The organism is Geodermatophilus sp. DF01-2 (genome assembly GCF_004571065.1).
Taxonomy (GTDB): domain Bacteria; phylum Actinomycetota; class Actinomycetes; order Mycobacteriales; family Geodermatophilaceae; genus Geodermatophilus.
The window spans coordinates 56,578-107,368 of the sequence record NZ_SPQN01000006.1; the positions used below are offsets into that span (position 1 = coordinate 56,578).

Genomic DNA, 50,791 nt, shown 5'->3' on the forward strand with positions numbered 1-50,791 from the left:
GGTGGCCCTCGACGCCATGCGGGTGCACGGCGGGTACGGCTTCTCCCGCGAGTACGACGTCGAGCGCTACTTCCGCGACGCCCCGCTCATGATCCTCGGCGAGGGGACCAACGAGGTCCAGCGCAACGTCATCGCCGCCCAGCTCGTCGCCCGTGACCGCAACCGTGAAGGAGTCTGACCCGTGAACCTGCTCGACCAGCGCACCGCCGTCATCACCGGAGGCGCCCAGGGCATCGGCTACGCCATCGCCGAGACCTTCGTGGCCCACGGCGCCCGGGTGGTCATCGGTGACCTCGACGGGGACGCAGCAGGGCTCGCGGCCAAGCGGCTCGGCGAGGACCGGGCCTTGGGCGTCGCCTGCGACGTGGTGAGCGGGGACGACGTGCAGCGCCTGCTCACCGCCGCGGTCGACGCCTTCGGCTCCGTCGACGTCCTGGTCAACAACGCCGGCGTCACCCGCGACGCCACCATGCGCACCATGACCGAGGAGCAGTTCGACCAGGTCATCGCCGTCCACCTCAAGGGCTGCTGGCACGGCACGCGCCTGGCCTCGGCGCTCATGCGCGAGCAGAAGTCCGGCGCGATCGTCAACATCTCGTCGCTGTCGGGCAAGGTCGGCATGGTCGGCCAGACGAACTACTCGGCCGCCAAGGCCGGGATCGTCGGCCTGACCAAGGCCGCGGCCAAGGAGATGGCCCACCACGGGGTGCGGGTCAACGCCATCCAGCCCGGGCTCATCCGGTCGGCCATGACCGAGGCGATGCCGCAGAAGGCCTGGGACCAGAAGATGGCCGAGATCCCGATGGGCCGCGCCGGCGAGGTCGCCGAGGTGGCCTCGGTGGCGCTCTTCTACGCCTCCGACCTCTCCTCCTACATGACCGGCACGGTGGCCGAGGTCACCGGTGGCCGCTTCATGTGAGCAGCCGGTGACCCCGACGGTGGACTGGGAGCCGCACACGCTGGCCAGCACGGAAGTCGTGGAGGCCGGCCCGGTGCGGGCCCTGGGCGCGCTGCTGGACGGCGCGACGCCCGTCCCCGCGGTCGGCGCTCCGCTGCCCGCGCTGTGGCACTGGGTGGCCCTTCCGCAGTGGGCGGCGTCCGCGACGCTGGACCGCGACAGGCACCCCTTCCGCGGCACGTTCCTGCCCCCCGTCGACCTGCCGCGCCGCATGTTCGCCGGCGGTGAGGTGACCGTGCACCGGCCGCTGACGGTGGGGGAGGAGGTGCGGCGGGAGTCGCGGGTCGGCTCCGTCCAGGAGAAGAACGGGCGCAGCGGCCGGCTGGTGGTCGTCGTCGTCGAGACCCGCTTCTCCGGTCTGGACGGAGACCTCCGGGTGGCGGAACGGCAGGACCTGGTGTTCCGGGAGGCGTCGGCCCCGGCCGGCGACCCCCCGGCGCCCGAGCCGGCCGCGGCCCTGGCCCCGGTCGGCCCGCCGCTGCGCCGGGACGGCGAGGAGGAGTGGTCCCTGGCGACCGATCCCACCCTGCTCATGCGGTTCAGCGCGGCGACCGCCAACGCGCACCGCATCCACTACGACTGGCCCTACGCGACCCGGGTCGAGGGCTACCCCGGCCTGGTCGTGCACGGGCCGCTGATGACGTTGCTGCTCGTCGAGACCCTCCGCGAGGCCGGAGCGCTGCCCGACCGCGTCCTGCTCCGGCACCGCAACCAGGCACCGTTGTTCTGCGGCCAGCCCGCCACCGTGCGGCACCGGGCCGAGGGGCACGGCGTCGCCGCGACGCTCGAACGCGGCACGAGCGACGCGCCGACCACCTGCACCAGCCTCACCGCACACTTCCTGGAGAAAGCCGTTCCCCATGCGTGAAGCAGTCATCTGCCAGCCGGTCCGCACCCCGATCGGCCGGTACGGCGGCATGTTCACGTCCCTCACCGCCGTGGACCTGGGCGTCACCGCGCTCACGGGCCTGCTCGAGCGCACGGGGATCGACCCCGAGGAGATCGACGACGTCATCCTCGGCCACTGCAACGGCAACAGCGAGGCGCCGGCCATCGGCCGGGTGGTCGCTCTCGACTCCGGCCTGCCGGTGACCGTTCCCGGCCAGCACCTCGACCGGCGCTGCGGCTCCGGGCTGCAGGCGGTGGTCAACGCGGCGATGCAGGTGCAGACCGGTGCGCACGACCTCGTCGTGGCCGGCGGCACGGAGAGCATGAGCAACGCCGCGTACTACTCCACCGACATGCGCTGGGGCGGTGCGCGCAGCGGCGTGCAGATCCACGACAGTCTCGTGCGGGCCCGCTCGACGGCCGGCGGCCGGTTCCACCCGGTGCCCGGCGGCATGCTCGAGACCGCGGAGAACCTGCGCCGCGAGTACTCGATCAGCCGCGAGGAACAGGACCGGCTCGCGGTCAGCTCCCACCAGCGCGCCATCGCCGCGCAGGAGTCCGGCATCTTCGACGAGGAGATCGTCCCCGTCACGGTGAAGAGCCGGAAGGGCGAGGAGGTCGTCGCGCGCGACGAGCACCCCCGGCCGGAGACGTCGATGGAGTCGCTGGCGAAGCTGCGGCCGATCCTCGGTTCGTCCGACCCGGAGGCGACGGTCACCGCCGGCAACGCCAGCGGGCAGAACGACGCCGCCGCGATGTGCATCGTGACGACGCCGCATCGGGCCGAGCAGCTGGGCCTGCGGCCGCTGGTCCGGCTGGTCAGCTGGGCGGTGGCCGGCGTGCCCCCGCGCACGATGGGCATCGGGCCGGTGCCGGCCTCGCAGGCGGCCCTGGACCGGGCGGGCCTCGGCCTGGCCGACATGGACGTGATCGAGCTCAACGAGGCCTTCGCCGCCCAGGCGCTCGCGGTGATGCGGGAGTGGAAGTTCACCGACGAGGACCACGAGCGCACCAACGTCCACGGCTCGGGCATCTCGCTGGGACACCCCGGCGTACGGATGCTCTCCGCGCTCGCCCGGGAGCTGCACCGCAGGCAGGCGCGCTACGCCCTGGAGACGATGTGCATCGGCGGCGGCCAGGGGATGGCCGCCGTCTTCGAACGCGTCGCCTGACCCGCGCCCGTCTCCCGCCCCTTCCGTGCCCGGCCGAAGCCGCAGGCCGCACCCAGCCGGCTCGCACGTCGGCCCCCGTTCGACAGGAGTTCCCCGTGCGCATCGGCATGCCCATCTCCTACAGCGACGGCTTCGCCCGCACCGCCGCCGTCATCCCCGAGTACGAGAGCGCGGGCCTCGACGTCGTCTACGTGGCCGAGGCCTACTCCTTCGACGCGGTCAGCCAGCTCGGCTACCTCGCCGCACGGACGACGACGGTCGAGCTCGTCTCCGGCATCCTCAACATCTACTCGCGGACGCCGTCGCTGCTGGCGATGACCGCCGCCGGCCTCGACCACGTCTCCGGGGGCCGCTTCACCCTGGGCATCGGCGCCTCGGGCCCGCAGGTGGTCGAAGGCTTCCACGGCGTGCCCTACACGGCTCCGCTGGCGCGGACCCGGGAGGTCGTGGAGATCTGCCGCGCGGTGTGGCGGCGCGAACGGCTCGACCACCACGGGACGCACGTCGACGTTCCGCTCACGCCCGAACGCGTCGGCAGCGGGCTGGGCAAGCCGCTGAAGCTGATCAACGAGCCGGTCCGGCCACGGATCCCGATGCTGCTGGCCGCCATCGGGCCGAAGAACGTGGCGCTCGCCGCGGAGCTGTTCGAGGCCTGGGAGCCGGTGTTCTTCCTGCCGGAGGCCAGCGCGGAGGCGTTCGGGCCGGCGCTGGCGGAGGGCGCGGCCCGGCGCGACCCGGAGCTCGGGCCGCTCCAGATCGTCGCCGACACGCGGCTGCTGATCACCGACGACCCCGCCGCCGAAGCCGCCGCGCTCGAGCAGGTACGGGCCAACCTGGCGCTCTACGTCGGGGGGCATGGGCGCCCGCGGGAAGAACTTCTACAACGACCTGGCCGTGCGCTACGGGTTCGCCGGGCAGGCGGCCACGGTGCAGGACCTCTACCTGGGCGGCCGCAAGGAGGAGGCAGCGGCGGCCCTGCCGGAGGAGCTGGTGCGCGGCATCTCCCTCGTCGGGCCCCGCGGCCACGTCGCCGAGCGGGTCGCCGCCTTCCGCGAGGCCGGGGTCACCACGCTCAACGCCACGCCGCTGGCCGCCGACCACGCCGACCGGCTCCGGTCGATCGAGATCCTCAAGGAGCTGGCCTCCTGACCCGCACCGGTTCCGCTGCGGCGGTCCCATAGGCGGCACCTATCGGTCGGTCGGATCAGCGCCCCGTCTTTGACCCAGCCCGGATCTCGGGCACCGTGTCGCGCACCTCGACACCGGAGAGCTCCCGCTCGGCGATGGCGCGGTGCAGCAACGTGGCTCCGACACCGGCCATGACCAGCCCCCAGACGGCTTGCCGGTGGGCCGAGCGGACGACGACGTTGGCGGCGGCGCATTCGACGGCCTCGTCGATCGCGGAACGGTTCGACGGGACAGGGGAGTGCAGGACCAGGGGCAGCTCCGCCACCGCCGCCAAGAAAACCGGGTCGGGCAGCTGCTCGGCCAGGGCGGGCGGGAGCACCAGGGCGATCCGCTGGGTTCCGAACGTGCGCGATTCGAGGGACTCACTGCGCACCGGCAGCTCGGTGAAGCCGATCTCGGCGCGGCCCTGGCGCACAGCGTTCTCGACGTCGACGGGGCCGCCGGGGTCGGAAACGTGGACCTGGATGCCCGGATGGCGCCGTCGCAGCCGGCTGACCAGCTGCGGAAGCGGATCCACCGCCAGGGTGGGCAGTGCGGCGAGCAGGAAACGGGCGGCCTGGAGCCCGCGGACGGCTTCCACCCGGGCACGGGCACGGGCGGTGGTCTGCAACACCCGGCGGGCCGGCACCTCGAACGCGATCCCGGCCGGGGTGAGCACCATCTGCCGGCCCACCCGGGCGGTGACCGGCGGCCGGGAGGTATCCCACGGCCGTAGGGTGAGGTTGCGGACCACCTCGGTGCGGATGACGCCGATCGGCCGGGTGTCACCGCCGGCGCAGGCGTGCGCGTCCGGCGTGGACAGGTCGGTGACCAGCGCGCTCCCGCCGTCGCCGGTGTCCTGCACCCGGACGTCGGCCTGCTGTTCCCCTTTGTGGCGGCGGCGGCGTTCCACGGCGCCGGACGTCGATGTGGCCCTCGTAGAGCTCGCCCCACACGTCGGGCAGCCGCTCGACGAGGACCAACGATTCCTGGGCCAGCAGGGCGGCCTCTGCCTCCGTGCAGCTGCGGATCAGGGCCAGTTCCGGCACGGAGCCCTCGGAGACGTCGGCCAGCTCTTCCGGGCGCACCCGGATCGGCACACCGGTGACCGGTGGCGGGGACCGCGTTCCGAGCACGAAACCATCCTGACCTGCGGCTACGACAGTTCCGGGCGCCCGGCGGTGGCCGTCGTCCACCTGCGGCGGGCAGCATGCCGGGGGTGAGCACCCAGAGCGACCGACACGGACACACCCACCGCCTCGACCTCGCCGACGCCACCGTGCGGGAGTGGGACGCCACCGTCGTGGCGGCCGATCCCGAGCAGGGCATCGTGCTGGACCGCAGCGCCTTCTACCCGGGCGGTGGCGGGCAGCCGCCGGACGAGGGCGTGCTGCTGTGGGGCGGCGTCCGCACCCGGATCGCCGGCACCCGCAAGGGCGACGAGCTCTACCTGGTCCCGGTCGAGGGCGACCCGCTGCCGCCGCCGGGCACCGCCGTCCGCGGCGCCCTGGACGACGAGCGGCGCACCCGGCTCATGCGCACGCACTCCGGGCTGCACGTGCTCACCGGCGTGGTGTTCCGCGACTTCGGCGCGCTGGTCACCGGCGGCAACATGGAGCCGCTGACCGCGCGGATGGACTTCGACCTGGCCGAGGTGCCGCCGGACTTTAAGGAGCGGGTCGCCGAGGCGGTCAACGCCGAGATCGCCGCCGACCGCCGCATCGAGGTGAAGACGCTGCCGAGAGGCGAGGCGTTCGCCATCCCCGACATCATCCGGACGGCGACCAACCTGCTGCCGCCCGACATCGAGGTGGTGCGCATCGTCGACATCGTCGGCCTCGACACCCAGGCGGACGGCGGCACGCACGTCGCCTCGACGTCGATGGTGGGGCGGATCGAGGTGACCAAGATGGAGAACAAGGGCCGCGGCTTCCGCCGGCTGCGCATCCGGATCGTCTGAACCCGGCCGGCGACCACCACACGGAAGACCTCGTCCGGCCGCCCGTCAGCACGGCCGGCCGCCCGGTGCCGCCGACCCCACGAGGAGGCAGGAGTCCCGCCCGCCCCTGGTCACCCTTCTGGAACACGAGAGTTCCGGAGGATGCGTACGGTGCCCCTGCACTCGCAGAACGGGGGACCAGCCATGACACCGACCGACCCAGACGCTCCGAGGACGGCACAGTCCCCACAGACGATCCAGCTGCCGGTCCAGTCGATCGTCGAGCAGCGCCCCGAGCGTCGTCGCCGATGGCTGCGGTGGGCGGTCCCGCTGCTGGCCTTCCTGTTGGGAGCCTGCGTCGGCGGCGCCGACGACATGACCGACCCCACGACGACACCGCAGTACATGACCCTGCGGAGCGAGCTCGACACTGCGCAGGACGAGGTCGCGGGGGCCCGGGCGCAGATCGAGCAGATCATGGCGGAGGCCGAGGCCCGGGTCCAGCAGCAGATGGCCGGCGTCGAGGCGCGCAGCGCGGAGCTCGACCAGCGCGAGCAGGCCCTGATCTCTCGCGAGAACACTCCGCGCAACGCCGAGGCTGCTGGATCGTCGCTCGGAAGCACCGACACCGCATCGGCTTCCACCGACCGCGACTGCTCGGACTTCACCACCCAGGCCGAGGCCCAGGCGGCCTTCGACGCCGTCCCTGGCGATCCCGAGCGACTGGACGCCGACAACGACGGCATCGCTTGCGAGGACTCGGTGAGCAGTTCGGGCTCGGCCGCGTCCGGGTCGGCGGCGGTACGCCCGCCGGATGCGCAGGCTCCGGCGAGTACGTACTACGACAACTGCTCCGCGGCACGTGCCGCCGACGCGGCCCCGGTCCGGGTCGGCGACCCCGGCTACGGCAGGCACCTGGACCGGGACGGCGACGGGGTCGGCTGCGAGTAGCCGGCCCGGGAGGTGCCTTCCGCGCGCGAAAAGCACCTCAGCAGCCGTCGGGCCGTCCTCAGCGGTGCGGGATGCCGCCGGGGCCGTGGTCGGCAGGGACCTGCTCGTCCTCGGGTGGCGGGCCGGGCGGCGTCCCGTCGCCGAACGGCGACCCGCCGAGCTCCTCGCGCCCGTGCGGGGTCAGCCAGACCGACGTGTCCGGTCCGGCCGGGACGACCTGCGTCGGGTTGATGTCGGTGTGGACGACGTAGTAGTGCTCCTTGATCTGCGGGAAGTCGATCGTGTCGCCGAACCCCGGGGTCTGGAACAGGTCGCGCGTGTAGGCCCACAGCACCGGCATCTCGGTCAGCTTCGACCGGTTGGTCTTGAAGTGGCCGTGGTAGACGGGGTCGAAGCGGGCCAGTGTGGTGAACAGCCGGACGTCGGCCTCGGTGATCGTGTCGCCCATCAGGTAGCGCCGGCCCTCCAGCCGCTCCGAGAGCCAGTCCAGCGCGGTGAACAGCCGGTCGTAGGCATCGTCGTACGAGTCCTGGGAACCGGCGAACCCGCACCGGTACACCCCGTTGTTGACCTCGGTGTAGACGCGCTGCATGACCTCGTCCATCTCGTCGCGCAGCTTCTCGGGGTAGAGGTCGGGCGCACCCTCACGGTGGAACGCCGTCCACTCGGTGGAGAGGTCCAGGGTCATCTGCGCGAAGTCGTTGGTGACGACCTGCTTCGTGGGGACGTCGACGATGGCCGGCACCGTGATGCCGCGGTCGTAGTCGGGGAAGCGGGCGAGGAAGGCCTCCTGCAGCCGCTCGTAGCCCAGCACCGGGTCGCGCCCACCCGGGTCGAGGTCGAAGGTCCAGGACCGCTCGTCGTGCGTCGGCCCGCACAGGCCCATGGAGATCGCGCCTTCCAGGCCGAGCAGCCGGCGCACGACGACCGCCCGGTTGGCCCACGGGCAGGCCCGCGCGACCACCAGCCGGTACCGGCCCGCCTCGACCGGCCACCCGCCCGAGCCGTCGGCGGTGATCCGGTCGGGAACGTAGTTGGTGTCCCGCCGGAAGTCCCCGCCGTGGGCCTCGCTGTCGGTGACATAGCCCGAGCCGCTGTTCTCATCGCTCACGTCCCCAGCCTGCGGGACGCCGCGTCGGCCCGCAGCGTCAGAGCCGGGTGGTCGTCGCCTCGTCCCGCTCCCCGTCGAAGAAGCGGTCGAGCACCTGCCCGAACACCGCCGCCTCCGGCTCGGCGACCTCGAACAGGGTCATCGACGAGCGCAGCTTCATCGCGTCGGTCGGTCCGAACACCCGCACCGGGTCGCGGTCGGGCAGCTCCAGCAGTGCCTGCGCGGACTCGACCAGCCGCGGGCCGAGCACCGGATGGTCGAGGTAGGCCTGCGCCTCGGGGACGCCGGAGATCGCGTACCGCTGCGCCGTCGGGCTGTGTCCCAGGCCCGAGACCTGCGGGAAGACGAACCACATCCAGTGGCCGCGCTTGGCGCCGGCCCGCAGCTCACCCAGCGCCCGGTCGTACACGCCGTCGTCCTGGGCACGCACGAACCGCTCGAGGTCGAAGGGGTCGTTCACTGCGCCGGGCCGCCCACCGGGTCGGCCCGCCGCGGCGCGGCCAGCGCCGTGGCCAGGAAGCGCACCATGGTCGCGGTCAGCCGCTTGCGCGAGTCGGCCCGCCGGAACACGTGTCCCTCGCCGTCGAGCTCCAGGTACTCCACCGACCGGCCCAGCTCGCGCAGCGCCAGCACGATCTGGTGTGCCTCGCCGATCGGCACGTTGGTGTCGTGCTCACCGTGGACGACCAGCAGGGGGACGTCGATGGCGGCGGCGGCACGCAGCGGCGAGATGTCCTCCAGCAGCGCCCGGTCCCGCTCGGGGTGGCCGTACTTCGACACCGCGGCCGCGGCGATCCACGGCTCGCTGTCCCGGTAGAACGTGACCAGGTCGGACATGCCGCAGATGTCGACGCCCGCGGCGAAGACCCCGGGGGAGAAGGCCAGCGAGGCCAGCGTCAGGTAGCCGCCGTAGGAGCGGCCGGACACCGCGATGCGGTCGGGGGAGGCGATGCCCCGCTCCACGAGGTGCTCCGCGGCGGCCAGGACGTCGGCGAACGCGGCGTACCGCCCCCCGATGTCGTCGGCGTGCACGAACTCCCGGCCGAAGCCCGACGAGCCGCGGATGTTGGGCGCGAAGACGGTGATCCCGGCCGCGGCCAGCGCCTGGTGCTGCTGGGCGAAGATCGGCCGCTCCTGGTCCTCCGGACCGCCGTGCAGGCTGAGCACGGCCGGTCCCAGGTCCTTCAGGTGGCTGGGCGCCCGGTACAGCCAGCCGGTCAACGGCAGGCCGTCGTGGCCGGCGAAGGTCTCCAGCGTCGGGACGACGAGCCGCCGCGCCGGGAGGGGAGGGGCGGAGGTCACCCGGGTCCAGGCGTGCGTCGTGGTGTCCAGGTGCCACAGCTCCCGCGGGCGCGTCGGCCCCTGCACGCCGAGCACGACGCTCGAGCCGTCGCGGCTGAGCACCGGGTCGGCGGCCACCAGCCCGGGCAGGCCGGAGATCGGCGTCCGCCCGCCGGTGGTGGTGTCCATGAGCTCCAGCTCGCTGCGCCCGGCCACGTTCCAGACCAGCAGGAGGAGCCGGCCGGCGTCGTCGGCGTCGATGAACTCCAGCTCCGCGTCATCCCGGGCGGCCAGGGTCCGCGGCTCGCCGCGCCAGCCGTTCGGGCCGAACGGCAGCCCGATCAGCTGTCGCCGGGGCAGGCCGACGTCGGAGGCCAGGTACACGTAGACCGGCCCGCCGTGCTCGTCGGGAGCCGGCCGGATGAGCGCGACCTCGGTGGAGCCGGTCGCGCCGGGGGGCAGCACGCTGAGGTCCTCGTCGGTGAGCCGGTCGACCACGACGACGTACTGCTGCCCGCGCTCGCCGTCGCGGACGACGATGAACCGCTCCTCCAGCGACACGTCGAGCACGTGGATCAGGTCGCCCTCGGCCAGCGGGTCGAGCCGGCCGGTCGCCGGGTCGGCCAGGAAGCAGCGGGTCGGCACCCCCTCGGCGGCGCCGGGGAAGGTGACGACGAAGCGGTGCCCGCTGCGGGTCCAGGGCCCGAGCTCGGCGTGGGTCTCGGCGTCCCCGGCGACCCGGCGGGCGTCGCTGCCGTCGGGCCGCAGCACCCACACCGCCGTCCGGACGCCGCCGTCGGTGGCGACCTCGCAGGTGAGCCAGCCGCTGTCGGCCGCCCACCGCACGGAGACCACCGGGTCGTCCGAGAGCCGGACGTGCCGCGCCTCGGATCGCGGCCCGTCGAGCACGACGTCCTGGATGTAGACCTGCGGCACGCCCGAGCGGTCGCTGATGAAGGCGACCTGCCGGGCGTCGGGCGTCATGTTGGGGCCCCAGCTGCCCCAGGCGTCGACGAGCGCGTCGGCCAGCGCGACCGCGTCCTCGACGGCCGCCGGGCCCTTTGCCCGCGCGGCGTCCGGCAGTGGCGCCTCCGTCTCGCGCGTCGCCTCTCCGCGAGCGGATTCCAGCGAGCCCCGCGTCGTCACCGTGCCAGGTCCTCCGTGTTCTGCAGCCGCGTCCCGAGCGGTACCGGCCGCCACAGCACAACCGGTCCGGGCGTTCTCCGGTGGGGTCCGGCTCGCGTCGCGTGCGCTCCGCCGTCCCCGCTCACGGTACGGGCAGGCGGCGGCTGCGGACCGGCGGGCGCGCTCGGGGACAGGCGCCGCCGACCGGGGACGACGCCCGCGGGCCCCGGCCGTGGTCGGCGTCGCAGCGCTCTGGCACGCTGCGCCCACCGCCGTCCGCCCGAGGAGGACCGCCCGTGCCGCCGTCGCCCGGCCCGCTCGCGGGGCTGACCGTCGTCGACCTGACGTCGACGTTCCTCGGCCCGTACTGCTCGGTGCTCATGGCCCAGATGGGCGCGCGGGTCGTCAAGGTGGAGCCTCCGGCCGGCGACATCATCCGCGGTGTCGGCGACGAGCGCGGCTCCGGGCTGGGGCCGGCCTTCCTCACCTTCAACCGCGGCAAGGAGTCCGTCGTCCTCGACCTGGCGACGCCGGCCGGTCGGGCGGCCCTCGACCTGCTGATCGACGAGGCCGACGTCCTCCTGCACAACATGCGGCCGAGGGCCGCGGCCCGGCTCGGCATCGACGCCGACACCGTGCTGGCCCGCAACCCGCGGGTCGTCCACTGCGCCGCCGTCGGCTACGGCTCCGGCGGCCCGTACCGGGACGAGCCAGCCTACGACGACGTCGTCCAGGGCGTTTCCGGGCTGGCCGCCGTGCAGGGCGGCAGCGGGGAGCCGCAGTACGTGCGCACCCAGGTGGTCGACAAGACCGTCGGCGTCATGGCGCTGGCCGCCGTGCTCGCCGCCCTGTACGAGCGGTCGGTGTCCGGGCGCGGGCAGGCGGTCGAGGTGCCCATGTTCGAGTCGATGGCGGGCTTCCTGCTCATGGAGCAGCAGGGCGGCCGGGTGTACGCCGGCTGCACCGACGGCACCGGCTACGCGCGGACGGCGTCGCCCTACCGCCGGCCGCACCGCACCGCGGACGGCGTCATCGCGGTGCTGCTCTACACCGACGCGCACTGGCGCGACTTCTTCCGGCTGGTCGATCGGCCCGACCTCGCCGACGACCCGGAGCTGGGCTCCATCCGCGGGCGCACCCGCCGGATCGACGAGCTCTACCGGCTGGTCGACGACGAGCTCGCCCGCCGTCCCACCGCGCACTGGCTGGCGGCTCTGCGCGAGCGGCACATCCCGGCCATGCCGGTGAACACCGTCGACGACCTCTTCGACGACGAGCACCTGGCCGCGGTCGGCTTCTTCGAGGCCGTCGAGCACCCCACCGAGGGCCCGCTGGTGCACGCCCGGCTGCCGTGGACCTTCGGCCGCAGCGGAACGCCGGAGACGCCGGCGGCACCCGCCCTCGGCCAGCACACGGAGGCGACGCTGCGCCGCCTGGGCCTCGACGCCGGCGCCGCCCGGCCGGTCAGTGGGGGGCGGCCTGCTCCGGAGTGAGCCCGCGGGCGGCGGCCCGCTCGGCGGAGACGATCAGCGCGGCGGCGGCCACCGTGCAGGCCGCGACCGCTCCGAACGCGACGCCGTACCCGGCGGCGCTGATCAGCGCGCCCGCCGCCACCGGTGCCACCACCCGGCCCACCTGCCCGGCCAGGGCCTGGCCGCCGGAGACCGACGCGAAGACGGCGGTCGGCACGTAGGTGCCCAGCAGCGCCGGGCGGGCGATGTGGATGACGCCGAACCCCGCGCCGAAGAGCAGCACGAAGAGCACCGTCGACACCGGCTGCGGCAGCGCGAACAGCAGCGCGACCCCGACCGCCTGCCCCGCGATCAGCGCCGCGGTGACCCGGCCGATCCCCAGCCGCCCGGCCAGCGCGGTGAGCGCCACCCGCCCGGCCACCGACATCGCGCCGAGTGCACCGGCGGCCGCCGCGGCCAGCGCCGGCGGCGCACCGCGCTCGAGCAGGTGGGCCACCAGGTGCACGGCGACGGCGGTGATGGCCAGCATCTCCAGCGCCGTGGCCAGGGTCAGCCGGCGCACTGCGGGATGCCGCCACGGGCGGGCGGGTGGTGACAGGGCGGGCGCCGGTGCGGGGGCGGGCAGGGCGGCGGGTCCCGCGGGAGCCGGGTCGGGCACGCCGTCCGGGATCAGGCCGAGGTCGGCCGGGGAGCGCCGCAGCAGCAGCGCCTGCGGCACGGCGCACAGCGCGAGCAGCCCCGAGAGCACCAGCAGCGCGCTGCGCCATCCGAGGGCGTCGATGAGCGCCTGCGACGTCGGCAGGAAGACCGTGGAGGCGAATCCGGCGACCACGGTGAGGGTCAGCAGCGCGGCGCGCCGGTCGCGGCGGAACCACGTGTTGATCACCGCGTAGGCCGGCTCGTACAGCACCGCGGCGCAGGCCAGCCCGATGCCGGTGAACACCAGGTAGAGCTGCGGCAGGGTGCGCACCTGCGACCAGCCGACGACGCAGGCCGCGCCGAGCAGGCTGCCCGCGGTCATCAGCCAGCGCGCCCCGTGCCGGTCCAGCCAGCGACCCACGCCGACCGCGGCCGCCCCGGTGACGGCCATGGCCACGGTGAGCGCGCCCGACAGCTGGGCGGTGCTGGCGCCGAGGTCGCGCTGCATCGGCACGAGGAAGACCGCGAACGAGTAGAAGAGCACCCCGTAGGCGACGGTCTCGGTGACCGCCAGCGCCCACACCATCCGCCACCCGGGGAAGTCCCGGCGCCGCGCGGCCACACCTCCCGACGGCATGGCGGTCAGCGGGACCTCACGAGCCGCGGCGGGCGACCCTGCCGGACCCGGCCTGGTCGACCGGGTAGACCAGGACGTCGGCGACGACGACGTGCGGCGGCCGGTTGGCGATCCAGGTCACCACGTCGGCGACGTCCCCGGCCGACAGCGGCGTCATTCCCTCGTAGACCGCCTTGGCCGGGGCCTCGTCCCCGTCGAAGCGGACGAGGGAGAACTCGGTCTCGACCATGCCGGGGTCGACCTGGCTGATCCGTACGCCGCTGCCGAGGACGTCCATCCGCATGCCGCGGGTGATCCGCTCGACGGCGGCCTTGGTCGCGCAGTACACCGCGCCGCCGGGGTAGACCTCGCGCCCCGCGTTCGACCCGATGTTGATGACGTGCCCGGCGCCGCGCTCGACCATCCCGGGCAGCACGCAGGCCGAGACGTTGAGCAGGCCGCGGACGTTGGTGTCGAGCATCCGGTCCCAGTCGTCCGGATCGTCGGTGTGGATCGGCCCGCGGCCGGCGGCCAGCCCGGCGTTGTTGACCAGGACGTCGATCGGCGTCCACTCCTCGGGCAGCGAGGTCAGCGCGGCCGACACCTGTTCGCGGTCCCGGACGTCCACGGTCAGCGGCAGCACGGCGTCCCCGTGGCCGGCGCGCAGGTCGTCCAGCCGCTCGGTGCGGCGGGCGGCGGCGACGACCCGGGCGCCCTCGGCCAGGAAGGCCTCGACACAGGCCCGGCCGATGCCGCTCGAGGCCCCGGTCACCAGTACGACTCGTCCAGCGGTCACAGCTCTCCAATGCTCGGGGGGACGGGGATCAAGCATGCGGGGCACGGGCCGCGGCGCCGGCCCGGGACCCCGACGGCGCCCGGGTACGGCGGAAGGCGACCGGCCCGGGCGGTGCGTCGCCGACCAGCTGGGTGTCGAGGTAGGAGTCGCGGGACTTCTCGACGTGCACGTGCATCGCGGCGGCGGCCTCCTCGGCCCGGCCGGCCGCGATCAGCTCGGCGACCTCCCGGTGCTCGGCCCACGCCCGCGGGGCGATGCTGCTGACCAGGGGCGCGAAGAACCAGCGGCTGCGCTGGGAGAGCTGCTCGCCGAACTCCAGCAGGATGTGGTTGCGCGCGGTGAGCAGCACGGTGCGGTGGAAGCGTGCGGTGTGGCCGGCCATCTGCTGCGAGGGGACGCCGCGCCGCAGGTCGGCGTCGGCCTCGTCGCAGATGCCCAGCAGCGTGGCGGCGTCCTCGGGGGTGCACCGCTGGGCGGCCAGCTCGGCGGCGGAGCGCTCCACCAGCTCGCGCGCCTCGAAGAACTCGTCCACCTGCTGCCGGGTCGGCTGGTTGACGAACGCCCCGTGGCGCGGCCGCAGCGTGATCCAGCCGTCGCGGTGCAGCCGCTGCAAGGCCTCGCGCACCGGCCCCCGGCTCACCCCGAGGTCGGCGGCGAGGCGTTCCTCGACCAGGTGGTCACCGGGCGCAAGCGTCCGGGCGATGAGCAGCTCCTGCAGGCGCCCGTAAACGTGGTCCCGCAGTGGGAGTGCCCGGATGGGCTGGGTCTCGGACACTTCTCCTGACCTCCGCGTCGGGCGGGCCGTAACCGGTTTGCAATCGTAAACAGTAGACAGGCCCGTGTGTGAGTTGCTTCACTCGGCAGACGTCCCACCCGCACGACACGACTCCCGACAGGGGACGGAGGGCGGCGCCCTCCGTCCCCGTCCGCTCCTCCGCATCGACAGGAAGGCCGACGATGTCCTCCACCCCACCCGTTGCCCGGCAGCGGCGCTCCCGACTGCTGCTCGGCGCAGGGCTCGCCATGAGCGTCCTCCTCACCGCGTGCGGTGGCGACGACGGCGGCGACACCGCCGCCGGCGGCGACGAGGGCGCCGCCCAGGAGTTCAACGACGTCCTGACGTTCGCCACCGGTGGCACCGGCGGCGTCTACTACCCCTACGGCGGCGGCATCGGCAACCTGCTGACCTCCGAGGTCCCCGGCCTCACGGTGACCGTCCAGGAGACCAACGCGTCGGTGGACAACATGCAGCTGCTCCAGTCCGGCCAGGTGCAGCTCGCCTTCGCCCTCGGCGACGTCGTCGCCGACGCCGCCGCCGGCCAGAACGTCTTCACCGAGCCGCTGGACATCTGCGCGCTCGGCAACATCTACAACAACTACGTCCACTTCTTCACGACGGCCGACACGGGCATCACCTCCGTCGAGGACCTCGCGGGCAGGCGCGTCTCGGTCGGCGCGGTGGGGTCGGCCTCCGAGGTCACCGCCGACCGGATCCTGCAGGCGGCCGGAATCGACCCGCAGGCCGACATCGAACGGGCGCAGCTGGGCGTCGCCGAGACGGTCGCGGCGCTCCAGGACGGCACCATCGACGCCGGTGCCTGGTCCGGCGGCCTGCCGACCGGCGCGATCGTCGACCTCGCCAGCACCGACGACCTGGTCCTGCTCGACACCGGCCAGTACGCCGACGAGCTGGCCGAGCAGTACGGCGACTACTACTTCGCGCTGGACATCCCGGCCGGCACCTACGAGGGCCAGGAGGAACCGGTCTCCAACGTCGTCTCGCCGAACATCCTCGTCGTCCGGAACGACATGGACGAGGCCCTGCAGGAGGTGATCACCCGGACGATCTTCGAGAACCAGGAGCAGCTGGAGACCGTGCACCCCGCGGCGGAGGAGCTGGACCCGACGACGGCCGGGGACATCCCGTTCATCGAGACCTGCCCGGGCGCCCAGGCCTACTTCGACTCGGTCAACTGACCCGTCGAGGACGCGCCGCCGTGCTGCCGGGGTCCGGAGCCCGCTCCGGTCCCGGCAGCACGGCGGTGTCCGACCGGATCCGCCGCCGGTGGCTCCTGCTCGTCGCGCCCCTGCTCGTCGTCGTCGCCGCGGTGACCGTGACCGCAGCGCTCGCCTTCGGCGGCGACGGGGAGCAGGCTGTCACCGTGCGCACGCCGGACGGCGACGTCATCGCCTCCCTCCCCGTGGAAGCCGGCGACCGGTTCGCCGTCAGCTACCGCAACAGCGTCTACACCACCCTCGCCGAGGAGCGGTACCGCGTGCTCCCCGACGGCAGGTTCGAGCTGGTCGAGCTGGCCGCCGACCAGGTGGCCGTCCTCGAGGAGTACTACGCCGTCCCCGGCGCCCCGCGACCGGCACCGCCGGGCGACCGCCGCGCCTACGTGGTGGAGCCCGACCCCACCCGGCCCGCTGTCTTCGAGCGCCTCAACATCGCCGCCACCGACCTCGGTGAGCGCACCCTCTGGGTGCCCGGCCACCCGCCGGTCCCCCTGTGGCAACGGGTCGTCAGCGAGAACCCGACCGTGTTACTCGACATCGAGGAGATCTGATGAAGCTGCGAGGTCGCGCACGGACCCGCGCGGAGGAAGACCCCCGCGTCGCCGCCTCGTCGAACGGCGCCACCGCCACCGGGGAGCGCCGCAGCGGTGAGGTCGACGCGGCGACCCTCGACGAGACCGGGCACAGCCGCCCGGTGGACTCCGACGAGATCGACGAGGAGAGGCTGCTCGCCGAGTTCGAGGCGGAGAAGCCGGCCCGTCACCTCGTGGGCATCCCCGGCTACGTCACCGCGGTCTTCGGTGTCGGGCTCTCGCTGTTCGGGCTGTACTGGGTGTTCAACCCGATGCCCAAGCAGGTCTACCTGCCCTACTTCCTGAGCATCGGCCTGTTCCTGACCTTCCTCACCTACCGCGGGTGGGGCCGTTCCACGTCCGACCGGCTGGCCGGCAAGGCCGACCATCCCAACGTCCTCGACTGGCTGCTGGCCCTCGTGTCGCTGATCCCGGCCGTCTACATCGTCTGGGACTGGCAGGCGTTCTTCCGGCGCGCGATCCTGCCGACGGACCTGGACATCGTCGTCGGGACCCTGCTGATCGTCCTGGTGCTCGAGGCGGCCCGGCGCACGGTCGGGGTGCTGGTGCCGGTGGTGGTCATCGGCTTCCTCGCCTACGCCTACTTCGGCTCCAGCTTCCCCTCCCCGTTCACCACCGCCGACTTCACGTGGCAGCGGCTGGTGGGGCACAACGTCATGGGCCTGCAGGGCATCTTCGGTGTCCCGCTCGACGTGGCGGCCACCTACATCATCCTGTTCACGATCTACGGCGCCGTCCTGGCCGCCTCGGGCGCGACGAAGTTCTTCATCGACCTGTCCTTCGCCGCGTTCGGGCAGTCGGCCGCCGGCCCCGGCCGGACCGTCACCATGTCCGGCTTCCTCCTGGGCACCGTCTCCGGCTCCGGGGTGGCCACCACCGTCACCCTGGGCGGCATCGGCTGGCCGCTGCTGCGCAAGGCCGGCTACCCGGCGGAGGCCGGCGGTGGCGTGCTGGCCGCGGCCGGTATCGGCGCGATCATGTCCCCGCCGACCCTGGGCGCGGCCGCGTTCATCATCGCCGAGCTGCTGCAGGTCTCCTACCTGGAGGTACTGCTCTGGGCGACGATCCCGACGATCCTGTACTACCTCGGGATCATCCTGGCGATCGAGATGGACGCCCGCCGGCACGGCACGCACTCGGTCGAGATCGAGACCCAGTCGGCCTGGCGGCTGCTGCTGCGCTTCGGCTACCACTTCTCGTCGCTGGCCGCGATCGTCTTCTTCCTGGTGCTGGGCTACACGCCGTTCCGCGCGGTCGTCTACGCCACCGCGCTGGCCTTCCTGCTCAGCTTCCTCGAGCGGCGGTCCTGGATCACGCCGAAGCGGCTGTGGACCGCGCTGGCGCAGGGCGCGCAGGGCGCGCTGTCGGTCATCCCGGTCATGGCGGCGGCCGGTCTGATCGTGGGCGTCATGACCCTCACCGGGTTGGCGCTGCGGCTGGCCGGGATCATCGTCGACCTCGCCGGCGGCAACATCGTCCTGACGGCCGTGTTCTCGGCGATCGTCGTGGTGCTGCTCGGCCTCGCCGTCCCGGTGACCGCGAGCTTCATCATCTCGTTCGTCATCATCTCGCCGGCGCTGCAGCAGGTGGGTGTCGAGCCGTTCGCCGCGGCGATGTTCATCTTCTACTACGCGGTGCTCAGCGAGGTCTCCCCGCCGACGGCGCTCTCGCCCTTCGCGGCGGCGGCCATCACCGGCGGCAAGCCGGTCAGGACCATGTGGCTGACGTGGAAGTACACGCTGCCGGCGTTCCTCGTGCCGTTCATCTTCGTGCTCTCCCCGAGCGGCGTCGGGCTGCTCTTCGAGGGCGGCTGGCAGACCGTGCTGATCGCGTTCACCACCGCGGTGGCCGCCGTCGCCGCGCTCGCCGTCGTCACCGGCGCGTGGCTGTTGGGCCCGGCACGCATCCCCGAGCGGGTGCTGTTCCTCGTCGCGGCGATCGCGCTGCTGGTCATGACGCCGACGTTCATCGCCGTCGGTGCGGGCTTCCTGGTCGCCGGCTTCGTCGTGCACCTGCTCACCCGCCGCCGGGGCCGGCGCGACGGGGACGGTGCCGACCGGGACGCCGGATCCCCGACCGCCGGGAGTGCGCCGGCCGACCCGCAGCCGGCGCCTGCGCGACCGGCCTCGGCGCCGTCGGCGTCCCCCGTCGCCAGCACCGCGGTGCCGGTGGACCGCCCCCGGACGGAGCGGTGAGTCCGCAGCTCGTCTCCGGCGTCGCCGACCTGCACGTGCACGGGGCACCCAGCCTCGTGCCGCGGCACGGCCTCGACCACGAGGTCGTCGGGGCGCACGCCCAGGTCGGCGTCGACCTCGCCGTCCTCAAGGCGCACGAGGGGTCGACGGTCGAGCGCGCGGCCCTGGCCGACCGGCGGGCGGAGACCGACGGCGTCCGCGTGGTCGGCGGGATCGTGCTCAACTCGCCGGTCGGCGGGGCCAACCCCGACGCGGTGGAGGTGGCCGCCCGGCTCGGCGGGCGCGTGGTGTGGATGCCGACGGTCTCCGCGCCCGCGCACGTCGCCTCGGCGGCCCGTCCCGAGCTCGCCGTGCACAGGACGCTGTCCTTCCGGCAGGTCGACGTCCTCGGCGACGACGGCGCCCTGCTGCCCGCCTGGCAGGAGGTGATCGACGTCGTCGCAGCAGCCGACCTGGTGCTGGCCTCGGGCCACCTCACCTGCGCCGAGGCGCTGGTGCTCTTCCGCGCCGCGCACGCCGCCGGGGTTCGCCGGATGCTGTTCAACCACCCCCGGATGCCGTTCCTGCGCTGGGACGACGCCGCCGCGCCCGAGCTCGCCCGACTCGGCGTGGTGCTGGAGCTGGGCATCCTGCCCGACATCCTCACTCCCGACGGGCCGCCGTCGACCACGCTCGGCGAGGTGTACCCGCACGACCAGCTGGCCTTCGGCGGCGACCTCGGCCACGCCGACCACCCGACGATGGCCCAGGCGCTGCCCGGCTGGCTGGCCGACCTGGAGGCGTGCCTGGGCGAGGCCGGCACCGAGCGGGCCCTCACCACCGTCGGCCGGGAGCTGGTGCTCCGGTGATCCGGGTCGCGCTCCTGCCCGGGGACGGCGTCGGCGAGGAGGTGCTCGACGGGCCGACGCGGCTGCTGCGCCGGCTGGCCGGGACCGGCGCGGTCGAGGTCACCGGGCCCTGGCCGGTCGGCGCCCGCGCCGCGGCGGCGACCGGCGACGTGCTGCCCGCCGAGACGCTGGCCGCGTGCGACGCCGCCGACGCGATCCTGCTCGGCGCGGTGGGGGAGGACCCCCGCGTGCCGGCCGAGGTGTGCCCGCGCCCGGAGGTCGCGCTGCACCGGTTGCGCGAGTGCTACGACCTGCGCATCTCGGTGCGCGAGATTCCGCTCGGCGAGGGCCGCGAGCTGGCCGTGGTGCGCAACCTCATCGGCGGCTCGTACGGCGGCGCGGACGACCGGATGCTTCGCGAGGACGGCAGCGAGGCCGCCGACGTGCTGCGGCTGACCCGGGAGCGGGTCGCCGAGGTCGTGCACATCGCCATCGACGTGCTCGAGCGGCGCTCCGCCGGTCCGCGTGCGGGCGGGCGGCTGGTCTCGGCGGACAAGGCCAACCTCTACGCGACCGGTCGGCTGTGGCGGCAGGTCGCCGGGGAGGTCGCTCGCGAGCGCGGCGTCGACGTCGAGCACCGATACGTCGACCGGGCGGCGTTCGAGCTGGGGTCGGGTGCCGCGGTGCCCGACGTCCTGGTCACCGAGGGTCTGCTCGGCGACATCCTCTCCGACCTCGCCGCCGGCCGGGCCGGCTCGCCGGCGCTGTGCGGCTCGGCCTCGCTGCACCCCGGCGACCCGGTCCGCGGGCGGTGCGTCGGGCTGTTCGAGCCTGCGCACGGCTCGGCGCCGCGGCGGGCGCTGCGCGACCAGGTCGACCCGCTCGGCGGCTTCCTCGCGCTGGCCGCCCTGCTGCGGCACTTCCCGTCCACCCGGGAGCTCGGTGAGCGGGTGCGGGCCGCGGTCGACGGAGTGCTGCGGTCGGGCCCGTGGACCTACGACCTGGCGCCGGAGGACACCCCGCCGGCCACGACCACCGCGGTCGCCGACGCGGTGCTGGCCGCCTTCGACACGCTGGACGACGAGGCGCGGGTCACACCGGTCGCCGTCGAGGAGCCGCCGGTGCGGGTGCCGGCCGACGTGCTCGCCGGGTGGACCACCGCGGTCCTGACGGCGGTCGGCGTGCGCCGGCACCACGCCCGCGACGTCGCCCGCGTGCTGGGCTACGCCGACCTGTCCGGCATCGACTCGCACGGGGTCGCCCGGCTGCCGGCCTACGTGCAGGCGCTGCGGACCGGGGTGATCGCCACCGACGGCGAGCCGACCGTGGTCGCCGGCGAGGGCGCGGTGGCCCTCGTCGAGGGGCACGGGCTCTTCGGCCACCCGGTGACCACGCTGGCGCTGGCCGAGGCCGTGGACCGTGCCCGGGCGCACGGCGTCGGCTGGGTGAACGTGCACGGCAGCAGTCACCACGGCGCCAGCGGCGCGTATGCGCACGAGGCGGCCGACCAGGGGTTGGTCGCGCTGGTCGCCACCAACACCGGCCCGGTCGTCGCGCCCACCGGCGCCGCCCGCCCGTACCTGGGCACCAACCCGCTGGCGCTGGGCGTGCCGGTGGCCGGGGAGGAGCCGCTGGTCTTCGACATGGCGACCTCCGCGGTCGCCGCCGGCAAGTTCGAGATCGCGCTGCGGACCGGTCGCCCCGTGCCGCTGGGCTGGGGGGTGGACGCCCAGGGCCGGCCCACGACCGACCCGGCCGCGGTCTTCCCCGGCAGGGGCGCGCTGCTGCCGCTGGGCAGCGACCGCGAGCGCTCCAGCCACAAGGGCTACGGGCTGGGCCTGCTGGTCGAGCTGCTCACCGGGGTGCTCGCCCAGGGCCCGACCGGCCCCGGCGTCGGCAACCTGACTTTCCGGGCCGGCAGCGGACATCCCGATGTCAGCCACCTAGTCGTGGTGCTCGACCCGGCGCGGCTCGGCGACCCGGCGGAGGTGCGCGGCGGCGCCGCGCGGCTGCTCGCCGGGCTGCGGGCCCTCGCCCCGGTGGACCCGGAGCTACCGGTCCGGACGCCGGGACAGCGGGCCGCCGCCGAGCGCGTGCGGCGCCGGGAGCACGGCATCCCGCTGGACCCCGAGACGCACCGGGCCCTGGAGGCGCTGGCCGGTCAGGTGGGCCGGCCGCTCGGGACGGCCGCCCGTGGCTGAACCGGTCCGAGGCGCTGCCCCGGCCGGCGACGGCGACCCGGCCGGGGATGCGGACGCCGACCCCGACGAACCCGGCCGGCCGCCCGCCGTCGGCGACCGGCCCACCCGGTCCCCGGCGGCGGTGCGCGCCGTCCTGCAGGCGGTGGCCGTCTCCGTGCTCGGCGTGCTGCCCGCCTTCCTCGTCGGCGCCCTGGCCGTGCAGATCCGCGCCGATCTCGACGTGGGGCTGGCCCTGTTCGGCCTGGCCGCGGCGACGCTGTTCACCGTCTCCGGCAGCCTCGCCCGGCCCGGCGGCCGGTTGGTGCAGCGGCTGGGGTCGCGCCGCGGCGCCGCCCTGGCCACCGCGCTGGCCACGACGTCGCTCACCGTGATTGCCCTGGCCGGCTCGCCGGCCGCGCTGATGGCCGGGCTGGCGGTCGGCGGGCTGGGCAACGCGGTGGCCCAACCGTCGGCGAACGCGGTGATCTCCGAGCTGGTCACCGACCAGCGGCTGGGCGTCGCGTTCGGCATCAAGCAGTCCGCGATCCCCGCGGCCACGCTGCTCGGCGGACTCGCCGTCCCCGCGGTGGCGCTCGTGTTCGGCTGGCGGTGGGCGGTCGCCGGCGCCGTCGGCCTCGCCGTCGTCCTGCTGGTGGCCTCCCTGGCCGGCGGGCGGGACGCCGGGCGGCGGGCCCGTGCGGCGGGCGAGCCCGCCGCCGTCCGCGCGCCGGACAAGGGGCTGCCCCGCGGCGGGCTGGTGGTGCTCACCGTCGGCGGCTTCCTCGGCTCGGCGGCGGCCACCTCGACCGGGATCTTCCTCGTCGACTCCGCGGTCGCCACCGGGATCCCCGCCGGCCCGGCGGGGCTGCTGTTCGCCGGCTGCTCGGTGCTCGGGCTGGTCAGCCGGATCGGTTTCGGCTGGTGGGCCGACCGCCACCCCGGGCGCAGCGCCTACCTGTTCATCGCCAACCTGCTCACCGTCGGGATGCTCGGCTACACCCTGCTGGCCGCGGGCCCCGTGCCGCTCTTCGTCGCCGGCAGCGTGCTGGCCTACGGCGCCGGCTGGGCGTGGACCGGGCTGTTCCACTTCGCGGTCATCCGCGACAACCGGGGTGCCGCCGCCTCGGTCACCGGCTTCGTGCAGACCGGCCTGTCGTTGGGCGCCGCCTCCGGGCCGCTGCTGTTCGGCATCGTCGCCCAGGCCGCCTCCTACTCGGCCGCGTGGCTCACGGCGGCGGCGCTGAGCCTGGCCGGCGCGGTCACCGTCCGGATCAGCCGGCGGATGGTCCGCCGGTCCCGCGGCCTGCCGGTGACCCGGCTGCCCGGACGCCGGCGCCCTGCGTCCCCCACCCACCCCGCCGCCCCCGACCTGACCGCCCCGACCTGACCGCCCCGACCCGATCGCCCCGATCCGAGGAGGACCGCCCCGATGAGCACCTGCCGGCTGCACCCGCCCGGCCCCCGACCCGACCCCGCGCTGCTGGAGCGCTGCCGCGCGCTGCCGACGAGCATCCTGTCCGACTCGATGGACCGCGTCGGCGGGCTGCGCGGCCTGCACTGGGTCGGCGGGGGGCGCTGGCCACGGGTCGCGGGCCCGGCGCTGACCGTGCGCACCCGGCCCGGCGACAACCTCGTCATCCACCGCGCACTCGACCTGGCCGCGCCCGGCGACGTGCTCGTCGTCGACGCCGGCGGCTCGACCGAGCGCGCGGTGCTCGGCGAGATCATGGCCCGCTACGCCGCGTCCCGGAACCTCGGCGCGATCGTCGTCGACGGCGCCGTCCGCGACGCCGAGGGCCTCGCCGCGGGCGCCGTGCCGGTCTTCGCCCTCGGCGTCAACCATCTCGGCCCCTACAAGGACGGCCCCGGCGAGATCGGTGGCCCGGTGACCCTGGGCGGCACCGCCGTGGGGTCAGGTGACGTCGTGGTCGGGGACGGCGACGGCGTCGTCGTCGTCCCGCACGAGCGACTGGCCGAGGTCGTCGGGCTCGCGCAGGAGCGGCTGGCGTCGGAGGAGGAGCAGTTCGCGGCGATCGCGGCGGGCACGCTCGACCGGTCGTGGGTCACCCGGGCCCTGGCCGAGGTGCACGTCGGCAACGAGGTCGTGCAGTGACCCGCCGCTGGGGCCTGATCGGCTTCGGCGAGGCGGGCCGGGTCATCGGTGGAGCGATCACCGCCTCGGGTGTCGACCTCGCGGTGCACGACCGGGTGCTGCGCGACGCTGCGCGCGGGCCGGCGCTGCGCGAGGCGATCTCCGCCGTCGGGGCGACCGCCGCCGACGACCTCGCCGCGTTCGCCGATCGCGAGGTGGTGCTCTCACTGGTCACCCCCGCGACCGCGGTGCCGGCGGCCGCCGGGTTCGCGCCGCACGCACCGTCCGGCGTGCTCTACGTCGACCTGAACTCGACGGCGCCCGCCGGCAAGCACGAGGTCGCCGCGGCGTTGACCGGGGTGCGGGTGGTCGACGGCGTGATGACCGGCGGCGGCATCCAGCTCGACGGCGCGAGGATCCCGATCTCGCTCGCGGGACCGGACGCCGCGGAGGCCGCGTCGCTGCTGTCCGCCGCGGGACTGAACGCCGCCGTCGTCGGTTCCGAGGTCGGCGCCGCGGCCGCGCTGAAGATGCTGCGCAGCGTCGTCATCAAGGGCATGGAGGGGCTCTGGGTCGAGGCGCTGCTGGCGGCCCGACAGATGGACGTCGTCGAGCCGCTGCTGGCGAACATCGAGGAGACGCTCGACCGCTACTCGGCCCGCGACTTCGCCACCATGCTGGTGACCACGCACGTCGGGCACGCCGGCCGGCGCCAGGTCGAGGTGCGGTCGTCGCGCGACACCGTCGCCGGCACCGGGGTGCCGCCCCTGGCGTCGAGCGGCGTGCTGGCCAGGCACGAGCTGAGCGCGCGCGGGCTGGAGGCGGTCGGCCGGCACCCGGGGGACGTGCCCGCGTCGCTGACCGAGGCGCTGGAGGTGCTGCGCTCGCTGCCCACCTGAGCCGCGCGGCCGTGCGCCGCCCGGGGCTCAGGTCCGGGCGGCGGCCCGGCGCTGGCGGTGGGCGGCCACCAGCGCGGGGCGCTCGCGCAGCAGCAGGTGCCGGCCGAGCACGATCACCAGCCCGCCGAGGACGGCGAGGGCCGCGGTCGCGCTCCAGGCGACGGCGTAGGAGCTGACCGAGACGACCGCACCGAAGGCCAGCGGCCCGAGCGCCGCGCCCATCCCCATGCCGCCCTGGGTGATCGACGTCGCCTGGGCGGCCATGCCGTGGTGCATGCGGGTGACCGCGTAGGTCGACAGCCCCGCCCAGGCCCAGCCGGTGCAGTAGCCGACCACCGCGCCGACGGCGATCAGCGACTCGACGCCGGTTCCCAGCAGCGCGTAGGAGAGCCCGCCCAGCGACATCTGCGCGGCAACGACGAGCAGCCAGCGGGTGCGCACCCGGTCGGCCAACCAGCCGGCCACCACCCGGGCCAGGGCTCCGACACCGCTGGCCACCGCGGCGATCACGCCGGCGGTGGCCGGGGCGATGCCGCCGGCGACCGCGGTGCTGACGAAGAACGACCCGAGCGCGTTGCCGGTCGCCGCGCCGAGCATCAGCCCGGCGGCCAGCACGTACAGCGGCGCACGGCGGAACGGCCCGGCCGCCTCCGACGGCGCCGCCGACGACCCGGCCGACCCCAGCCGCCGCGGGCCGGGCACCGAGAGCACGACCAGCAGCGCCAGGACGGCGCCCAGGCCGAACGCCGTCCGCCAGCCCAGCGGGATGGCCACCAGCGGGATCGCCACACCCGCCAGCAGGGTCGCCAGCGGGATCGCCGCCTGCTTGAGGCCGTAGGCCAGGCCCTGCCGGCCGGCCGACACCGAACGGGCGATGAGGTCGTTGCTGGCCGGCTGCCCGACGCCGTTGCCCCACCCGGCCACCACGAGCGCGCCGACGAGGACGGCGATGTCGCGGGCGGCCAGCGCGACCACGAGCATCGCGACCGCCGCGGTGAGCCCGGAGATCCGGACGACCCGGACGGTGCCGAGCCGCCGCACCAGCGCGCCGGCGAAGAGCGCCGACACCGCGGAGGTGGCGAAGAACGTCGCGACCAGCAGGCCCAGCAGCGAGGGGCCGACGCCGAGGTCGGCGCGCAGCTGCACCCAGAGCACGCCGACGAGGTAGGCCGGGAGTACGCCCGCGGTGGTCACCGTGACCGCCGCGGTCGCCGCGCGGGCCGAGCCCGCGGGCCGCTCCCGGCGGTTCCTCACGACGCCGTGCTCACGACGGTCTGCTCACGATGGCCTGCTCACGACTCGGGGTCCTCCGTCAGCAGCACGTCGACCAGGTGCTCGGCGATCGCCAGCGACGACGTCGCCGCGGGGGAGGGCGCGTTGCGCACGGCCACCACCGCGCCCCGCCGGGTGATGCGGAAGTCGTCGACCAGGCTGCCGTCGGACTCCAGCGCCTGTGCCCGGATGCCGGCGGTCGCCGGGACCATGTCCTCGACGGTCAGCTCGGGCACGTAGCGGCGGGCCGCGGCGGTGTAGGCCCGCTTGGACAGCGAGCCGCGCATCTCGGCCAGGCCGGTCCGCCAGTGCTGCCGGGCGAACCGCCGGAAGCCGGCGAACCGGGCGATCGCGGCCAGCTCCGCGGGCGAGACGTCGCGCCACCGGTAGCCCTCCCGGGCCAGCGCCAGGACGGCGTTGGGGCCGACCAGCACCTCGCCGTCCACCCGCGGGGTCAGGTGCACGCCGAGGAACGGGTACCGCGGGTCGGGCACCGGGTAGACCAGGCCGTTGACCAGCGCCCGCTTCTCCGGCGTGAGCGCGTAGTACTCGCCGCGGAACGGCACGATCCGCGGGGCGTCGTCGTCCCCGGCCAGGCGGGCCAGCCGGTCGACCTGCAGCCCGGCGCAGAGCACCACCCGGTCGACGACGACCTCCTCGCCGGAGGTGCTGGCGACGACGACCTCCCCGCCGGCGTGCCGCAGACCGGCCACCTCGAACCCGGTCCGGATCGTGGCGCCGGCCGCGCGGGCGTCCGCGGCGAGCTGCTCGGTGACCGCGACGTAGTCGACGATCGCGGTGGTCGGCGAGTGCAGCGCGGCGATGCCGGCTACGTGCGGCTCGAGCTCCTGCAGCTCCGCGCGGCCGATCACCCGGACGCCGGGGACGCCGTTGGCGCGGGCCCGCTCGGCGATGGCGCCCAGCCGCTGCTCCTCGGCGCCGTCGAGCGCGACGAGCACCTTGCCGATCTCGTCGTAGGGCAGGCCGCGCTCGGCGCAGAACTCCTTCAGCAGGGCGACCCCGCGGCGGCACAGGGTCGCCTTGAGCGAGCCGGGCTCGTAGTAGAGGCCGGCGTGCACGACGCCCGAGTTGCGGCCGGTCTGGTGGGCGGCGAGCCGGCCCTCCTTCTCGAGGACGGTCACCACGGAGCCGGGCCGCTGGGCGAGCAGCCGCCGCGCCACCGCCGTCCCGATGATCCCGCCTCCCACCACGGCGTATCGCTGGACCGGCATCGTCCTCCGTCCTCCGGTGCACCCGCGAGGCTGCGGGGGCAGGGGTGGGGAGCCGGCTCCCGGTCGGCGGCTACGGTGACCCGTGTGATCTCCGTCGCGCCGCCGGCCCCGGGCCGTCGTCCCCGTCCGCAGGGTAGTTCCCGATGACCGCACTCACCGGTGTGCTGCCGATCACACTGACCCCGTTCACCGACGACGGCGAGGTCGACGAGGGCAGCATCGACACCCTCGTCGAGGACTACCTCGGCGCCGGGTCGCACGGGCTGACCATCCTCGGGATCATGGGCGAGGCCGCCCGCCTGCTCGACGACGAGCGGGAGCGGGTGCTGCGCCGCTACCTGCGGGCCGCCGCCGGCCGGGTGCCGGTCGTCGCCGGCGTGTCGGCGCGGGCCACCCGCATGGCGCTGGACTACGCCCGCCGCGCGGAGGACGCCGGCGCCGCGGCGGTCATGCTCGCCCCGCCGGACAACACCCGGAACCTCGACCTGGTCTTCGAGCACTTCCGGCTGGTCGCCGAGGCGGTGTCGGTGCCGGTCGTGGTGCAGGACGAGCCGGTCAACACCGGCGTCGTCATGCCGGCGCCCTTCCTCGTGCGGCTGCTCGACGAGATCGAGGGCTGCCGCTACCTCAAGCTCGAGGAGACGCCGACGCTGCCCAAGATCACCGCGGTCCGGCGGCAGGCCGAGCAGCCGGTCGGCATCTTCGGCGGTCTCGGTGGGCTCTACCTGTACGAGGAGCTGCTCCGCGGCGCCGACGGCATCATGACCGGCTTCGGCTTCCCCCAGGTGCTGGTCGGCACCTACGAGCGGTTCGTCGCCGGCGATCGGGCCGGCGCCCAGGAGTTCTTCTTCCGGTACCTGCCGTTGATCCGCTACGAGGCCCAGCTCGGCGTCGGCGGGGTGACCATCCGCAAGCAGGTCTTCGCCCGGCGCGGCGCCATCGCCTCACCGCACGCCCGCTTCCCGGCCCCGCCGGTCGACGAGCTGACCCTCGCCGAACTCGACGACCTCATCACGGCCGTCGGCCTGTAGTCCCCCCACCCCCGCCGCGGGTCGCTGCCGCGCCCGGGGCACCGCCTGCGAGAGGACATCCTGTGCGACTGACGACGCTACGGCTGGATGGCGCGGAGCCCGGGGCGCTGGTGCGCCCGGGCGGCGCGGTGCCGCTGCCTGCGCTCAACGAGCGCTGGAGCACCGACTGGCCGGTCACCGTGCAGGAGCTGCTCGAGCGCGGCCGGGTCGGGGAGCTGCGCGACTGGGTGGCCGGGCAGGACGCCGGCCGGCTCGACGGGTTGGCCCTGCCGCAGGACCGGTTGGTGTACGCGCCGCTCTACCGCCGGCCGCGCAAGATCTGGGGCATCGGGCTGAACTACGTCGAGCACGCCGCCGATCTGTCGGAGAAGGCGCCGTCGACCGAGCCGGCGAGCTTCCTCAAGCCCGACACCGCGATCATCGGCCCGGGCGACCCGATCCGGATCCCGCCGCAGTCGCAGCGCACCACCGCCGAGGGCGAGCTGGGCGTGGTCATCGGCCGGGAGTGCAAGGACGTCGACGAGGCCGACGCGCCCTCGGTGGTCGCCGGGTTCACCACGATCGTGGACATGACCGCCGAGGACATTCTCGAGAAGAACCCGCGCTACCTCACCCGCTCGAAGAGCTTCGACACCTTCTTCAGCTTCGGCCCCGAGCTGGTGACCGTCGACGAGGTGCCCGACGTCGACGCCCTCGAGGTGGCCACGATCCACAACGGGCAGGAGCACCGGCGCAACGTCGTCTCCAACATGACCTTCCGGCCGTGGTGGCTGGTGGCGTTCCACTCGCGGGTGATGACCCTGCTACCCGGCGACGTCATCTCCACCGGCACGCCGGGTGCGGTGCACATCCGCTCCGGCGACACCGCCGGTGTGCAGATCACCGGCTTCCGCGACCTCACCAACCCCGTGGCCTGAGCGGCCCCCCGACACGACGGAGCGCACACCGATGGACCTCGAACTGACCGGCCGGGTCGCCCTGGTCACCGCCGCCTCCAAGGGCCTGGGCCGCGCCACCGCGACGCAGCTCGCCGCCGAGGGCGCGAAGGTGATGATCTCCAGTCGCGGGGAGGAGCAGCTGGCGAAGACCGCGACGGAGATCGCCGGAGCGACCGGCGCGCAGGTCGAGTACTGCGCCGCGGACGTCGCCGACGCCGCCGACCTGGCGCGGCTGGTGGAGCAGACGCAGCAGCGCCTCGGCGGGATCGACGTGCTGGTGAACAACGCCGGAGGGCCGCCGCCCGGCGGGTTCGACGCACTGGACGACGACAGGTGGTACCTGGCGCACGACCTGAACCTGATGAGCACGGTGCGGCTGTTCCGGGCGGTGCTGCCGCACATGCGCGAGCAGAGATGGGGCCGGATCGTCACGATCGCGTCGTCGTCGATCAAGCAGCCGATCGAGAACCTGCTGCTGTCGAACACCTACCGGGTGGCGCTGCTGGGGCTGGCGAAGTCCCTGGCGGTCGAGTTCGCCCCCGAGGGCGTGCTGATCAATACCGTGGGCCCCGGCCGGATCGCCACCGACCGCGTCGCCGGCCTCGACGCCAACCGCGCCGAGAAGGCCGGCATCTCCGTCGAGGAGGTGCGCGCGCAGGCGGAGAAGGCGATCCCGCTGGGTCGCTACGGCACGGCGGAGGAGTTCGCGAAGGTCGTCACCTTCCTCGCCTCGGGCGCGAACACCTACACGACCGGCCAGAACTTCCTGGTCGACGGCGGCATGGTCAAGGCGATCTGAGGAGCCATCTGATGCGTATCGCCCGCTACACCCCGGCTGCCGGCGGCCCGGCGTCCTACGGCCTGGTCGAGGGAGAGGGGGACGACGCCGTCGTCGTCCGGCTCGACGGCTCGCCCTTCGACGGTGTCCGGACGACGGACGAGCGGACGCCGCTCTCGCAGGTGCGCCTGCTGGCCCCGGTCGAGCCGAGCAAGGTGCTCTGCCTGGGCCGCAACTACGCCGAGCACGCCAGGGAGCTGGGCAACGAGGTGCCGGAGATCCCGGTCGTCTTCGCCAAGTTCTCGACCTCGGTGGTGGGGCCGGCCGCCGAGGTGCCGTATCCGCCCGACACCCAGAACCTCCACTTCGAGGGCGAGCTGGCCGTCGTCATCGGCAGGGAGTGCACCCGCGTGCCGGCCGAGGGCGTCGCCGACGTCGTCCTCGGTTACACCGTCGCCAACGACCTGACGTTGCGGGACATGCAGCGCGCGGAGAAGCAGTGGACCCGGGCGAAGGGCTTCGACCGTTCGTGCCCGCTGGGCCCGTGGGTGGAGACCGACGTCGACCCGGCCGGGCTGCCGCTGCGGACCACCGTCAACGGCGAGGTGCGCCAGGACGGCACGACCGCCGACATGCTCCTCGACGTCGCCGCGTGCGTGTCGTGGGTCAGCCAGACCATGACCCTGCTGCCCGGCGACGTGGTGCTCACCGGGACCCCGGCCGGCGTCGGCGCGCTGCAGGCCGGCGACGAGGTGACCGTGAGCATCGAGGGCATCGGGTCGCTGTCGACCCGCATCGTCGCCGGCTGAGAGGCGCCGGCCCGATCCCGGGGTCCTCCCTCTGGTGCCTTGCGCGCGCGACAGGCACCTAGCGCGCGACAGGCACCTGAGGGGCCTCGAGGGTCAGCTGCGCACGGGCAGTCCCAGAGACTGCGCCCACAGCCTCGTCATCGTCGCCACCAGGCGCTCCTCCTCGAACCCGCCGTCGAGCACCAGCCAGTAGTGCACCAGCCCGTTGACCATGGCGACGAGGGCGTGCGCGCTGTACTCGGCGTCGAGGTCGGCGGCGACCAGGCCGTCGCGCTGCAGCTGCTCGATGCTGTGCCGCACGCGGCCGACCATCCGTTCCCGCGCTGCCTGGCGCAGGGCCCGCACCTCCGGGTCGAACGTGGTCACCTGCTCGAACAGCGCCATGAGCGCGGTGTTCTGCAGGTACATGGCGACGAACCGGCGGTTGGCCCGCTCGATGCGGTGCACCGCGGTCTCCTCGGGCCGGCCGTCCGGGGGGCCGTCCTCGCCGCGGGTGCCCATCGAGGCGTAGAGCTCGTCCATCGTCTCGGCGAGCAGCGCCCGGAAGACGGCGGTCTTGGAGCCGAAGTAGGTGTAGAAGCTGCCGTGCGCCACGCCGGCCGCCGCGGAGATGTCGGTGACCCGGGCCTCGAGGAAGCCGTCGCGCTCGAACACCTCGCGGGCGGCGGCCAGCAGCCGGGCCCGCATCCGGCGGCCGCGCTCGGTCGTCGGGAGGGCGGCCGGGACGGGCCCGGCCGGCCCGCTCGCCGGTTCCGATGCTGGGGGCACGGACACCTCCTGGCCCTGTTGTTGACATCGACGTCGGTGTCAACTTAGCTGCTGTCCAGCCCACCTGTCGTCCCTCCGAGGAGGCGTTCGCCCCGATGACCGCGCCGACGACGGACCTGCACGACGACGGGCTGCAGGCGCTGCTGCGGCCCCGGGGGATCGCGCTGCTCGGCATCTCGGGGCGGTCAGAGAACCTGATGTCCCGGCCGCTGCGCTACCTGGTCGAGCACGGCTACGAGGGCGGCATCTACCCGGTCAACCCAAACTACGACGAGCTGGTCGGGCAGCGCTGCTACCCGACGCTGGCCGACGTCCCGGGCCCGGTCGACCTGGTGCTCGTGCTGGTCGCCGCCGACCGGGTGGAGGACGCGATCCGGCAGTCCGCCGCGGTCGGCGCCAAGGCCGCCGTCGTCTACGCCTCCGGGTTCGCCGAGGTCGGTCCGGAGGGAGTGGCCCTGCAGCAGCGGCTGGCGGCGGTGGCGCGGGACACCGGCGTCCGCGTCGTCGGCCCGAACTGCCAGGGCTTCCTCTACGCGCCCACCGGCGTGGTGGCCACCTTCACCGCCGCCGCCGACCGGCCGCTGACCTCCGACAGCGGGGTGGCCTACGTCGGGCAGAGCGGCGCCGTCGGCGGCTCGGTGCTCGACCTGGCCACCGACATGGGGCTGGGCCTGGCGGCGTGGTTCAGCACCGGCAACCAGGCCGACCTCGATCTTTCCGAGGTGTCGATGCACCTGCTGGCCGACCCGACGGTGCGGGTGCTGATGCTCTACGTGGAGGCCACCGGCGACGGCGCGGCCTACGCCGAGCTGGCCCGCCGCGCGCAGGAGGCCGGCAAGTCCCTGGTGGTGCTGCGCTCGGGCCGTTCCAGCGCCGGGCGCCGGGCGGTGGCCAGCCACACCGGCTCGATGCTCGGCGACGACGTCGCCTTCGTGCTCACCTCGCAGAAGTACGGCGTGGTGCTGGTCGACGACATCGACGAGCTGCTCGCGGTCGCCGCGGTACTGGCCGCCGGCAGGCCGGCGGAGGGGCCGCGGGTCGCCGTCGTCACCACCTCGGGCGGGGCCGGCAGCCTGGCCGCCGACCAGTGCGAGGACGTCGGCCTGCAGCTGCCCGAGCTGTCGGCCGCGACCCAGGCGCGGCTGCGCCCGCTGATCCCGGCCTTCGGCGCCCTGGCCAACCCGGTCGACGTCACCGCGCAGCTGTTCAACCGGGGCGCGCACGCCTTCGGCGACGTCTGCCGGATCATCGCCGAGGACGACGCGGTCGACGTCGTCGCCGTCCTGGTGACGATGGTCGTCGGGGACGCCGGCGCCCGGCTGGCCGAGGACCTCGTCACGACCGCCGCCCAGCTGTCCTGCCCACTGCTGGTCGGGTGGATCGCCGGGCAGGAGCTCACCGTCGAGGGCCGCCAGGTGTTCCGCGAGGCCGGCGTCCCGGTGTTCGGCTCGGTCGGCGACCTGGCCCGCGTCGCCGCGCGGCTGGCCCCGCCGCGGCACCGGGGCACCCCCCCGCCGCTGCCCGCGGCGCCCGACGTCCCGGCCGGCGAGGTGCGCGCGCTGCTCGAGGCCCCGGTGGTGGACGGCGCGGCGCTGCTGCGGGCGATCGGCATCGCGCAGCCGTCGTCCACGCTCGTGACCACCCCGGAGGCGGCGCGCGAGGCGGTCGCCGCGCTCCCCGGCCCGGGCGTGCTCAAGCTGGCCGCCGCGGACCTGGCGCACAAGAGCGAGGTCGGCGGGGTGCGGGTCGGCGTCGGCCCCGACGAGGCCGCCGCCGTCTTTTCCGAGCTCATGGACGCCGCGCAGCGGCACCACGTCCCCGGCGTGGAGGGCGTGCACGTGCAGGAGCTCGTCCCGCCGGGCACCGAGCTCATCCTCGCCGTGACCGCCGGGCGGGACGGCTTCCCGCCGGTGGCCACGGTCGGCCTGGGCGGGGTCACCACCGAGCTGTACCGCGACCTCGCCTCGGCGCTGGCGCCGGTGGAGCCTGCGGAGGCGTGGGCCATGCTGCGCCGCCTGCGCGCCTGGCCGCTGCTGGCCGGCTTCCGCGGCGCCGAGCCCGCCGACGTGCCGGCCGCGGTCGACGCGGTGGTGCGGCTGTCGCAGGCCGCGGTGGCCGCCGGCGACCGGCTGGCCGAGTTCGAGGTCAACCCGCTCATCGTCGCGCCGCGCGGGCGGGGCGCCACCGCCGTCGACGTCCTGGTGCGCACCACCGGCTCGCGGGAGCCGGTCGGCGAGTAGGCAAGCTCTGCCCCGGGCCCCGAAGGCCCGCATCCCCGAACCCCAGCAGAGAGGCAGGACACCCCCCGTGGGACAGATCCAGTTGGAGCGGCACGGCGGCGTCGCCGTGTTCACGGTCGACTCGCCCGAGGTCAAGAACGGGCTCACCCCGGAGATGGGGCTGCAGCTGTCGGAGCTCTGCGACGAGGTCGACGCCGACCCGGCGATCGGCGCGGCCGTCGTCCGCGGCGCCGGCGGCACCTTCTGCTCGGGTGCCGACCGCCGGCGCTGGACGCCGGGCAGCGACCAGGCCGAGGACAAGACCTACAAGGAGCTCGGCGCGGTCTACACCGCCTTCCGCCGGGTGGGCACCCTGCAGGTGCCGACGATCGCCGCGGTGCGCGGCGCCGCGGTCGGCGCCGGGATCAATCTGGCGCTCTCCACCGACCTGCGGATCGTGTCCGAGAACGCCCGGCTGCTCGCCGGGTTCCTGCGGATCGGTCTGCACCCGGGCGGCGGCTACTTCACGATCAGCTCCCGGACGGCGGGTCGCGAGGCCACCGCCGCGATGGGCCTGTTCAGCGAGGAGGTCGACGGCGTCCGCGCCGCCGAGATCGGCCTGGCCTGGAAGGCGGTGCCCGACGACCAGGTCGAGGACCTCGCCCTGGAGCTGGCCGGCCGCGCCGCCAAGGACCCGGAGCTGGCCCGCGAGGCGGTCCGCTCCTTCCGCACCGAGGCCGGCCCGCCCGGGATCGGCTGGGAGGCCGCGCTGCACTTCGAGCGGGCCACCCAGATGTGGTCCCAGCGGCGGCGCGAGACCGCCTGACCCGACCTCCCGCCGGGCCGGCGACGAGGCCGGCCCGGCGGGACACCCCTGGAGGGATGCCATGCAGTTCGCCCCCACCGTGCTCACCCCGGCCGAGGAGGCGCTGCGCGCGGAGGTGCGCGAGTTCCTCGCCGCCGAGCTGCCCGCCGACCACCGCCCCGCGCTCGGCTTCGCCGGCCGGCACGACCCGCACTTCTCCCGCACGCTGGCCGAGCGCGGCTGGGTCGGCATGGCGATCCCGCCCGAGTACGGCGGGCACGGGCGCAGCGCCGTCGACCGGTTCATCGTCGCCGAGGAGCTGCTCGCCGCCGGCGCTCCCATCGGGGCCCACTTCGTCGCCGACCGGCAGACCGCGCCGGCGCTGCTGCACTTCGGCACCGAGGAGCAGCGCCGGCGGTTCCTCCCCGGCATCGCCGCGGGCGAGGTCTACTTCTCGCTCGGCATGAGCGAGCCCGACTCCGGCTCCGACCTCGCCTCGGTGCGCACCCGCGCCACCCGGACCGACGGCGGCTGGACGGTCACCGGCACCAAGGTGTGGACCAGCGAGGCCCACAACAACCACTTCTTCGCAGTCCTCTGCCGGACCTCCCCGATGGAGGAGGGCAGCAAGCACGCCGGCCTCTCCCAGCTGATCGTCGACCTGCACGCGCCCGGGGTCACCGTCTCGCCGATCCCGTACCTCGACGGCAGCCACCACTTCAACGAGGTGGCGCTGGAGGAGGTGTTCGTGCCCGGCGACATGGTGCTCGGCGAGCTGGGCAGCGGCTGGCGGCAGGTGACCAGCGAGCTGGCCTACGAGCGCAGCGGCCCCGACCGCTGGCTCTCGACCTTCCCGGTGCTGCGCGAGTGGCTGCGCGAGCGCCCCGATCTCACCGACGCCGACGCCGCCGTCCTCGGCCGGCTGGCCGCCCGCGCCCGCGCGATCCGGCACCTGTCGCTGTCGGTCGCCCGCTCGCTCGACGCCGGGGAGGCGCCGGCGGTCGAGGCGGCGTTGGTCAAGGAGGTCGGCACCCGCTTCGAGCAGGACCTCGTCGAGGCGCTGCGCGACGCCGCCGAGACCGAGCTCGACCAGGGCTCGGGATCGCTGTTCCGGGCGCTGCTCGCCGAGGCCGTGCTGACCTCGCCGTCGTACACGCTGCGGGGCGGCACCACCGAGATCCTCCGCTCCGTCGCCGCGAAGGGGTTGGCCTCGTGAACGAGTTTGCGAGTTCACCGGGGAGCACAGCAGCGCCGCGAACGCAGCCGACGAGCGCCAGCGAGGAGGGCAAGTGAGCGACGACCGCACGATGCTCACCGAGGTCGCGACCGGCCTCTTCCGCGACCTGTGCACGCCCGAGGACGTCGTCGCCGCGGAGCCGACCGGCTGGAGCGAGCGGCTGTGGACGGCCCTGAGCGAATCCGGCTTCCCCGCGGTATCGGTGCCCGAGGAGGCCGGCGGCTCCGGCGGGGACGTCGCCGACGCCTGCGCGCTGCTCACCGTCGCCGGCCGGTTCGCCGCCCCGGTGCCGCTGGCCGAGACCGGGCTGCTCGGCGGCTGGGCGCTGGCCGCGGCCGGGCTGGAGCTGCCCGAGGGCCCGGTGTCGGTGGCCGTCGACCGGCCGGACGACGCCGTCGAGCTCACCGGCGGGCGGTTCTCCGCGCGGTTGTCCCGCGTGCCGTGGGGCAGGCGGAGCACCCGGGTGGTCGCGTTCGCCGAGAGCGGCGGGCAGCGGTTCGTCGTCTCGGCGCCGACCGCGGCCGCGACCGTCACGCCCGGCCGCAACCTCGCCGCCGAGCCGCGCGACACCCTCGTGTGGGACGACGTCGAGCTCGCCGACGATGCCCTGGCGCCGGCCCCGACCGGGGTGGACACCGAAGCGCTGCGGCTGCGGGGGGCGCTGGCCCGCTCCGCGCAGATCGCCGGCGCGCTGGCACGGGTGGCCGAGCTGACCGTCCGCTACACCGGCGAGCGACAGCAGTTCGGCCGCGCAGTGGCCCGCTTCCAGGCGGTGCAGGCGCACCTGGTGACGATCGCGGAGGAGGCGGAGCTGGCCCGGCTCGCCGTCGAGGTGGCCGCGCTCAACGCCCGACCCGACCCGTCGTTCCCCGACGTCGCGGCGGCCAAGAGCGCGGCCGGCGAGGCGGCGACGATCGCGGCGCGGGCGTCCCACCAGGCGCACGGCGCGATCGGCATGACCAAGGAGTACGAACTGGGGCAGCTGTCCCGTCGGCTGTGGTCGTGGCGCGACGAGTTCGGCGGCGAGCGGCACTGGAGCCGGGAGCTGGGCCGGCAGCTGGCCGCCGAGGGTGCCGACGCGCTGTGGCCCCGGATCTCCACCGGGCTGGTGGGCGCGTGACCACCGACTGGGACGTCGTCGTCATCGGCGCCGGCATCGCGGGGTTGACCGCCGCGCGGGTCGCCGCGGAGCGGGGCCTGCGAGTGGTGGCCCACGACCGGATGAGCCCCGGCGGGCAGCTGGTGAACCTCACCGCGCTGCACGATTTTCCGGTGCCGTCGGGGCCGGAGCTGATGACCACCCTCACCGCCGCGGCCGAGGCGGCCGGCGTCCGGATCGGATACGCGGAGGTGACCCGGGTGCGCCCGGGGACGCCGGTGCGGCTGGAGACGTCCGAGGGCGAGGTGACCGCGGAAGTGGTGGTCGTCGCGGCCGGGCTCGGCCCCGGGCGGCTGGGGCTGCCCGGGGAGGAGGCGCTCGTCGGCCGCGGCATCTCCACCTGCGCCGGCTGCGACGGGCCGCTGTTCCGCGGCCGCCCGGTCGCCGTCGTCGGCGACGACGAGTGGACGGCGGAGGAGGCGCTCGAGCTGGCCGGCTACGCGTCGGCGGTGACCGTGCTGGTGCCGGGCTCCCCCCGCTGGTCGGCGGAGCGGGCCGAGCGGCTGGCGGCGGTCGAGACGGTCGAGGTGGTGACCGGTGCGACGGTGACCGCGCTGCGCGGCGAGGGCGTGCTGTCCGGCGTCGCCGTCCGTACCGGGGACGCGGAGCGCGAGCTGGCGGTCGCCGGGGTGTTCCCGTTCGTCGGCCGCCGCGGGCCCGAGGGCCTGGTCGACGGGCTGCCGACCGACGAGGACGGCCGGCTGGTCCCCGACGACGAGGTCCCCGGGCTGCTGGTGGCCGGCGACGCGCGGGCCGGCGCGGAGCAGTCACTGGCCGCCGCCGAGGCCGACGGGCGCGCCGCCGGGGAGGCCGCCGCGCAGGCGCTGGCGGCCACGGCCGGGTCGCTGCGGATCGTCGACCCGACCTACGGCCTGCCGCCGGAGGAGGACGACGCAGCCGTCGTCGCCGGGAGCACGGCGACCTGGACCGACGTCGCGCTCTTCACCAACTCCAAGCCGAACGCGACCGAGCTGCTGCGCGGACTGGGCGGGCGGCTGCAGGCGCACTGGGAGCTGCCGGAGCTGGGCTTCGCGGCCAAGGACAACGCCTCGGTGCCGGCCGACAAGGACACCATCGACTGGCTGTCGCAGCGCTTCAAGATGGTGCTGGTGGCGGTCGGCGACTAGGGCTCGTGCTCGTCGTGGAGTCTCCACGACTCGGTGGAACTGGAGAAGCGCGGCGTCGCGGCACCGCTGGTGGTGACCGAGACGTTCCTGCCGCTGGTGCAGGCGCAGGCCCAGGCGCGGCGGGTGACCCCGCGGTTCCTGGTGGTGCCGCACCCGGTCGGCGGGCTGAACGAGGCGGAGCTGGCCGGCCGGATCGACGGCGCGGCGGCGGAGCTGCTGCGGATGGCCGACGAGGCGAGGGGGCGCCCGTGACTGCGGGAGTGCTCGACCTGCCCGGGGTCACGGAGGAGAGCTGGCAGGAGGAGGCGTACCGCCGCGGCTGGGGCGACGGGCTGCCGCTGGTGGCCCCGACCCCGGCCCGGGTGGAGGCGGCGCTGGCCGCGCTCGACGGCATCGACCTGGAGTTGGGGCCGCTGCCGCCGTCCGGGCTGGCGCCGAGCCGGGAGAGCTTCGCAGCGAACGCGGTGATGGCCGGCTGCCGGCCCGCGGACCTGCCGGTGGTGCTCGCCGCCGTCCGCGCGCTGCAGGCGCCCGAGTACAACCTGCACGGCGTGCTGGCCACGACCCACCCGTGCGCGCCGATGGTCGTGGTCAACGGCCCGGTGCGCGGCGAGCTGGGGATCAACTCGAGCGCCAACTGCCTCGGGCAGGGCACGCGGGCCAACGCCGTCATCGGCCGGGCGGTGCAGCTGGTCACCACGCACATCGGCGGTGCACGGCCGGGGGTCATGGACCGGGCGACGCAGGGCGGGCCGGCGAAGTACTCGTTCTGCTTCGGGGAGAACGAGGAGGAGAGCCCGTTCCCGCCCTTCTCGGTGCGCCGCGGCTACGCGCCGGGGGAGTCGGTGGTGACGGTCGCGGCCACCGAGGGTCCGCACAACGTCAACGACCACGGCGGGACGACGGCCGAGGACCTGCTGCTCACCATCGCCGGGACGATGGCCCAGCCGGGGTCGAACAACGTGTACGTAAAGGGGCCGCACTTCCTGGTACTGGGCCCGGAGCACGCGGCGACGTTCGCCCGCGACGGGTGGACGGCGGAGGCGGTGCGGGACGCGCTGTGGGAGCGGGCGCGGATCCCGGTGTCGCAGGTGTCGGAGGCCAACCGGCGCCAGTTCGAGGACTGGGGCGTGGTACCCGACGGCGACGCGTTCACCGTCAGCACCGGCCCGGAGATGCTGCACGTGCTGGTGGCCGGGGGAGCGGGGAAGCACTCGGTGTGGATCCCGTCGTTCGGCGCGACCGCGGCGGTGTCGCGCCCGGTGCCCCGCTCGCCCGTGAACCGTGCCTGACCTGCCGCTGTTCGGTCCGGACGCCGACCCGGCGGAGGCGCTGGCCGACCTGCTCGCCGCCGGGCTCGGCGACGGGCTGCCGGTGGTGCCGCCGTCGGCGGCCCGGCTGGCTGCCATGGTGGCCGGGGTCGGCGGTCCGGACGCCGTCCTCGGCCAGGTGCCGCCGCTGTTCGGTGACCTGACCGTGCGGGCGGTGGCCTGGTACGCGGTGCTGGCCGGGTGCCGGCCGGCCGAGCTGCCGGTGGTGGTGGCCGCGGCGCGGGCCGCGCTGGAGCCGGAGTTCAACCTGCTCGGCATCGCGACCACGACCGGATCGCCCGCGGTGGCGGTGCTGGTGCACGGGCCGGTCGCGTCGTCGCTGGGGCTGACGCCCGTCGGCGGGCTGGGGCCGGGAGCGCGGGCCAACGCCTGCGTCGGGCGGGCGGTGGCGCTGGCGCTGGCCGGCATCGGCGGCGCGCGGGCCGGCCTGACCGACATGGCGACGATCGGACAGCCGGGGAAGTACACGTTCTGCACCGCCTCGCTGCCGGGGCCGTTCCCGCCCCTGGCCGCTGGGGACGCGGTGACCGTCGTCGGGGCGAGCGGGGTGGTGGAGGTGCTGCCCGCCTCCGGGTACCGGACACCCGCCGAGGTGCTCGCGCCCGCCGCCGCGGCGTTGGCCGGGGTCGCGCTGGCCGCGGGTGACCCGACCCGCTTCCGGGACGGCGAGCAGTTCCTGCTGCTGCCGCCCGAGCTGGCCGGGTTCCTCGACGCGCACGGCTGGGCCGGGGAGCGAGCGGCGGAGTTCCTGTTCGCGGAGGGCAACGCCCTGCTGGCCGCGGCTGCCGCACGGCTGTCCGAGGTGTCCTCGGCCTACGCGGCGGGTGACCTGCGGGTGGCCGCCTCGGCGGACGACGTCCGGGTCGTCGTCACCGGCGGTCTGGGCGTCAAGATGGCCCTGTTGCCCACCTGGATGGGCGGCACCCGCTCGGTCACAGCCGCCGTCCGCGCGTTGCATGACCTGACCCCGTGACGGGCAGTTCCCTCTGGGACGACGACCGAGTCGAGGAGGGCACGGATGCGTAGGACACGGCGGTGGCTGGCCGGAACGGTGCTGGCGGTCGGCCTGGGGCTGACCGGCTGCGCGGCGGGCGAGGAGGCGGACCCGCCGGGCGACGCGGTGCCGGGCGAGGAGGCCGACACCGCGGAGGACCCGGATCCGGTCGATGGCGGCGAGGAGGACCCGGACGGCATCGATCCCGGAACCGGTGGCATCGACGACGACGACGACACGGACGACAACAGCAACTGAGTTCACCCGGCGGGCTCCGCGGCGCCGGGCGCCGCACCGGCCGGCGGGCCGCTCCGGCGGCGACCCGTCCCGGCGCGGCCTGGTCATCTGCGAGCCCCCGCCGCGGTCATGGGCGACCGCAGACGCGGCATTCCCCGTCCTGCGTGCGGATGTAGTGGTCGAGCGGTCCAGGGCGGAGTCGCCGGCCCCGACGAGGAGCCGCCGATCGCCGGGACGACGACCCGTCAGCAGGCCGGCGGTCGTGACGCAGGTGACCGTCACCAGGATCGCGCGTCGCCGGGGTCGGTGCCTGCCGCGCCGACGGGTGTCGGGAAGGGCGGCGGCCGAGCGCGAGTGAAGAGGGCACCGGAACCTCTGCGGGAGGTGGCGTCGTCACGTGGCCACCGTGGCGGCCGGTGCGGTCAGGACGACGAGTCATCCCCAGGCGCCGACATGTCGGCAGGACAGCGCGGGGTCGACCAGCGAGAGCCGCACCCGCTCCTGCTCCAGCCGCACCGATGGTCCGAGCGCGTCGGTGACCAGGTCGGTGTAGAGCTCGGCCTCGTCGTCGGTCAGCCGGTCGAGCCGTTCGGCGGTCGGACTGGCCTCGCGGACCCACTGGGTCGGGTGGGCGAGCAGTGTGGCGCGGTCCATGAGCAGGGAGCGGGCGTGCGGGAAAGCGGCGCGCAGCCGGTCGAGGATGGCGAAGCCGTGGGTGTCGATGTCGCCCCAGTAGCGGAGATCGCGGTCGACCAGCCAGCGCAGCGGCGCCAGTCGGCCGGCCGCGTAGCCGCCGCCGAAAACCACCGCGGTGCCGGGCCGAGCCGGTATCGCCAGGTAGGTGATCTCGTTCTCCACGACCACGACGGTGTCCGCAGCCAGCGGCGCGCCCGTCAGCTCCTCGACGCGGACGGCGATCTCGGTGAACGGCCCGCCGTGTCCGGGAGGGAGCCGCACGCGGACGTGGTCGGGCTTGCTGCGGAATCCGTGCCGGCCGGCGAAGTCCGACCGCGGACGGCCGGCATCGATCCGTTCCGGGGAGAGCTGGCGTTCCAGCAGATCGGTCAGCAGGCCGCGGTTCGCCTCGACGAACTTGGTGTCGACCCCGGGGACGTCGATCTCGCGCAGGTAGCTGCCCGGGCGGGCCTCCCGGTCGATCCAGAGCACGGTGGTGAGCAGCAGGTCCCAGTCGTCCGCGGCGACGAGGACGCGCATCGGGTGCGCGGTCATCCACTGGGCCAGCGCCGGCGCCCGCGTACGGGTTGCGGCCAGCCGGGCGTCGAACGCCTCGACGTCACGGCGCACGCCGAGCACGGCGACCAGGTCGGTCCAGCTGTCGACGGCGACGCGCGCCGGTAGCCGGTTGACCCCGATCAGTCGACCACCGACCGGCGCCTCCGCCACCCGCACGCCCCGAGGGACCGCCGTCCAGCCGGCCCGCCAGGCGCGGACCTCGTCGAAGCGGTCGCCGATGTCGCGCGGCCCGGGTCCGCGGATGGGCAGGTCCAGCGGCGCGAAGGGCTGGCCCGAGGCGTGGGCGGTGAGGAAGTCGCCGCGGTCCCACCGGCGGCGCAGCCGGTCGCGGACGCCGGGCCACGTCGTCCACTCCGGCCGTTGCTGCGCCCGCGCCGGCACGTCAGCGTCCGCCGCCGGCGGCCCGGCGCAGCGCCTGCTGCTCGCGGTACTCCTCGATGGTCAGGCTCTGCAGCCGCGAGTAGTTGCCCGCCGGGTTGTCGACGAAGCCGACGGCGGCCACGTGCGGCTCGATCACGTGGATCTTCTGCAGCGGCGTGACGATGAGCAGCTGCAGCCCGAGCCGGGTGAACAGGGTGAGCGCGAAGCGGGTGGACTCGTCGGAGCCGCGGCCGAAGGCCTCGTCGATGACGACGAATCGGAAGGTCTTCGATCGGGCGGCGGCCGGGTCGAGCCGGAACTGGTAGGCAAGCGAGGCGGCGAGGATGGTGTAGGCGAGCTTCTCCTTCTGCCCGCCGGACTTCCCGCCGGAGTCGCTGTAGGTCTCGTGCTCGGCGTCGTCCTCCCGCCAGCGCTCCGAGGCGGTGAAGACGAACCAGTTGCGGACGTCGGTGACGAAGCGGGCCCACTGGCGGTCGGTGTCGGCGTGGCCCGGGCGGCCGCGGAGCCGCTCGACGATCGCCTGCACCTGCAGGAAGCGCTGCTCGGAGTACTGGTCGTCGCCGTCGGCGAGCGCGTCGTCGGTGCAGGCCCGCAGGTCCCGCTTGAAGTCCTTCACGTCGGGGCGGGGGGTCGGCTGGGAGTCCAGGCGGATGTAGCGGCCGGGGTTGTAGTCGATGTCGACCAGTGAGGCGTTGATGGTGGCCACCCGCTGGGTGATGAGCTCGGCGCGCCGGTTGAGCTCGGCGAGGAAGCCGGCGATGTCGCGGATGGTGTTCTCGTTCAGGTACTGCTTGAAGGTGGCCTCGAAGCGGGGCAGGTCGTCGCCGGTCAGCCGGGCGTGCAGGGCCCGGAACTCGCCCGTGGCGGCGATGGAGGCGTCCATCTCGGCGGTCTCGGTGGGGTGGTCGCGGCGGAAGTCGGCCATCTTCCGCACCAACCGGGTCTCGGCGTTCGCCTGCCGCGTAGCCCGGTGCTCCCGCTCCCGGGTGAGCTGCCGGGAGAGGGTCTCCTCCAGTGCGTCGACCTCGTCGAGGGAGTCGGGCGGCCCGCCGTCGCCGCGCAGGGCCGCGGCTCGCGCGTCGAGTGCGGCCAGGTGGTCGGCCGGCACGGAGGCCGCGGCCTCGAGCCGGGCGGCGACGGCGGCGGCCCGCTGTTCGGCCTCGGTCAGTTCGCTGCGGTGCCCGCCGCGCCGCTGTTCGCAGGCCGACCGCTGCTCGTCGGCGAGCGTGATGGCCTCGCGCACCGCGCCGAGCTCGCGGTCGATCCGGTCCAGCACGCCGGAGGCGGCCAGCAACCGCTCGCGCTCGGCGGCGAGGTCGGCGATCCGCCGGACGCACGCCTCCCAGTCCAGCTCGGCCCAGCTGTCGAAGACGTCGAGCTTGCTCAGCGTGCGGTCCCGCTCCGTCGCGGTGTCGTACCCGGCCCGGGTCCGCGTGCGCTCCTCGGCCAGCCGGTTGAGCCGCTCCTGCACGGTCTGCGCCTGGGCGAGCAGCGCCCGGACCTTGTCCTCGTTGGTCCAGCCGAGCACGTAGGAGCGGCGGTCGTCGATGCGGGTGGCGTCGTTCTTCTCGTGCCGGCCGCCCGGCTCCTTGACCTGACCGGCGCGGGTGACCGCCTTCGGGGTGCGCTGGAACTCCTCGATGGAGACCACGCACTCGTGGTCGGCCCGCCGGGCGAGCTGGGCCTCGACCCACGACGCCAGCGGCGAGTCCTTCACCTCCAGCCTGGCGGCCAGCGACCCGGCCGACGGCAGCGCCGGAACGGCGGACATGCGGGCGGGAACGCGGTAGTACACCAGCCGGGCGCCCAGATGGTGGGCGTCGATCCAGCGGGAAACCACCGGGTAGTGCTCATCAGGCACCAGCAGGGAGAGGGCGAAGCCGCGCAGCAGCCGCTCGGCGGCGCCCTCCCACTCCCGGTGGGCTTCGCCGACCTGGATCAGCTCGCCGGCGAAAGGGAGCGCGGCACCGGGGACGCCGAGTTCGGTGACCAGCCGCTGCCGCAGCTCCAGGCTCTGCCGCGGCAGGCTGCTGCTGCGGCCCCGGAGGCTGGCCAGCTCGGCGCGCAGGTCGTCGGACTCGGTGCGCAGGCCGTCCTCGGCGACGGCGAGCTCGCTGAGCCGGTTCTGCGCGTCGGCGGCGACGGTCGCCGCGCGCCGGCCGGCCTCGGCGACCTCGGCCCGCCGGGCGGCGAAGGTTCCCTCGTCGGCGACCGGGTCCAGTCCGGCGGCGGCGAGCAGTCCGGCGAAGGTCGAGGCCTTGGCGCGACGGGCGTCGCGGACCCGCTCCTCGACCGCGACGAGCTCGTCGATGCGGGCCAGCCGGTCGCCCCCGTGACCCGCGCGCTCGACGATCAGCTGCCCTTCCCGCGAACGGGAGCGGGTGAGGTCGTCGGCGAGCCGGGCGAGCTCCCGGTCGTCGTCCTCGACCGCCTGGCGCAGCCGCTCGATGCGGCGGGCCAGCAGGCCGGCGCGCAGCCGGGCGGTGTGCACCGGCAACGCGTCGCGCTGGGCGCCGAGCGCGGCGATCTCGCCACCGAGCCGCTCGTGCGTGTCGGCGTCGGCGAGCAGGGGGCGCAGCTGCTCCAGCTGGCTGCGGGCGCGGACGACGGATTCGTGCGCCCGGGTCAGGTCGTCGAAGTGGGCGACCAGCCGGTCGATCCAGCCGGCGGCGTCGAACGGCTCCAGCATGTGGCTGCGGACGAAGCCGTTGAGGTCGCTGACCGCCTTCATCGACACGGTCTGGTGGAACAGCTCGAGCGCCTGCTCGGAGTCGATGCCCAGGCGGCGGCGGTAGTCGCGGCCGTAGTCGGGGAATGCGCCGAACACGCCGATTCCGGGCTGCTTCCGCAGCCGGCGCCTGAGCGCGGCGACGTCGGTGCCGAAGTCGGCGAAGTCGGCGGCGATGGACAGGTCGCGGTCGGCGGTGACGTAGAAGCGGTCGGGCTGGCCGGCCTCGCCGTCCCCCAGCCAGAAGACCTGCGCGAGGGTGACCGTGGCGCCGTAGCCGGCGTTGGCGAACACGGCCAGCAGCACCGAGTAGGTGCTCCCGCTGCGCAGGCCGACCTGGCGGGTGCTGCCGGTGGCCTCGTTGCGCTCGGAGCGCCAGTGGCCCTGCACGTAGGAGCGCAGGCTGCGTTCGCGGGTGTCGGCGCCGGCGGCCTTGTTGTAGGAGATGCGTTGGGCGGGCAGGAGCAGGGTGGTGACGGCGTCGACGACGGTGGACTTGCCGGAGCCGATGTCGCCGGTGAGCAGGGTGTTGGCGCCGCCGGCGCGCAGCGTCCAGACGCGACGGTCGAACGTCCCCCAGTTGAGCAGTTCCAGGCGGTCGAGCCGGAACCCGGACGGCGGGGCGTCGCCGGCCGGGTCGCCGTCGAGGGCGAGGGAGACGGGTGTGGTCACGGTGCGCGGCCTCCCTCGTCGTCGGCAGCGGGATCCGGCTCCCCGCGCAGCCCTGCCGCGTAGGCGGCGAGCCGGGCGTCGAAGTCGGCCAGCCACTGGGCGTCGACGAACGCCTTGAGGATGCGGCGCACCTCCAGCGCGCCGTCCGCCCCCGGGACCCGACGGAGGAAGCCGAGCTCGACGATCTTGGTGATGTGCTGGTCGACCTGGTCGACGAGGCGGGCCTCGTTGCTGGTGGCCGGCAGGAAGACCCGCAGCATCGCCACGATCTGCTCGCGGGTGAGGACGAGCCGGCTGCCGGCGTCGGTGGCGTCGAACTCGGCCAGCCGGCGCCGCAGCAGGGCGAGCAGCAGGCTGACGTGGAAGGACAGCGAGCGGCGGGCGACGAGCCGCGGGACGGCGGGAGCTCCGTCGGGCGCGGCGTCGTCCCGCTGCCGGAGGAAGGCGTAGCCCTCGGCCTCGTCGACCACCGGGACGAGGCCGATGGCGGCCATGTAGTCACGCAGCTGGAACTGCAACGGCAGCAGGTGGCGCCACACCTGCTCGTGGGTGTCGCGGTAGACCACGCCCTTCATCAGGGAGGTGGCGACCAGCGGCAGGTCGAGCTCGGAGCGCGCGGGCGGTGCGGTCATGCGGTGGCTCCCTCGGTGACGGCTGGACCGCTGCCGACGCTAGCGAGAGGCGCCGACAGAACCGGGCACAGCCTCGCGTGTCGATGTGCGAGGGCGTGTCGCCGCGGCGGGACCGGCCACCTCGCCTCAGTACAGATCGAAGGCGGCGTGGATCGCCTCGGTCAGCGCCTCCTCCTGGTCGGGCAGCAGGAAGCCGATCTGCCGGCCGAGGGCCGAGCTCGGCACCGTGGTCACGCTGTCGCAGCTGACCACGCTGCGGTGGTCCAGTCCGTTGGCCGCGCCGACGGGCACCTCGGTCGACAGCCCGCGGATCGTGCTGGTGATCGGTGCGACGGTCACCCGGGACAGCCGTGGCCGGACCAGCTCCCGGGTGAGGACGAGCACCGGACGGGCTTTGTCGAGATGAGCCGCGTGGATCGGCCTCATCGATCCAGTTCATCCATCCGGACCCGTGCGGCGAAGCCGGCGAGGGCGTCGAGGTCGGGATCGCCCGGGGCGGTGGCAAGGATCTCGGCGTCGCGGGCGGCTACTTCTCTGCGCCGTTCACGTTCGAGGGCGCGGGTCACCACCGCGGCCCGGCTGGGCGCGCGCCCGCGCGCGACGAGGGTGTCGATGAACTCGACGATGTCGTCGGGTAGGCGTACCGCGATCTGCTTGCTCATCCCTTCACGGTACCGATTTGGGATGCAGGTTGGTACCGGATGGCTGTTGCGGCCCGGTCCGGCGGGCGTAGGTGACCCGGGGCACGGTGGCGCGGCGGGCGAGGCCGCCGCCGTCCAGCCACTCGACCCGCTCTGGGGTGTCGTCGAAGACCACGTCGAAGGCCGGGTCGCTGAGCGCCAAGTAGGTGACCAGCTCGGCCAGGCCCTGCTCCAGCGGGTGCTCGCGGACCAGTGCGGTCAGGCCGACCTGCGGCCGTTGCAGCAGCGCGCGGCGGACGTGCGCGGTGAGCGGCGCCGGGTCGACGTGGACCTGGGCGAAGAGAGCGGCGGAGTCGAAGTCGTCGTCCCCGCTCTCCAGGCCGGTGCTGTCGACGGCGGCCTTGGCCGGCGGGCTGTACAGGGGACGTTCCATCGGCAGGACGACGGTGGGGGCGAGCGCGTCCATCTCACCGGTCAGCTCGACGCGGCGCTCCTCGCGCAGCTCCAGGGCGGAGGTCTCGATGCTGCGCAGGATGTCCATGACCCGGCGGTTCTCCAGCCAGACCCGGTCGTCGAGGTAGCGGCGCAACTGCTCGGACAAGGTGCGGACGGTGGCCTGGGTGCGCTCGCCGGCGGCCAGCCACTCGTGGTGCACGGCGCGCAGGCGGTCGTCGGCGTCGTCCAGCGCGGGCAGCTCGTGGACGCGGCGGAGCAGCTCGGTGAGCTCCTCCTGGCGCGTGGGGGAGAGCAGGAAGTCGTAGAAGGCGTGGAAGCTCTTCCCCTGGTCGGAGTCGGCGATGCTGGCGCGGCCCTCGACGACCTGCTCCAGCAGCCCGCCCTTGGCGCCGTCCCAGGTGGTGATCTGCTCGCGCAGGTCCCGGTCGAGGGCTCGGAAGTTGCCCTCGACCTCGCGGAAGTCGGCGAGCAGCTCCCGGGCGGTGGCGGCGAACTGCTGGTAGCGGTCGCGTTGGGCGGCCGGGTCCATGACCGTGACCTCACCTCTGCGGACCCGAGCGATCTCGTCGTCGATCTGCTGTCGGCGGCGTTCGAGCTCGGCGAGGCGGGCGTCGGGGTCGGTCTCGGTGCCGTAGGCCATCTGGCGGAGCAGCTCGACGACGGTGTTGAGCCGGGACTCGGTGCCGACGAAGGTGCGGGCACGCAGCGACGCGCACCAGGCGACCGCCTTCTCCGTGGCCGGGGTGGCGTCGAAGTGCGGCTCGTCGGAGCCGGCCGGGTAGTACTTGCGCAGCCAGCCGGCGTCGGGCGCGGCCCAGTCGTCGAGGTACGCGCGCGGCGTGCGGGGGAACGGCGGCGGGTCCGTGCCCTCGTTCATCGCGTGGAGGACGTCGTCCAACCGCTCGGCGAGCTCGCCGGCGGGGATGCCCCGGACGTTGCCCTCGACGAAGACCTCGCCGAGGAAGCCGATGATCAGCGGCGCATGGTCGGCCCGGAGCAGGCGCCACGCCGAGCTGTGCCGCTGGAGCGCTGCCACGTCGTCGTAGTGCACTCGGCCGCTCCCTTCCCCTCCGGTCGGATCGAGACTAGGGAGGGGTGGTGACGGTTCCTGCGGCGCCGGGTGCTGCACCGGCCGTCGGGCCGCTGCGGCGGCGGCCCCGCCCGTCGGCGCCCCCCGTGACGGGCCGAGCACGAGCGTGACGCGGTCGTCTGCCGGCCGAGGCCTCGGGCTGCCGCCCACCGGTCAGGCGGTGCCCTCCGCGGCGATCAGGTCGGCGATCTCCTGCGGCCGCTGCGAGCAGTCGTCGTCCGAGGCCGGCTGGTCGGCGGCGAGCCCGGGGATGCCGGCGTCCTCGACCGGCTGGAAGCCCTGTGCCTCGATGTGCCGCGGCACCCGTGCCTGGGCGTTGAGCACGTGCGAGCGGGACAGCCAGCCCATGCCATCGGCGACGTCGAAGTCGAGGCCGCCACCGGGGGCCCGCCGGACGTGGCCCGGGGAAGGCAGCAGCCCGACCAGCTGCACGGCCTGCGCCACCGGGAGGTCCTGGGGCGGGGTGTCGAAGTAGTACCAGCTCGCTGCGCAGACGCCGTAGATCGTCGGCCCGAACTGGGCGTAGTTGACGTAGAGCTCGAGCATCCGCCGATCGTCGACCGCCAGCGCGAGCTCCGCGGCCAGCCCGGCCTCGACCGCCTTGCGCCAGGCGCTCATCTCCTGGTTGAGGAACAGGTTCTTGGCGACCTGCTGCGGGATGGTCGAGCCGGACGGGTCCTCCTGGCCGGCGAGGTGGGCCCGCGCGCGGGCGGACAGCTCGTCCCACGTGACGGCGCCGGAGCGGTAGGGCAGCTGGGCGTCCTCGTGCGCGATGACCGCGGCGAGGAAGTTGCGGGACACGTGCTCGACCGGCACCGACTGCTGGATCGCGCCGTCGGGGTTGGCCAGCATGAACGCCGTCGCCGGCGGGTCCACCCAGCGCAGCGAGAGCATGACCAGCGCCTGGACGACGGCCACCGCGGTGAGCACCCGGACGACCCGCCGGACCAGCCTCCGACGGGAGCGGGGCCGTTCCCGTCGGTCGCGTCGAAACGACCGGCGCGCGGGCTCCTCCGGCGCGGGGCCGTACCCGTCGGGCCCCGCGGCGTCGTCCCACGGGGCGTGCGGCGCGGGGACCCGCGCGGACGGGTCCACGTCGCCGTGGTCGGGTCGGCCGTCGTCGGCCCCGGCGGAAGGGTGACCTCCGGCGCGGCGGCGGACGGTCGGCCAGCGGTCCGGCCGGGCGGGGGACATGGGGCGGTGCTCTCCTGGTCGACGCGGACCGCCATCGTACGGCCGCGGAGCGTCATGGCCGGGGGGTCAGCCGACCAGCCGGGCGAAGACGATGACGTTGTCGGCGTAGTCGCCGGTCTCCTCGTCGAAGGAGCCGCCGCAGGTGATCAGCCGCAGGCCGGCGTGGTCCAGGTCGCCGTAGACGGCGTCGCTGGGAAAGGCGTCCTTCGCGTGCTCCTCGACCCGGTCGACGCGGAAGACGGCGGTGGTGCCGTCGGCGCGGTCGACCTCCACCGTGTCGCCGGCAACCAGCTCGTGCAGGCCGGCGAAGGCGCCGGGCTCGCCCTCCCAGTCGACGTGCCCGGCCAGGACGGCGGGCCCGAGCTGGCCGGGGGTGGGGCTGCGGTCGTACCAGCCGACCGGGTAGGCGCCCGGCGGGACCTCCATGGAGCCGTCCCGCTGCAGGCCCAGCTCCATCACGGCGGAGGTGACGCCGAGCGCGGGGATGCGGAGGGCCGTGGGCAGGCCGGCCGGCAGCTGCGGAGGGACGGCGACCGGCGCGACGGCCGCCGCCGCGGCTCGGGCCGGCTGCTGCGGCTGCGCCTCGGCGGTGGCCGGGACGACGCGGTGCACGGACTCGGCCGCGGGGGCTGGTCCGAGGACGACGAGGCCGACCCCGGCCGCGGCCAGGACGACAGAGGTGGCGGTCCAGGCGCGGGCCGCACGGGGCGCCCGGCGCCGGTGCCGGCCGTAGCGGGTGACCCGGGGCGGACGGGCGAGCAGCGCGTCGACGTCCGCAGGGAATGCTGTGGGAAGCGGGGGCGGGTACGTCCCGACGATGCGCACGGCGGCGTCGCCACGCCGCCGGACGGCGAGCGTGCCGCCGGCGGGCGCGGCGCCGCCCGCCCCG

At 74.8% G+C, this 50,791-nt stretch carries 46 protein-coding genes and 1 pseudogene (1 of these 47 cut by a window edge); 29 read left to right on the plus strand and 18 right to left on the minus strand.

Annotation, left to right across the window (positions count from 1 at the left end; translation table 11 throughout):
* From E4P41_RS03560 to E4P41_RS03580, 5 genes and pseudogenes are all read left to right on the plus strand, one after another.
* Positions 1-178, plus strand: the 3' end of a protein-coding gene (locus tag E4P41_RS03560; protein ID WP_135139499.1) for an acyl-CoA dehydrogenase family protein. It extends 986 nt beyond the left edge of the window; 178 of the gene's 1,164 nt are visible here — the last part of the coding sequence; its start codon lies off the left edge, out of view; it ends in the stop codon at positions 176-178.
* Positions 179-181: 3 nt separating this feature from the next.
* A complete protein-coding gene (gene fabG, locus E4P41_RS03565; protein ID WP_135139500.1) occupies positions 182-919 on the plus strand; it encodes a 3-oxoacyl-ACP reductase FabG in 738 nt (245 codons plus the stop codon).
* 7 nt (positions 920-926) lie between these two features.
* Positions 927-1,826: a MaoC family dehydratase N-terminal domain-containing protein gene (locus tag E4P41_RS23560; protein WP_135139501.1), complete on the plus strand. Its 900-nt coding sequence runs from the start codon at positions 927-929 to the stop codon at positions 1,824-1,826.
* Positions 1,819-3,018 carry an acetyl-CoA C-acetyltransferase gene (locus E4P41_RS03575; protein WP_135139502.1) on the plus strand — a complete coding sequence of 400 codons (1,200 nt, stop codon included), beginning with the start codon at positions 1,819-1,821 and terminating at the stop codon, positions 3,016-3,018. Before E4P41_RS23560 ends, E4P41_RS03575 begins: the two co-directional genes overlap by 8 nt.
* Positions 3,019-3,125: 107 nt before the next feature.
* A pseudogene (locus E4P41_RS03580) lies at positions 3,126-4,167 on the plus strand (LLM class F420-dependent oxidoreductase).
* Positions 4,168-4,222: 55 nt separating this feature from the next.
* Here the strand turns inward: E4P41_RS03580 and E4P41_RS03585 are convergent.
* Positions 4,223-5,098 (minus strand): LysR family transcriptional regulator substrate-binding protein, encoded by an 876-nt coding sequence (locus tag E4P41_RS03585; RefSeq protein WP_135139503.1) that lies wholly within the window; start codon positions 5,096-5,098, stop codon positions 4,223-4,225.
* A 297-nt stretch (positions 5,099-5,395) separates the two neighbouring features.
* Between E4P41_RS03585 and E4P41_RS03590 the strand changes: the two genes are divergently transcribed.
* Together E4P41_RS03590 and E4P41_RS22565 are read left to right on the plus strand one after the other, a co-directional pair.
* The gene (locus E4P41_RS03590; protein WP_135139504.1) at positions 5,396-6,145 is read left to right on the plus strand and encodes an alanyl-tRNA editing protein; all 750 of its coding nucleotides are present in this window, start codon (positions 5,396-5,398) and stop codon (positions 6,143-6,145) included.
* A 183-nt stretch (positions 6,146-6,328) separates the two neighbouring features.
* Positions 6,329-7,075: an excalibur calcium-binding domain-containing protein gene (locus E4P41_RS22565; protein ID WP_209307523.1), complete on the plus strand. Its 747-nt coding sequence runs from the start codon at positions 6,329-6,331 to the stop codon at positions 7,073-7,075.
* Positions 7,076-7,133: 58 nt separating this feature from the next.
* On the opposite strand, the gene E4P41_RS03600 is transcribed toward E4P41_RS22565, so the two are convergent.
* The 3 genes from E4P41_RS03600 to E4P41_RS03610 are packed head-to-tail and all read right to left on the minus strand — an operon-like array spanning position 7,134 to position 10,613.
* A complete protein-coding gene (locus E4P41_RS03600; protein WP_135139505.1) occupies positions 7,134-8,186 on the minus strand; it encodes a glutathione S-transferase C-terminal domain-containing protein in 1,053 nt (350 codons plus the stop codon).
* Between the two features lie 37 nt (positions 8,187-8,223).
* Positions 8,224-8,646, minus strand: coding sequence for a DUF1810 domain-containing protein (locus tag E4P41_RS03605; RefSeq protein WP_135139506.1), 423 nt, complete (start codon positions 8,644-8,646; stop codon positions 8,224-8,226).
* Positions 8,643-10,613, minus strand: a complete 1,971-nt coding sequence (locus tag E4P41_RS03610; RefSeq protein WP_245177083.1) for a prolyl oligopeptidase family serine peptidase — start codon at positions 10,611-10,613, stop codon at positions 8,643-8,645. The genes E4P41_RS03605 and E4P41_RS03610 overlap by 4 nt, the downstream gene beginning before the upstream one ends.
* A gap of 275 nt (positions 10,614-10,888) precedes the next feature.
* Here E4P41_RS03610 and E4P41_RS03615 point away from each other — a divergent pair, with 275 nt between their 5' ends.
* On the plus strand, positions 10,889-12,085 hold the full coding sequence (locus tag E4P41_RS03615; protein ID WP_135139507.1) for a CoA transferase: 1,197 nt from the start codon (positions 10,889-10,891) through the stop codon (positions 12,083-12,085).
* On the opposite strand, the gene E4P41_RS03620 is transcribed toward E4P41_RS03615, so the two are convergent.
* Genes E4P41_RS03620 through E4P41_RS03630 form a run of 3 tightly spaced genes read right to left on the minus strand, consistent with a single transcriptional unit; the run spans position 12,057 to position 14,890 of the window.
* Entirely contained in the window at positions 12,057-13,340 is a 1,284-nt protein-coding gene (locus tag E4P41_RS03620; protein WP_245177084.1) for an MFS transporter, read from the minus strand. The two genes, E4P41_RS03615 and E4P41_RS03620, sit on opposite strands and share 29 nt — an antisense overlap.
* A 16-nt stretch (positions 13,341-13,356) precedes the next feature.
* Entirely contained in the window at positions 13,357-14,091 is a 735-nt protein-coding gene (locus E4P41_RS03625) for an SDR family NAD(P)-dependent oxidoreductase (RefSeq protein WP_245177085.1), read from the minus strand.
* A gap of 52 nt (positions 14,092-14,143) precedes the next feature.
* Positions 14,144-14,890, minus strand: a complete 747-nt coding sequence (locus E4P41_RS03630; protein WP_135139509.1) for a GntR family transcriptional regulator — start codon at positions 14,888-14,890, stop codon at positions 14,144-14,146.
* Positions 14,891-15,072: 182 nt separating this feature from the next.
* Here E4P41_RS03630 and E4P41_RS03635 point away from each other — a divergent pair, with 182 nt between their 5' ends.
* The 8 genes from E4P41_RS03635 to E4P41_RS03670 are packed head-to-tail and all read left to right on the plus strand — an operon-like array spanning position 15,073 to position 24,917.
* The gene (locus E4P41_RS03635; RefSeq protein ID WP_135139510.1) at positions 15,073-16,092 is read left to right on the plus strand and encodes a TAXI family TRAP transporter solute-binding subunit; all 1,020 of its coding nucleotides are present in this window, start codon (positions 15,073-15,075) and stop codon (positions 16,090-16,092) included.
* Positions 16,093-16,112: 20 nt separating this feature from the next.
* Complete coding sequence (locus tag E4P41_RS03640; protein WP_135139511.1) at positions 16,113-16,682, plus strand: hypothetical protein; 570 nt, start codon at positions 16,113-16,115, stop codon at positions 16,680-16,682.
* Positions 16,682-18,919 carry a TRAP transporter fused permease subunit gene (locus E4P41_RS03645; RefSeq protein WP_135139512.1) on the plus strand — a complete coding sequence of 746 codons (2,238 nt, stop codon included), beginning with the start codon at positions 16,682-16,684 and terminating at the stop codon, positions 18,917-18,919. Before E4P41_RS03640 ends, E4P41_RS03645 begins: the two co-directional genes overlap by 1 nt.
* Positions 18,916-19,767, plus strand: a complete 852-nt coding sequence (locus tag E4P41_RS03650; RefSeq protein ID WP_135139513.1) for a DUF6282 family protein — start codon at positions 18,916-18,918, stop codon at positions 19,765-19,767. Before E4P41_RS03645 ends, E4P41_RS03650 begins: the two co-directional genes overlap by 4 nt.
* The gene (locus tag E4P41_RS03655) at positions 19,764-21,947 is read left to right on the plus strand and encodes an Ldh family oxidoreductase (protein WP_167760908.1); all 2,184 of its coding nucleotides are present in this window, start codon (positions 19,764-19,766) and stop codon (positions 21,945-21,947) included. The genes E4P41_RS03650 and E4P41_RS03655 overlap by 4 nt, the downstream gene beginning before the upstream one ends.
* Entirely contained in the window at positions 21,940-23,313 is a 1,374-nt protein-coding gene (locus E4P41_RS03660; RefSeq protein WP_135139515.1) for an MFS transporter, read from the plus strand. Before E4P41_RS03655 ends, E4P41_RS03660 begins: the two co-directional genes overlap by 8 nt.
* Before the next feature lie 42 nt (positions 23,314-23,355).
* On the plus strand, positions 23,356-24,039 hold the full coding sequence (locus tag E4P41_RS03665) for a dimethylmenaquinone methyltransferase (protein ID WP_135139516.1): 684 nt from the start codon (positions 23,356-23,358) through the stop codon (positions 24,037-24,039).
* On the plus strand, positions 24,036-24,917 hold the full coding sequence (locus tag E4P41_RS03670) for an NAD(P)-dependent oxidoreductase (protein ID WP_135139517.1): 882 nt from the start codon (positions 24,036-24,038) through the stop codon (positions 24,915-24,917). The genes E4P41_RS03665 and E4P41_RS03670 overlap by 4 nt, the downstream gene beginning before the upstream one ends.
* Positions 24,918-24,944: 27 nt before the next feature.
* On the opposite strand, the gene E4P41_RS03675 is transcribed toward E4P41_RS03670, so the two are convergent.
* A complete protein-coding gene (locus E4P41_RS03675; protein ID WP_135139518.1) occupies positions 24,945-26,171 on the minus strand; it encodes an MFS transporter in 1,227 nt (408 codons plus the stop codon).
* 38 nt (positions 26,172-26,209) lie between these two features.
* On the minus strand, positions 26,210-27,421 hold the full coding sequence (gene lhgO / locus E4P41_RS03680; protein WP_135139519.1) for an L-2-hydroxyglutarate oxidase: 1,212 nt from the start codon (positions 27,419-27,421) through the stop codon (positions 26,210-26,212).
* 143 nt (positions 27,422-27,564) lie between these two features.
* Between lhgO and E4P41_RS03685 the strand changes: the two genes are divergently transcribed.
* From E4P41_RS03685 to E4P41_RS03700, 4 genes are all read left to right on the plus strand, one after another.
* Positions 27,565-28,452, plus strand: coding sequence for a dihydrodipicolinate synthase family protein (locus E4P41_RS03685; RefSeq protein WP_135139520.1), 888 nt, complete (start codon positions 27,565-27,567; stop codon positions 28,450-28,452).
* 62 nt (positions 28,453-28,514) lie between these two features.
* Entirely contained in the window at positions 28,515-29,369 is an 855-nt protein-coding gene (locus E4P41_RS03690; RefSeq protein WP_135139521.1) for a fumarylacetoacetate hydrolase family protein, read from the plus strand.
* A gap of 31 nt (positions 29,370-29,400) precedes the next feature.
* Positions 29,401-30,189 (plus strand): SDR family oxidoreductase, encoded by a 789-nt coding sequence (locus E4P41_RS03695; RefSeq protein WP_135139522.1) that lies wholly within the window; start codon positions 29,401-29,403, stop codon positions 30,187-30,189.
* Positions 30,190-30,200: 11 nt separating this feature from the next.
* Positions 30,201-30,977, plus strand: a complete 777-nt coding sequence (locus E4P41_RS03700; protein WP_135139523.1) for a fumarylacetoacetate hydrolase family protein — start codon at positions 30,201-30,203, stop codon at positions 30,975-30,977.
* A gap of 93 nt (positions 30,978-31,070) precedes the next feature.
* On the opposite strand, the gene E4P41_RS03705 is transcribed toward E4P41_RS03700, so the two are convergent.
* The gene (locus E4P41_RS03705) at positions 31,071-31,745 is read right to left on the minus strand and encodes a TetR/AcrR family transcriptional regulator (RefSeq protein ID WP_135139524.1); all 675 of its coding nucleotides are present in this window, start codon (positions 31,743-31,745) and stop codon (positions 31,071-31,073) included.
* Positions 31,746-31,840: 95 nt separating this feature from the next.
* On the opposite strand from E4P41_RS03705, the gene E4P41_RS03710 reads away from it, so the two are divergent.
* The 9 genes from E4P41_RS03710 (at position 31,841) to E4P41_RS03750 (ending at position 40,875) form a co-directional block, all read left to right on the plus strand.
* The gene (locus E4P41_RS03710) at positions 31,841-33,985 is read left to right on the plus strand and encodes an acetate--CoA ligase family protein (protein WP_135139525.1); all 2,145 of its coding nucleotides are present in this window, start codon (positions 31,841-31,843) and stop codon (positions 33,983-33,985) included.
* A 67-nt stretch (positions 33,986-34,052) separates the two neighbouring features.
* Positions 34,053-34,790, plus strand: a complete 738-nt coding sequence (locus tag E4P41_RS03715) for an enoyl-CoA hydratase-related protein (RefSeq protein WP_135139526.1) — start codon at positions 34,053-34,055, stop codon at positions 34,788-34,790.
* 61 nt (positions 34,791-34,851) lie between these two features.
* Complete coding sequence (locus E4P41_RS03720) at positions 34,852-35,985, plus strand: acyl-CoA dehydrogenase family protein (RefSeq protein ID WP_135139527.1); 1,134 nt, start codon at positions 34,852-34,854, stop codon at positions 35,983-35,985.
* Positions 35,986-36,058: 73 nt separating this feature from the next.
* Positions 36,059-37,126 (plus strand): acyl-CoA dehydrogenase family protein, encoded by a 1,068-nt coding sequence (locus E4P41_RS03725; protein WP_135139528.1) that lies wholly within the window; start codon positions 36,059-36,061, stop codon positions 37,124-37,126.
* Entirely contained in the window at positions 37,123-38,292 is a 1,170-nt protein-coding gene (locus tag E4P41_RS03730) for an NAD(P)/FAD-dependent oxidoreductase (RefSeq protein ID WP_135139529.1), read from the plus strand. Before E4P41_RS03725 ends, E4P41_RS03730 begins: the two co-directional genes overlap by 4 nt.
* Positions 38,293-38,325: 33 nt before the next feature.
* Complete coding sequence (locus E4P41_RS03735) at positions 38,326-38,544, plus strand: hypothetical protein (protein ID WP_135139530.1); 219 nt, start codon at positions 38,326-38,328, stop codon at positions 38,542-38,544.
* Positions 38,541-39,584, plus strand: a complete 1,044-nt coding sequence (locus E4P41_RS03740) for a hypothetical protein (protein WP_135139531.1) — start codon at positions 38,541-38,543, stop codon at positions 39,582-39,584. The genes E4P41_RS03735 and E4P41_RS03740 overlap by 4 nt, the downstream gene beginning before the upstream one ends.
* Positions 39,577-40,596, plus strand: a complete 1,020-nt coding sequence (locus E4P41_RS03745; protein WP_135139532.1) for a hypothetical protein — start codon at positions 39,577-39,579, stop codon at positions 40,594-40,596. The genes E4P41_RS03740 and E4P41_RS03745 overlap by 8 nt, the downstream gene beginning before the upstream one ends.
* 45 nt (positions 40,597-40,641) lie before the next feature.
* A complete protein-coding gene (locus tag E4P41_RS03750) occupies positions 40,642-40,875 on the plus strand; it encodes a hypothetical protein (protein ID WP_135139533.1) in 234 nt (77 codons plus the stop codon).
* Positions 40,876-41,289: 414 nt separating this feature from the next.
* On the opposite strand, the gene E4P41_RS03755 is transcribed toward E4P41_RS03750, so the two are convergent.
* The 8 genes from E4P41_RS03755 to E4P41_RS03790 all read right to left on the minus strand — a co-directional run.
* On the minus strand, positions 41,290-42,489 hold the full coding sequence (locus E4P41_RS03755; RefSeq protein ID WP_135139534.1) for a DUF3322 domain-containing protein: 1,200 nt from the start codon (positions 42,487-42,489) through the stop codon (positions 41,290-41,292).
* Between the two features lies 1 nt (position 42,490).
* Positions 42,491-45,889: an SbcC/MukB-like Walker B domain-containing protein gene (locus tag E4P41_RS03760; protein WP_135139535.1), complete on the minus strand. Its 3,399-nt coding sequence runs from the start codon at positions 45,887-45,889 to the stop codon at positions 42,491-42,493.
* Complete coding sequence (locus tag E4P41_RS03765) at positions 45,886-46,521, minus strand: DUF4194 domain-containing protein (protein ID WP_135139536.1); 636 nt, start codon at positions 46,519-46,521, stop codon at positions 45,886-45,888. Before E4P41_RS03765 ends, E4P41_RS03760 begins: the two co-directional genes overlap by 4 nt.
* A 126-nt stretch (positions 46,522-46,647) precedes the next feature.
* Positions 46,648-46,947 carry a type II toxin-antitoxin system PemK/MazF family toxin gene (locus tag E4P41_RS03770; RefSeq protein WP_135139537.1) on the minus strand — a complete coding sequence of 100 codons (300 nt, stop codon included), beginning with the start codon at positions 46,945-46,947 and terminating at the stop codon, positions 46,648-46,650.
* Complete coding sequence (locus E4P41_RS03775; protein ID WP_135139538.1) at positions 46,944-47,183, minus strand: YlcI/YnfO family protein; 240 nt, start codon at positions 47,181-47,183, stop codon at positions 46,944-46,946. The genes E4P41_RS03770 and E4P41_RS03775 overlap by 4 nt, the downstream gene beginning before the upstream one ends.
* Before the next feature lie 4 nt (positions 47,184-47,187).
* A complete protein-coding gene (locus tag E4P41_RS03780; protein WP_135139539.1) occupies positions 47,188-48,669 on the minus strand; it encodes a DUF3375 domain-containing protein in 1,482 nt (493 codons plus the stop codon).
* A gap of 192 nt (positions 48,670-48,861) precedes the next feature.
* The gene (locus E4P41_RS03785) at positions 48,862-49,638 is read right to left on the minus strand and encodes a transglycosylase domain-containing protein (protein ID WP_245177086.1); all 777 of its coding nucleotides are present in this window, start codon (positions 49,636-49,638) and stop codon (positions 48,862-48,864) included.
* 330 nt (positions 49,639-49,968) lie between these two features.
* On the minus strand, positions 49,969-50,791 hold an 823-nt coding region (locus tag E4P41_RS03790; protein WP_348536456.1), incomplete at its 5' end, for a class F sortase.

Bases quoted from the DNA above. Each gene is read 5' to 3' on its own strand.
- E4P41_RS03775 (WP_135139538.1), bottom strand. From the start codon at position 47,183: ATGAGCAAGCAGATCGCGGTACGCCTACCCGACGACATCGTCGAGTTC.
- E4P41_RS03695 (WP_135139522.1), top strand. From the start codon at position 29,401: ATGGACCTCGAACTGACCGGCCGGGTCGCCCTGGTCACCGCCGCCTCC.
- E4P41_RS03685 (WP_135139520.1), top strand. From the start codon at position 27,565: ATGACCGCACTCACCGGTGTGCTGCCGATCACACTGACCCCGTTCACC.
- E4P41_RS03700 (WP_135139523.1), top strand. From the start codon at position 30,201: ATGCGTATCGCCCGCTACACCCCGGCTGCCGGCGGCCCGGCGTCCTAC.
- E4P41_RS22565 (WP_209307523.1), top strand. From the start codon at position 6,329: ATGACACCGACCGACCCAGACGCTCCGAGGACGGCACAGTCCCCACAG.
- E4P41_RS03665 (WP_135139516.1), top strand. From the start codon at position 23,356: ATGAGCACCTGCCGGCTGCACCCGCCCGGCCCCCGACCCGACCCCGCG.
- E4P41_RS03620 (WP_245177084.1), bottom strand. From the start codon at position 13,340: ATGCCGTCGGGAGGTGTGGCCGCGCGGCGCCGGGACTTCCCCGGGTGG.
- E4P41_RS03590 (WP_135139504.1), top strand. From the start codon at position 5,396: ATGCCGGGGGTGAGCACCCAGAGCGACCGACACGGACACACCCACCGC.
- E4P41_RS03635 (WP_135139510.1), top strand. From the start codon at position 15,073: ATGTCCTCCACCCCACCCGTTGCCCGGCAGCGGCGCTCCCGACTGCTG.
- E4P41_RS03750 (WP_135139533.1), top strand. From the start codon at position 40,642: ATGCGTAGGACACGGCGGTGGCTGGCCGGAACGGTGCTGGCGGTCGGC.
- E4P41_RS03575 (WP_135139502.1), top strand. From the start codon at position 1,819: ATGCGTGAAGCAGTCATCTGCCAGCCGGTCCGCACCCCGATCGGCCGG.
- E4P41_RS03645 (WP_135139512.1), top strand. From the start codon at position 16,682: ATGAAGCTGCGAGGTCGCGCACGGACCCGCGCGGAGGAAGACCCCCGC.
- E4P41_RS03770 (WP_135139537.1), bottom strand. From the start codon at position 46,947: ATGAGGCCGATCCACGCGGCTCATCTCGACAAAGCCCGTCCGGTGCTC.
- E4P41_RS03720 (WP_135139527.1), top strand. From the start codon at position 34,852: ATGCAGTTCGCCCCCACCGTGCTCACCCCGGCCGAGGAGGCGCTGCGC.
- E4P41_RS03765 (WP_135139536.1), bottom strand. From the start codon at position 46,521: ATGACCGCACCGCCCGCGCGCTCCGAGCTCGACCTGCCGCTGGTCGCC.
- E4P41_RS03710 (WP_135139525.1), top strand. From the start codon at position 31,841: ATGACCGCGCCGACGACGGACCTGCACGACGACGGGCTGCAGGCGCTG.
- lhgO (WP_135139519.1), bottom strand. From the start codon at position 27,421: ATGCCGGTCCAGCGATACGCCGTGGTGGGAGGCGGGATCATCGGGACG.